The 57,671-nt window shown below is 42.0% G+C and carries 49 protein-coding genes and 1 tRNA gene (2 of these 50 cut by a window edge); 25 read left to right on the forward strand and 25 right to left on the reverse strand.

The features are described 5' to 3' along the window. Positions 1-225, reverse strand: the 5' end (the start) of a protein-coding gene (gene murU / locus ABWV45_RS04515) for an N-acetylmuramate alpha-1-phosphate uridylyltransferase MurU (RefSeq protein ID WP_353349116.1). It extends 471 nt beyond the left edge of the window; the window shows 225 of its 696 coding nt (coding positions 1-225); it begins with the start codon at positions 223-225; its stop codon lies beyond the left edge, outside the window. 3 nt (positions 226-228) lie between these two features. Continuing rightward, positions 229-1,230 (reverse strand): aminoglycoside phosphotransferase family protein, encoded by a 1,002-nt coding sequence (locus ABWV45_RS04520; RefSeq protein ID WP_353349118.1) that lies wholly within the window; start codon positions 1,228-1,230, stop codon positions 229-231. A gap of 96 nt (positions 1,231-1,326) precedes the next feature. Here ABWV45_RS04520 and ABWV45_RS04525 point away from each other — a divergent pair, with 96 nt between their 5' ends. The 10 genes from ABWV45_RS04525 (at position 1,327) to ABWV45_RS04570 (ending at position 13,511) form a co-directional block, all read left to right on the forward strand. Next, positions 1,327-3,753, forward strand: a complete 2,427-nt coding sequence (locus ABWV45_RS04525) for an LPS-assembly protein LptD (protein ID WP_353349120.1) — start codon at positions 1,327-1,329, stop codon at positions 3,751-3,753. Continuing rightward, a complete protein-coding gene (locus ABWV45_RS04530; RefSeq protein ID WP_353349122.1) occupies positions 3,743-5,044 on the forward strand; it encodes a peptidylprolyl isomerase in 1,302 nt (433 codons plus the stop codon). The genes ABWV45_RS04525 and ABWV45_RS04530 overlap by 11 nt, the downstream gene beginning before the upstream one ends. Next, a complete protein-coding gene (gene pdxA, locus ABWV45_RS04535; protein ID WP_353349124.1) occupies positions 5,034-6,041 on the forward strand; it encodes a 4-hydroxythreonine-4-phosphate dehydrogenase PdxA in 1,008 nt (335 codons plus the stop codon). The genes ABWV45_RS04530 and pdxA overlap by 11 nt, the downstream gene beginning before the upstream one ends. Further along, on the forward strand, positions 6,031-6,843 hold the full coding sequence (rsmA, locus tag ABWV45_RS04540; protein ID WP_353349126.1) for a 16S rRNA (adenine(1518)-N(6)/adenine(1519)-N(6))-dimethyltransferase RsmA: 813 nt from the start codon (positions 6,031-6,033) through the stop codon (positions 6,841-6,843). Before pdxA ends, rsmA begins: the two co-directional genes overlap by 11 nt. Next, positions 6,836-7,207 (forward strand): Co2+/Mg2+ efflux facilitator ApaG/CorD, encoded by a 372-nt coding sequence (apaG, locus tag ABWV45_RS04545; protein ID WP_353349128.1) that lies wholly within the window; start codon positions 6,836-6,838, stop codon positions 7,205-7,207. Before rsmA ends, apaG begins: the two co-directional genes overlap by 8 nt. 1 nt (position 7,208) lies before the next feature. After that, complete coding sequence (locus ABWV45_RS04550; protein WP_353349130.1) at positions 7,209-8,012, forward strand: symmetrical bis(5'-nucleosyl)-tetraphosphatase; 804 nt, start codon at positions 7,209-7,211, stop codon at positions 8,010-8,012. Positions 8,013-8,026: 14 nt separating this feature from the next. Beyond that, positions 8,027-8,350: a thiosulfate sulfurtransferase GlpE gene (glpE, locus tag ABWV45_RS04555; protein ID WP_353349132.1), complete on the forward strand. Its 324-nt coding sequence runs from the start codon at positions 8,027-8,029 to the stop codon at positions 8,348-8,350. 395 nt (positions 8,351-8,745) lie between these two features. Then, a complete protein-coding gene (locus ABWV45_RS04560) occupies positions 8,746-10,668 on the forward strand; it encodes a PrkA family serine protein kinase (protein WP_353349134.1) in 1,923 nt (640 codons plus the stop codon). A 12-nt stretch (positions 10,669-10,680) separates the two neighbouring features. Continuing rightward, a complete protein-coding gene (locus tag ABWV45_RS04565) occupies positions 10,681-11,973 on the forward strand; it encodes a YeaH/YhbH family protein (protein WP_353349136.1) in 1,293 nt (430 codons plus the stop codon). Further along, entirely contained in the window at positions 11,970-13,511 is a 1,542-nt protein-coding gene (locus ABWV45_RS04570; protein WP_353349138.1) for a SpoVR family protein, read from the forward strand. The genes ABWV45_RS04565 and ABWV45_RS04570 overlap by 4 nt, the downstream gene beginning before the upstream one ends. A 39-nt stretch (positions 13,512-13,550) precedes the next feature. Here ABWV45_RS04570 and ABWV45_RS04575 read toward each other — a convergent pair whose 3' ends face one another. The 4 genes from ABWV45_RS04575 to ABWV45_RS04590 all read right to left on the reverse strand — a co-directional run bounded on the left by ABWV45_RS04575 (position 13,551) and on the right by ABWV45_RS04590 (position 17,307). Continuing rightward, entirely contained in the window at positions 13,551-14,303 is a 753-nt protein-coding gene (locus ABWV45_RS04575; RefSeq protein ID WP_353349139.1) for a TrkA-related ion transporter, read from the reverse strand. 133 nt (positions 14,304-14,436) lie between these two features. After that, on the reverse strand, positions 14,437-15,633 hold the full coding sequence (locus tag ABWV45_RS04580; protein WP_353349141.1) for a flagellar assembly protein T N-terminal domain-containing protein: 1,197 nt from the start codon (positions 15,631-15,633) through the stop codon (positions 14,437-14,439). A 37-nt stretch (positions 15,634-15,670) separates the two neighbouring features. Continuing rightward, on the reverse strand, positions 15,671-16,300 hold the full coding sequence (locus ABWV45_RS04585) for an LPP20 family lipoprotein (RefSeq protein WP_353349143.1): 630 nt from the start codon (positions 16,298-16,300) through the stop codon (positions 15,671-15,673). Between the two features lie 83 nt (positions 16,301-16,383). Then, positions 16,384-17,307: a DMT family transporter gene (locus ABWV45_RS04590; RefSeq protein ID WP_353349145.1), complete on the reverse strand. Its 924-nt coding sequence runs from the start codon at positions 17,305-17,307 to the stop codon at positions 16,384-16,386. 464 nt (positions 17,308-17,771) lie between these two features. Here ABWV45_RS04590 and traF point away from each other — a divergent pair, with 464 nt between their 5' ends. After that, positions 17,772-19,394, forward strand: a complete 1,623-nt coding sequence (gene traF / locus ABWV45_RS04595) for a conjugal transfer protein TraF (protein WP_353349147.1) — start codon at positions 17,772-17,774, stop codon at positions 19,392-19,394. A gap of 267 nt (positions 19,395-19,661) precedes the next feature. Here the strand turns inward: traF and ABWV45_RS04600 are convergent, their stop codons facing one another. Then, positions 19,662-20,537: a hypothetical protein gene (locus tag ABWV45_RS04600; protein WP_353349149.1), complete on the reverse strand. Its 876-nt coding sequence runs from the start codon at positions 20,535-20,537 to the stop codon at positions 19,662-19,664. A 490-nt stretch (positions 20,538-21,027) separates the two neighbouring features. Between ABWV45_RS04600 and ABWV45_RS04605 the strand changes: the two genes are divergently transcribed. Beyond that, positions 21,028-21,963 (forward strand): LysR family transcriptional regulator, encoded by a 936-nt coding sequence (locus ABWV45_RS04605; protein WP_353349151.1) that lies wholly within the window; start codon positions 21,028-21,030, stop codon positions 21,961-21,963. Positions 21,964-21,974: 11 nt separating this feature from the next. Here ABWV45_RS04605 and ABWV45_RS04610 read toward each other — a convergent pair whose 3' ends face one another. After that, positions 21,975-23,150, reverse strand: a complete 1,176-nt coding sequence (locus ABWV45_RS04610) for a response regulator (protein WP_353349153.1) — start codon at positions 23,148-23,150, stop codon at positions 21,975-21,977. Between the two features lie 257 nt (positions 23,151-23,407). Here ABWV45_RS04610 and ABWV45_RS04615 point away from each other — a divergent pair, with 257 nt between their 5' ends. After that, positions 23,408-24,592, forward strand: coding sequence for a thiolase family protein (locus ABWV45_RS04615; protein ID WP_353349155.1), 1,185 nt, complete (start codon positions 23,408-23,410; stop codon positions 24,590-24,592). A 148-nt stretch (positions 24,593-24,740) separates the two neighbouring features. Here ABWV45_RS04615 and ABWV45_RS04620 read toward each other — a convergent pair whose 3' ends face one another. The 4 genes from ABWV45_RS04620 to ABWV45_RS04635 form a co-directional block, all read right to left on the reverse strand. Then, positions 24,741-26,489 carry an N-acyl-D-amino-acid deacylase family protein gene (locus tag ABWV45_RS04620; protein ID WP_353349157.1) on the reverse strand — a complete coding sequence of 583 codons (1,749 nt, stop codon included), beginning with the start codon at positions 26,487-26,489 and terminating at the stop codon, positions 24,741-24,743. Positions 26,490-26,503: 14 nt separating this feature from the next. Beyond that, complete coding sequence (locus tag ABWV45_RS04625; RefSeq protein ID WP_353349159.1) at positions 26,504-27,244, reverse strand: sulfite exporter TauE/SafE family protein; 741 nt, start codon at positions 27,242-27,244, stop codon at positions 26,504-26,506. Next, positions 27,244-28,170 (reverse strand): bile acid:sodium symporter family protein, encoded by a 927-nt coding sequence (locus tag ABWV45_RS04630; RefSeq protein WP_353349161.1) that lies wholly within the window; start codon positions 28,168-28,170, stop codon positions 27,244-27,246. Before ABWV45_RS04630 ends, ABWV45_RS04625 begins: the two co-directional genes overlap by 1 nt. Positions 28,171-28,386: 216 nt before the next feature. Then, the gene (locus ABWV45_RS04635; RefSeq protein WP_353349163.1) at positions 28,387-29,295 is read right to left on the reverse strand and encodes a response regulator; all 909 of its coding nucleotides are present in this window, start codon (positions 29,293-29,295) and stop codon (positions 28,387-28,389) included. A gap of 140 nt (positions 29,296-29,435) precedes the next feature. Here ABWV45_RS04635 and ABWV45_RS04640 point away from each other — a divergent pair, with 140 nt between their 5' ends. Continuing rightward, entirely contained in the window at positions 29,436-30,302 is an 867-nt protein-coding gene (locus ABWV45_RS04640) for a coiled-coil domain-containing protein (protein ID WP_353349165.1), read from the forward strand. A gap of 52 nt (positions 30,303-30,354) precedes the next feature. Here the strand turns inward: ABWV45_RS04640 and secF are convergent, their stop codons facing one another. The 5 genes from secF to queA form a co-directional block, all read right to left on the reverse strand. Next, entirely contained in the window at positions 30,355-31,275 is a 921-nt protein-coding gene (gene secF, locus ABWV45_RS04645) for a protein translocase subunit SecF (protein ID WP_353349167.1), read from the reverse strand. A 2-nt stretch (positions 31,276-31,277) separates the two neighbouring features. Beyond that, positions 31,278-33,143, reverse strand: a complete 1,866-nt coding sequence (gene secD / locus ABWV45_RS04650) for a protein translocase subunit SecD (protein WP_353349169.1) — start codon at positions 33,141-33,143, stop codon at positions 31,278-31,280. Positions 33,144-33,272: 129 nt separating this feature from the next. Then, the gene (yajC, locus tag ABWV45_RS04655; protein WP_353349171.1) at positions 33,273-33,632 is read right to left on the reverse strand and encodes a preprotein translocase subunit YajC; all 360 of its coding nucleotides are present in this window, start codon (positions 33,630-33,632) and stop codon (positions 33,273-33,275) included. Between the two features lie 203 nt (positions 33,633-33,835). Continuing rightward, entirely contained in the window at positions 33,836-34,954 is a 1,119-nt protein-coding gene (tgt, locus tag ABWV45_RS04660) for a tRNA guanosine(34) transglycosylase Tgt (protein WP_502914662.1), read from the reverse strand. Positions 34,955-35,039: 85 nt separating this feature from the next. Continuing rightward, positions 35,040-36,107 carry a tRNA preQ1(34) S-adenosylmethionine ribosyltransferase-isomerase QueA gene (gene queA, locus ABWV45_RS04665; RefSeq protein ID WP_353349175.1) on the reverse strand — a complete coding sequence of 356 codons (1,068 nt, stop codon included), beginning with the start codon at positions 36,105-36,107 and terminating at the stop codon, positions 35,040-35,042. A 393-nt stretch (positions 36,108-36,500) separates the two neighbouring features. On the opposite strand from queA, the gene ABWV45_RS04670 reads away from it, so the two are divergent. The 5 genes from ABWV45_RS04670 (at position 36,501) to ABWV45_RS04690 (ending at position 39,142) form a co-directional block, all read left to right on the forward strand. Continuing rightward, positions 36,501-36,585, forward strand: a tRNA-Leu gene (locus tag ABWV45_RS04670). Positions 36,586-36,650: 65 nt separating this feature from the next. Further along, positions 36,651-36,851 carry a hypothetical protein gene (locus ABWV45_RS04675; protein ID WP_353349176.1) on the forward strand — a complete coding sequence of 67 codons (201 nt, stop codon included), beginning with the start codon at positions 36,651-36,653 and terminating at the stop codon, positions 36,849-36,851. A gap of 65 nt (positions 36,852-36,916) precedes the next feature. Further along, positions 36,917-37,726 carry a hypothetical protein gene (locus ABWV45_RS04680; RefSeq protein ID WP_353349178.1) on the forward strand — a complete coding sequence of 270 codons (810 nt, stop codon included), beginning with the start codon at positions 36,917-36,919 and terminating at the stop codon, positions 37,724-37,726. 101 nt (positions 37,727-37,827) lie between these two features. Further along, positions 37,828-38,622, forward strand: coding sequence for a TonB-dependent receptor (locus ABWV45_RS04685; protein WP_353349180.1), 795 nt, complete (start codon positions 37,828-37,830; stop codon positions 38,620-38,622). A gap of 73 nt (positions 38,623-38,695) precedes the next feature. Further along, the gene (locus ABWV45_RS04690; RefSeq protein WP_353349182.1) at positions 38,696-39,142 is read left to right on the forward strand and encodes an RDD family protein; all 447 of its coding nucleotides are present in this window, start codon (positions 38,696-38,698) and stop codon (positions 39,140-39,142) included. Between the two features lie 193 nt (positions 39,143-39,335). Here ABWV45_RS04690 and ABWV45_RS04695 read toward each other — a convergent pair whose 3' ends face one another. After that, the gene (locus tag ABWV45_RS04695; RefSeq protein ID WP_353349184.1) at positions 39,336-40,364 is read right to left on the reverse strand and encodes a hypothetical protein; all 1,029 of its coding nucleotides are present in this window, start codon (positions 40,362-40,364) and stop codon (positions 39,336-39,338) included. Positions 40,365-40,650: 286 nt separating this feature from the next. Here ABWV45_RS04695 and ABWV45_RS04700 point away from each other — a divergent pair, with 286 nt between their 5' ends. Continuing rightward, the gene (locus ABWV45_RS04700) at positions 40,651-41,268 is read left to right on the forward strand and encodes a phage tail protein (protein ID WP_353349186.1); all 618 of its coding nucleotides are present in this window, start codon (positions 40,651-40,653) and stop codon (positions 41,266-41,268) included. A gap of 126 nt (positions 41,269-41,394) precedes the next feature. Here ABWV45_RS04700 and ABWV45_RS04705 read toward each other — a convergent pair whose 3' ends face one another. Beyond that, positions 41,395-41,835, reverse strand: coding sequence for a hypothetical protein (locus tag ABWV45_RS04705; RefSeq protein ID WP_353349188.1), 441 nt, complete (start codon positions 41,833-41,835; stop codon positions 41,395-41,397). A gap of 15 nt (positions 41,836-41,850) precedes the next feature. Then, a complete protein-coding gene (gene mrcB / locus ABWV45_RS04710; protein WP_353349190.1) occupies positions 41,851-44,136 on the reverse strand; it encodes a penicillin-binding protein 1B in 2,286 nt (761 codons plus the stop codon). 110 nt (positions 44,137-44,246) lie between these two features. On the opposite strand from mrcB, the gene ABWV45_RS04715 reads away from it, so the two are divergent. Continuing rightward, positions 44,247-45,242 carry an adenosine kinase gene (locus ABWV45_RS04715; protein ID WP_353349191.1) on the forward strand — a complete coding sequence of 332 codons (996 nt, stop codon included), beginning with the start codon at positions 44,247-44,249 and terminating at the stop codon, positions 45,240-45,242. Positions 45,243-45,318: 76 nt separating this feature from the next. Here ABWV45_RS04715 and ABWV45_RS04720 read toward each other — a convergent pair whose 3' ends face one another. Next, entirely contained in the window at positions 45,319-46,353 is a 1,035-nt protein-coding gene (locus tag ABWV45_RS04720) for an AraC family transcriptional regulator (RefSeq protein WP_353349193.1), read from the reverse strand. Between the two features lie 5 nt (positions 46,354-46,358). Further along, positions 46,359-47,264, reverse strand: coding sequence for a GGDEF domain-containing protein (locus ABWV45_RS04725; RefSeq protein WP_353349195.1), 906 nt, complete (start codon positions 47,262-47,264; stop codon positions 46,359-46,361). Between the two features lie 323 nt (positions 47,265-47,587). On the opposite strand from ABWV45_RS04725, the gene ABWV45_RS04730 reads away from it, so the two are divergent. The 3 genes from ABWV45_RS04730 (at position 47,588) to ABWV45_RS04740 (ending at position 53,982) form a co-directional block, all read left to right on the forward strand. Continuing rightward, on the forward strand, positions 47,588-50,377 hold the full coding sequence (locus ABWV45_RS04730; protein ID WP_353349197.1) for a TonB-dependent receptor: 2,790 nt from the start codon (positions 47,588-47,590) through the stop codon (positions 50,375-50,377). A 68-nt stretch (positions 50,378-50,445) separates the two neighbouring features. After that, positions 50,446-52,326, forward strand: coding sequence for a phytase (locus ABWV45_RS04735; protein ID WP_353349199.1), 1,881 nt, complete (start codon positions 50,446-50,448; stop codon positions 52,324-52,326). Between the two features lie 63 nt (positions 52,327-52,389). Beyond that, positions 52,390-53,982 carry an alkaline phosphatase family protein gene (locus ABWV45_RS04740; RefSeq protein WP_353349201.1) on the forward strand — a complete coding sequence of 531 codons (1,593 nt, stop codon included), beginning with the start codon at positions 52,390-52,392 and terminating at the stop codon, positions 53,980-53,982. A gap of 32 nt (positions 53,983-54,014) precedes the next feature. Here ABWV45_RS04740 and ABWV45_RS04745 read toward each other — a convergent pair whose 3' ends face one another. The 3 genes from ABWV45_RS04745 to lptF form a co-directional block, all read right to left on the reverse strand. Continuing rightward, positions 54,015-54,584, reverse strand: a complete 570-nt coding sequence (locus tag ABWV45_RS04745; RefSeq protein WP_353349203.1) for a phosphoribosyltransferase — start codon at positions 54,582-54,584, stop codon at positions 54,015-54,017. Positions 54,585-54,688: 104 nt separating this feature from the next. After that, positions 54,689-55,753, reverse strand: a complete 1,065-nt coding sequence (gene lptG, locus ABWV45_RS04750; RefSeq protein WP_353349205.1) for an LPS export ABC transporter permease LptG — start codon at positions 55,751-55,753, stop codon at positions 54,689-54,691. Next, positions 55,746-56,861 (reverse strand): LPS export ABC transporter permease LptF, encoded by a 1,116-nt coding sequence (lptF, locus tag ABWV45_RS04755; RefSeq protein WP_353349207.1) that lies wholly within the window; start codon positions 56,859-56,861, stop codon positions 55,746-55,748. Before lptF ends, lptG begins: the two co-directional genes overlap by 8 nt. A 154-nt stretch (positions 56,862-57,015) precedes the next feature. On the opposite strand from lptF, the gene ABWV45_RS04760 reads away from it, so the two are divergent. Then, positions 57,016-57,671: the 5' end (the start) of a leucyl aminopeptidase gene (locus ABWV45_RS04760; protein ID WP_353349209.1), read on the forward strand. The gene runs 811 nt beyond the window's last position; 656 of the gene's 1,467 nt are visible here — the first part of the coding sequence; its start codon is at positions 57,016-57,018; the stop codon falls past the right edge of the window.

Here is a 57,671-nt window from a genome sequence, read left to right on the forward strand (position 1 = left end):
AATGTGACAGCCAAGCCATTTTCCGTCCTGTAAATATTGCTCAATTTGCTCACCTAAATAAGCATGGTTAATTACAATATGCTGAAAACCTGCCGCCACTAATTTACGAACATGATGTTCGATCAGCGGTTTACCCGCCACTGTTAGCATAGGTTTAGGAGTGGTATTGGTGAGCGGTCGCATTCGAGTACCAAAGCCAGCCGCTAAAATCATGGCGGTTTTCATAGGCTACCCTTGCTCTGACTCTAAATGCGGCATCAACCGTCGAGTTAAAAAGTGATGAAACTCACTTAAGCTATCGTACTGGGCTGATACCTGTATCAAATAATTCAATGTCCGCGGAATATCATTCATGTAACCGGTTTTGCCATCCCTATGATTAAGACGTGCAAAAATCCCCACCGCTTTTAAGTGGCGCTGTATTCCCATCCAGTCAAACCACAACATCAATTGATCATCACTGATCGAGCCAACAATGCCTTTCTCTCGGGCTTTAGCAAAATACTCTTTTGCCCAAAGATGTACCTCTTCAATAGGCCACGCCACATAACAATCACGCAGTAGGCTGGCTAAATCATAGGTTAATGGGCCTAGCACCGCGTCTTGAAAGTCGATAATACCTAGGGTGTCATCTTCTAGCACCATGATATTACGGCTATGGAAATCTCGGTGCACGGGCACTTGAATTTGCCCCAAAGCACTTTCCCGTAGGGTTTCAAAAGTACTGTGCAGCATGGAGGTTTCTTGAGGGGTTAATTCAAAATTAAGATGGGTGCCCAAATACCAATCGGTAAATAGGGCCATTTCACGATCCAGCAACGGCCCGTCATATAGGGGAAGATCTATCTGAGACTGCTGTATTTGCAAGATGGCATCGAAACACTGGTGATACAATCCCTCAGCGCTGGCCTCATTAAGCATTGGGAACAATAATTGATCTCCCATATCGCTTAGCAGCATAAACCCTTGCTCTAAATCAGCCTTAATCACGTTTGGCACGTTAATTCCTTGCTCAAACCAAGCTTGGCCAATAACTAAAAATGGCTGGCTATTTTCTTTTTCTGGGGGCGCATCCACACAGATATACGAGCCATTTTCCGTATACTGTCTAAAATAGCGACGGAAGCTAGCATCTCCAGAAACCACCTCTAGGGAACCTTGTGGTGACTGTGAGTTCGTATTTAGGGTGTCAATTACCCAATTTTGTAGAGATTGTTGGCGGTCATCCATTATGAACACTGGCCCTTATATGGGATAAAACGTACAATTTTAGTTTTGCTGCGCACAATAACATAAGTTTTAGCTTTGATTAGGAATTTCAACAATATGCCACGCCAAGGGCTTCTCATTTTTGCCATTGTGGTTGCACAGAGTCAGGCTAATCCCATTGCCCCATATGACCAGCTAAACTGGACACCCCGTGACCAGCTGCCTGCTGAGATGCAACAATCTCTACCTAGCTTTTGTAGTGGTACTTACCTACCTGAATCTTTACAGTTTTCTCACTCTGGTGCCATGGAAATCGAAAGTGACCAAGGTGAATTTATCGAAAAGCAAGGGGCCACTTTCGAGGGTAATGTATTACTCAAAATGAATGGCCAACAAATCCAAGCTGATTCAGCCAGTTACCATCAAGATACCGGTAAAGCCCAATTTGCAGGTAACATCCGCCTGCACAGTCAAGACATAGCTCTCGCCACTAAGCAGATGGACTACGACACACAATCTGCTCACGCCAGCATTCAACAAGCACACTATGTCATTGCACCACTGCATCTTCGTGGTAAGGCCGGCAATATAGAGCTACTGGGGGAAAACCAGTTAAATTTATTCGATGCCAGTTATACCTATTGCGAACCAGGCCATAATGATTGGGATATAGCCGCCAGCGAGCTGCTCTTAAACCAACAAAAAGGTTACGGTGAAGCATGGCACGGGCGACTGCGAATCAAAGAAGTCCCCGTCATGTACTTACCTTATTATCGTTTCCCCCTAGGACCCGATCGCCTTACTGGTTTTTTGAACCCAGAATTATCGCTAGATGTGCGCTCTCCCAAAGGCGACATAAGTAAAACCGAAATCGCGGTGAAGCAATTTGCCTTACCGTTTTACATCAATATCGCCCCCAATTATGACGACACCTATACCCCTAGGTTGGTTTATAACCACGGCATCATTCACGAAAACGAATTCCGCTACTTAAATGGTCTAGGTGAAGGTGAGTTCGCCGTCAGTTATTTAGCAGATGATAAATCCAATGACCGCGATGAACTGACCGACGAAGACTACCGTCAGCAAGAGCGTTGGTCCCGCTCGTTACATCATAGTGGTGAATTTTCCACCAATGTTAAAAACCGCATTCATTACGAAGAAGTTAGCGACACCCACTTCGAAGACGACTTCAATCGCTCAGGTTTAATCAACCGCACCAGTCATTTAAAACAAAATGCAGAAGTTGAGTTTAACAATGGCACATGGCAAGCCCTGACTCGAGTTGAGCAATACCAAACCATCGACGAAAACATAGCGGACAGTTCCCGACCTTATAGCCGCTTGCCACAAGTGGAATTAACCCGTTTAAACACCTTTGAATACAACACCCTTAACTATGACGCTACCGTGCAAGCTACCCGCTTCACCCGTGACCATGATGGTATTAGCGGCCAAAACCTAATTGATGGTGAGCGCCTACACACACAAGTAAGCATCAGTTACCCTTGGCAACAAGCCTATGGATTTTTAACCCCTAAAGTAGAAGCCCAATACACTCAATACAGCTTTCAAAATGTTAGCGATGCCTTGATCACCAGTGGCTATGAAAAAGAAGTGACCCGCACAGCCACAATATCCAGCCTTGATGGCGGCTTGTTCTTTGAGCGTAACTTCCAATTCATGGACTCAAGTTTTGTGCAAACCCTAGAGCCTCGTATTATGCTGGCTTACATTCCTTATGTTGACCAAAGCAACATTCCCCTATTCGACACCACCCAAACCACATTCAGTTATAGTCAGTTATTTCAGGCTAACCGGTTTACCGGAGTCGATAGAGTCGGTGATACCCAACAAATGAGTGTAGGGTTAACTACTCGCTTTCTTGATGGATCCGGCTTAGAAGTGGTGCGCGCCAGTATCGGCCAGATTCACTACTTCTCGGACCGCCAAGTGCAATTGGCCTTAAGCGGCACCCAAGCTGAAGTCCTTGGTGATGAATACACAAAAAGCAGTTCATCTTTAGCGGGTGAGTTTCAGTGGCTATTTGCCCCAAATTGGCGTACCCGCTTGGATATGCAGTACAACCCTCACGCCCAAAGCGATGAAGAACCCATTGAAAAAGGCAGTATGCTGCTAAATTATCAATCCCCTAGCAGTTGGCTTTTTGATATGAGCTTTAGTCATGTAGAATCTAGCTCTCAAAAACAACTGGGGATGGCATTTTTTGCCCCGCTTAATGATAGCTGGGCAATTTACACACAAAAGAAACACGATCTTTGGCCCTATGAGGCAGCAGATAAGCAGCTAAAAGAAGAAGAAAATTTATTGAACATCGAAGGTCTGTTAGGCATCGAATATCAAAACTGTTGCTGGCGAGCCCAGTTAACATATGAAGAACACACTCGCAGTGATAGCACTAAAGACTACCAATTCATGTTTCAACTGCACCTTAAAGGCTTAGGCATCCTTGGTAGTAAAAGTGATGACATCTTAAGCGAACGCATATTAGGTTACGATCAAAGGCAATTCCATGATTATTAAACAAGTTATCAATCATCGCTGGCTTAGCGCCATGATGGCATCTTTATTGTTAAGCGCGCCCATGGCTCAGGCAAAACTGGAACCACTTGATCGCATCACTGCCGTAGTGGATGACGATATCATCATGCAAAGCGAATTGGACGCACGGGTCAATGTGATAAAAAACCAAAGAAAAGGCATGCGTTTACCACCAGACTTGGTTTTGCAAAACCAAGTACTCGAACGCCTCATCATTGAAAGCATTCAACTGCAAATGGCCGAACGCTCTGGCATTCGTATCAGTGATCAGCAGCTTAACCAAATCATTGCCACCATTGCCAAGCAAAATGGTTTAAGCATAAAACAGTTTCAGCAGGCTCTCGCCAAAGATGGCGTTAATTATGCCGAAGCCCGTAATCAAATTCGCCGTGAGCGCATCATCTCTGAGGTACAGCGCTACCGCGTAGGCAACACCGTTCAAATCAGCGAGCAAGATATCGACAGCTTTTTAAACAGTGCCCGAGGCCAAACCGCTACATCTGAAGAGTTCCGCATTGGCCATATCCTGATTCAAGTTCCTAGCCAAGCGAAAAACTCCGAACTTAACAAAGCGAAAAAAACAGCCCAAGGCCTTGTGAAAACGTTACGTAATGGCGGGAATTTTGAACAAATCGCCATTGCAAATTCTGATGGTCGAAATGCACTCAAAGGCGGTGACCTAGGCTGGCGCAAAGAAGCTGAATTACCGTCGTTGTTCGCGGATATTGCTCCTACCCTTAAAAAAGGTGGCATCAGTGATCCCATTCGCAGCGCCAGTGGTTTTCATATTATTAAAGTCACCGATAAACGCGGTGGTAACGAGCAAATCGTTCGCCAAACTAAAGCTCGTCATATTCTTATTCAAGAAAGCACTATTCGTAGTGAAAAAGACAGCCAAAAGCTAATCAACGATATTTACCAGCGCGTTCAAAAAGGGGAAGATTTTGCTGAGCTTGCCAAAGAATTCAGCGACGACCCAGGCAGTAAAGTTAACGGCGGCGATTTAAACTGGATCAACGACGGCGACATGGTACCTGCATTTGAAAAAGCCATGAAAGCTAGCCAAAAGGGTGAAGTAAGTAAGCCGTTTAAATCTCGTTTTGGTTGGCACATTCTAGAAGTGATCGATTATCGCCAAAAAGACATGGCCGAAGAAGTGCAACGCAACCAAGCACGTCAGCTGCTATATAGCCGCCGCTTTGAAGAAGAACTACCAATTTGGCTACGCCAGATTCGCAGTGAATCCTATGTGGAAATCAAAAATGAGCAATAGGTTAGCCCTAACTGTTGGCGAACCCTCAGGCATTGGCCCAGATTTAACCGTGGCCCTTGCCCAGCGCACCCATCAAAGCCAAATTGTTGCGGTGTGCGATCCTGATTTACTGACCCGTCGTGCCGCCTTATTACAACTGCCTCTCACTGTTAAATTGTTTGATAAAACAGACACGACACCCGCTAACGCCGGTGAAATATGGGTAGCACCGATAAAACTGGCCCAAACAGAGGTCGCCGGTAAGCTTAACCCGGCTAACGGCCAATATGTGCTTGATACCCTTAGCCACGCTGCGCAAGGCTGTTTAGATGGCACCTATGATGCCATGGTCACCGCACCTGTGCATAAGGGGGTCATCAACGAAGCAGGCGTGCCTTTTACCGGCCATACAGAGTTTTTAGAAGAGTACACCAATACTCAAAGAGTAGTGATGATGTTGGCGACTGAAGGTTTAATGGTGGCATTAGTTACTACTCACCTAGCCTTAAAAGACGTACCTGAAGCCATCACCCAAGAGCGCCTTACACAAGTAATCAAGGTTTTAGATCACGACTTAAAACAGTACTTTGCCCTGCCCAACGCCAACATTTTAGTATGTGGGCTTAACCCCCATGCGGGCGAAGATGGACATATGGGCCGAGAAGAAATCGACATCATTGAGCCCGCCTTGGCCAAACTTCGCGCTCAGGGCATTCAATTAAGTCAACCCCTTCCAGCAGATACTTTATTCACCGACAAAGTGCTAAAAAGCGGTGATGCAGTGTTAGCCATGTATCACGACCAAGGCTTACCTGTCTTAAAATTCAAAGGGTTTGGTCAAGCAGCGAACATTACTCTAGGCTTACCTATTATTCGTACATCTGTGGATCACGGCACCGCACTTGATTTAGCGGGCACAGGCAAAGCTGATAGTGGCAGTTTACACACCGCCATTGCCTACGCCGAACACATGGCCGCCAGCCGTGCCACCCATAAAGGAAACACCCATGTCTCGTAGTCATATGGGCCACCAAGCCCGAAAGCGTTTTGGTCAAAACTTTTTGCACGACCCAAACGTCATTCGTAATATTGTAAAAAGTATTCGTCCAAAAGTGGGCGATAACATGGTGGAAATTGGCCCAGGTTTAGGCGCCATCACAGAAGAATTGCTAGACGCCACCGAAGGTTATTTAAACGTGGTCGAACTAGACCGCGACTTAATACCCGGCCTTAATGTTAAATTTTTCAATATGCCCGGTTTCAAAGTCAATGAAGCGGATGCACTGAAATTTGATTTTGCCAGTTTATATGAAGAAGACCGCCCACTGCGCATTGTGGGTAACTTACCGTATAACATTTCAACCCCTCTTATTTTTCATTTGCTTAGCTACACCGGCAAAGTGAAAGACATGCACTTCATGCTACAAAAAGAAGTGGTGCAGCGCCTAGCGGCTGGCCCGGGTGAAAACAATTACGGCCGCTTATCCATCATGGCTCAATATTTCTGTGAAGTGCAGCATTTATTTGATGTGGGCCCTGGTGCGTTCAAACCAGCACCAAAAGTAGACAGCGCTATTGTACGCATGGTGCCTTACGCAACCTTGCCACATCCGGTAAAAGATCACCGCACACTGGAAAATATCGTCCGCGAAAGTTTCTCTATGCGCCGTAAGACATTACGTAATAATCTAAAAAACACCATTTCCAGTGATGACTTAGAAAGCCTTGGTATTGATCCCAGCCTTCGCCCTGAACGCCTTGGTTTGGCAGAGTTCGCTCGTATTGCTGACTTTGTTTTTGAAGGATCTAACCATGAGTAAGGTATTTGTTCATGTGATGCCTAATTACATGCCAGAAGAATCTTCTTCAGAAAAGCAGCGGTTTGTTTTTAGCTACACCGTGAGTATTACCAATGAAACTCTGCATCAAGTTCAATTGCTATCTCGTCATTGGATCATTACCAATGGTGAAACATTAAAAACACAAGAAGTTCGCGGTGACGGTGTCATCGGGCAAAAACCCATTATTCAACCCGGTGAAAGCTACACCTATACATCAGGCACCGTCATGGAAAGCCCTGTTGGCACCATGCAAGGGTTCTACACCATGCAAGATCATGAAGGGGCGTTTTTTGACGTGGAGATCCCCGTATTCACTTTAGCTGTAACCCATAGCGTGCATTAACATGAGAACCTTTGCTGTAGGTGATATACAAGGTTGCCTAACACCACTGCTGACCTTGCTTGATAAAGTCAACTTTGATCCAGCCAGTGACCAGCTCTGGTGCGTGGGGGATTTAGTCAATCGCGGCCCTGACAGTTTAGGTACATTAGAATTTCTTCACAGCATCCGTAAAAGTTGCAAAATTGTACTGGGCAATCACGACTTGCATTTATTAGCCATGGCTTATGGGCAAAAGGCCACAAAAAAAGATGGCGACCTTGATCGCATCATCGAGTCTAAAAATGCAGACACACTATTCAAATGGTTGCGTAAACAACCTCTTCTTCAATGGGATAAAGAGCGAAAACTGGCCATGTGTCATGCGGGTATCCCGCCCATGTGGAGTTTAAAAAAAGCCAAATCTTTGTCAGAAGAAGTGGAAGTGGTACTACAAAGTAAACATCACAAAACATTTTTCAAACACATGTACGGCAATACACCGGTTACATGGGAAGATGACTTAGTGGGCACAGACCGTCTGCGCACCATCACCAACTACTTCACTCGCATGCGCTTCATTGGCCCAAATGGAGAGTTGGATCTAGACAACAAACAAGCCACCAACGATCACAATAGTTACGTTAAACCTTGGTTTAGCTACCCAAACAAACTCAAAGATAACACCTTATTGTTTGGGCATTGGGCAGCACTAAATGGCGTGTTCCACCTGCCTAATATGATAGGCTTAGATACAGGTTGTGTATGGGGTGGACCACTGACGTTATTACACATCGAGAGTGGCATACGCCATCGTGAAACCTTATAAATTGGTGATTAGGCATGTTTCAACATATTAATATTCAAAAACTCAATGAATTAATGGAAGGCTCACAACCCTTACATATTCTGGATATTCGCGACCCTCAGAGCTATGCGACAGGCCACATTACCGGTGCAAAACCGTTAGATAACAGTAATGTACAAACGTTTATTGAAAACACAAAAAAAGAGGACTGTGTGGTTGTTTGTTGCTATCACGGTAATTCTAGTCAAGGAGCTGCTCAATTCCTTGGCGAACAAGGATTTACTAACGCCCATAGCTTGGACGGTGGTTTTGAAATGTGGAAACTCGCCAAGCCGGAAAAAATCGAACCTCAAAATTAGCACCCTCTTTTCTATAACACCACTTTACCCCATCTTTTCTTTGGCTCTTAAATCATAAGGGCCAACCTTTTTTATTATATAAATTTCTACTTTTAGCGTACTTATTGCATGGCACTATGTAACCCGTTATGACAAACAGGTTTTTATAAATAAACTAAATGGCCATAAGGAGGAATCACACAAGCGTTTAAAAATAAACTTTTTTAATTATAAAAAAGGCACAACCTATGCAGTTTATTTCACAAGGCATTAAAAAATTGACGCCTTACTGCTAATCCTTTCCAAAGCAGGAAATAAAAGGAATACACGGAACCGAAATAAGTCTAAATTAATTATAAAGATATAGACCTATTTGAGAGCAGTATATGAGCACATAGACACTAGGTGAGGTTACCATGAGCATATTCAACCATTTTCAGGACCGCTACAAAACCACACAACAAGAAGTCATGACGCTGCAAGAATATTTGCAACTATGCAAGGATGATCCAAGCGTCTACGCCAGTGCGTCCGAGCGAATGCTTATGGCCATTGGCGAGCCAGAGCTGGTGGACACCGCCAGCGACCCTCGACTCAGTCGGATTTTTTCAAACAAAGTCATCAAACGTTATCCCGCTTTTAATGAGTTTTACGGCATGGAAGAGGCCGTTGAACAAATCGTGTCGTACTTCCGTCATGCGGCTCAAGGCCTAGAAGAACGCAAACAAATTTTATATTTACTTGGCCCTGTTGGTGGTGGTAAATCCTCATTAGCAGAAAAACTAAAACACCTAGTGGAAAAAATTCCATTTTATGCCATTGAAGGTTCACCGGTTTTTGAATCCCCTCTTGGGCTATTTAACCCAGAAGAAGATGCCGCCATACTAGAAGAAGACTTTGGTATACCTAACCGTCACATTAAAGGCATTATGTCCCCATGGGCGGCTAAACGCTTACACGAATACAACGGCGACATCAGCCAATTCAAAGTGGTTAAACTGTACCCTAGCATTGTTGATCAAATTGCGGTTGCTAAAACCGAACCAGGTGATGAAAACAACCAAGATATTTCCGCACTCGTCGGTAAGGTTGATATTCGCAAACTTGAAGATTACAGCCAAGACGACCCAGATGCTTACAGCTTCTCAGGTGCATTATGCCGCTCTAACCAAGGCATGATGGAATTTGTGGAAATGTTTAAAGCTCCTATTAAAGTGCTACACCCACTGCTAACCGCCACTCAAGAAGGCAACTACAATGGCACAGAAGGCATGGGGGCCATTCCGTTTGATGGCATACTCATGGCACACTCCAATGAAAGCGAGTGGCAAACCTTCAAAAACAACAAAACCAATGAAGCCTTTATCGACAGGGTATACATTGTCAAAGTCCCTTATTGCTTAAGAGTCAGTGAAGAGATCCACATCTACGAAAAATTACTCGCCAGCAGCTCACTAAGTGAAAGCCCATGTGCGCCAGACACACTCGGTATGCTTGCTCAATTTACAGTGCTTTCTCGTCTACTTGATCCGGAAAACTCCAGCATTTACAGTAAAATGCGCATTTATGACGGCGAAAATTTAAAAGACACTGACCCTAAAGCCAAATCCATACAAGAATACCACGACAGCGCAGGTGTCAATGAAGGTATGGCTGGGCTTTCTACACGATTTGCTTTCAAAATATTAAGCCGAGTATTCAATTTTGATGCTAGCGAAATAGCCGCTAACCCAGTTCACCTCATGTATGTACTGGAAAAACAAATTGAACAAGAGCAATTCCCACAAGAAACTGCTGATCGTTACTTAAACTTCATCAAAGAATATCTTGCACCTAAATATGTGGACTTCATTGGTAAAGAGATTCAAACAGCCTACTTAGAATCTTACAGTGAGTACGGTCAAAACATATTTGATCGCTACGTCACCTATGCAGATTTCTGGATTCAAGATCAAGAGTATCGAGACCCTGAAACCGGCGAAATCCTTGATCGCGTATCCATTAATGAAGAACTAGAAAAAATAGAAAAACCAGCTGGCATTAGTAATCCTAAAGACTTCCGTAACGAAGTAGTAAACTTTGTATTAAGAGCGAAAGCCAACAATTCAGGAAGAAACCCAAGCTGGCAGAGCTATGAAAAAATGCGCGCGGTCATTGAGAAAAAAATGTTCGCCAACACTGAAGATTTACTGCCAGTTATTAGCTTTAACGCAAAAGGCTCTAACGAAGAGAAGAAAAAACACGACAATTTTGTGGCTCGCATGGTTGAACGAGGCTATACCGAAAAACAAGTCCGACTCCTATCTGAATGGTATTTACGCGTTCGTAAATCACAGTAGTGAGGTGTGCCTATGAGCTATATCATAGATAGACGACTTAACGGTAAAAATAAAAGCATGGTAAATCGCCAGCGCTTTTTACGCCGCTACAAAAGTCACATTAAAAAAGCCGTGACCGATGCGGTCAATAAACGCTCCATAACCGATATGGAGCGTGGTGAGAAAATCAGTATTCCAACACGGGATACCAGTGAACCCGTGTTTGGTCATGGCAGTGGAGGTGCTCGGCAACGAGTCCTTCCCGGTAACCGTGAGTTTAATGCAGGAGATAAAGTATTACGTCCTAAAGGCCAAGGCGGTGGCGGCGGTGCTGGAGAAGGCAATGCCAGCAATCAAGGTGAAGGTGATGACGACTTCTCATTCTTTATCAGTAAAGACGAATTTTTAGATTATGTGTTTGAAGACTTAGCTCTGCCGAATCTAATCAAGAAAACGTTAAACGAACACGATGCGGTTGAGTACCGTCGTGCAGGCTTCACCGCCACAGGCACCCCAAACAACCTAGCGGTTGTAAAATCCATGCGAGCAGCTCAGGCTAGACGCATTGCTCTTTCTGCAAGTTCACGCCGTAAGCTTAAAAAAGCCAAAGCTGAACTCGAAGAAGAATGCGCTAAAGATAATGACCTAAAAAATCCCATAAAAATCAAAGAGCTTGAAGAAGTTATTTTAAAGCTCGAAGAAAAAATCAAAAAAATTCCCTTTATTGATACCTTTGATATCAAATACCGTAATGTTTTGAAAGAACCTGTGCCAAGCACCAAAGCGGTGATGTTTTGTGTGATGGATGTATCAGGTTCAATGACTCAGCAAATAAAAGACATGGCCAAGCGATTTTATATATTGTTGTATTTATTTTTACAGCGTAATTATGAAAAAACTGAGGTCGTTTTTATTCGGCATCACACCAGTGCTAAAGAAGTAGACGAACAAGAGTTCTTTTATTCACGGGAAACCGGCGGCACCATTGTATCAAGCGCCCTTGAATTAATGGCTAACATAATTGAAGAACGCTACAACCCAGCCGAATGGAATATTTATGGCGCGCAAGCCAGTGATGGCGACAATTGGGATGATGACAGTCCACAATGTGCTGAAATTTTGCATCAGCGTATTATGCCCATGTCACAATATTTTGCCTACATAGAGATCACCCCAAATGCTCACCAAGCATTATGGCGTGCCTATGAAGACCTTGCTCCACAGCTAGGCGACCGCTTTGCCATGGAACAAATTACCAGTGCAGAGGATATTTTCCCTGTATTTAGAGACTTATTTTCACGTAAGTCTCTTAAGGAGGCCGTATGACAAAATCCAAAAAGCGAGAACCCATATCAACCGGTTCGGAATGGACATTCGAGCTATTACAAGAATACGACAAAGAAATCGGACGAATCGCAAAAGAATATCGATTGGACACCTACCCCAATCAAATCGAAGTCATTACCGCCGAACAAATGATGGATGCCTATGCCTCTGTAGGCATGCCAATTTCTTATCACCATTGGTCATACGGCAAGCATTTTTTGCATACGCAAACCCATTATCAAAGAGGACAAATGGGTTTAGCATATGAAATTGTTATTAATAGTGACCCGTGTATTGCCTACTTAATGGAAGAAAATACCGTATGCATGCAGGCACTGGTTATTGCCCACGCTTGTTATGGCCATAATTCATTTTTCAAAGGTAATTATTTATTTAGAACATGGACCGATGCCAGCGCCATTATTGATTACTTGGTGTTTGCCCGTAACTACATAAAAAAATGTGAAGAACGCCACGGAGTAGAAGCCGTAGAAACCGTATTGGATGCGGCCCACGCACTCATGAACTATGGTGTTGATCGTTATAAACGTCCACGCCCAATCAGTACCGAAGAAGAAAATCAACGCCAAGAAGAACGGGAAGCCATTTTACAACAACAAGTTAATGACCTGTGGCGAACCATTCCTAGTACAGAAAAAGCCAAACATAAAAAAACTAAACGCTTCCCTGAAGAACCTCAGGAAAACTTATTATATTTCTTAGAAAAGAATGCCCCATTATTACAATCTTGGCAGCGAGAAATTCTGCGTATAGTCAGAAAACTCGCTCAATACTTTTATCCTCAGCGCCAAACTCAAGTGATGAACGAAGGTTGGGCCACGTTTTGGCATTACACGCTGTTGAATACTATGTACGACGAAGGGCTTGTGACTGATGGCTTTATGATGGAGTTTTTAAACAGCCACAGTGGCGTGATCTATCAACCACCATTTGATAGCCCCTATTTTAGTGGTATTAACCCTTATACTCTTGGCTTTCATATGATGAGTGATATTCGTCGCATTTGTGAAAATCCAACCGATGAGGACCGTGAATGGTTTCCCGACATTGCTGGCAGTAATTGGTTAGACACTTTGCATTTTGCTATGCAAAATTTCAAAGATGAGAGCTTTGTTCTACAATATCTTTCACCAAAGTTAATGCGCGATTTGAAGCTATTTTCCATCATGGATGACGAACGTAAAATGCACATCAGCATAGATGCCATTCACGACGAAATGGGCTATAAGCGAGTCCGTGAAGACTTAGCCAAACAATATGATTTATCCTACCGTGAACCGAATATCCAAGTTTACTCTGTTGATATAACGGGGGATCGTTCGTTAACCTTACACCATATTCGTCAAAACAATATTCCGTTAAGTGAACAGACACAAGACGTGGTCAAGCATTTGCAAACATTGTGGGGGTTTGATGTGTACCTGCATTCAATCAATGAGGAGGGCAAGCCAGTTAAATCCTATACCTGTTCACAAAGCACAGAGCATGCTGAGGAACAACTAGAACTTAATGCTTAATCTAACAGCACCGCAATGTGCGGTGCTTTTTTTTAACGTTCAGGCCGATTGTTGCTTATCATGAAAACCAGAAAACGCTTCTCGCACCTGTTGCTCACTAGGTATATTATCTGAATGCACAAGCATCAAGATACTTTGCCCATATACATTATCATGGGTCGAAGGATGGACATTCACCTTTCCCTCTTTACTGACAAACGCCAGTGGCGTACCGAGATCGTCAGCAATCATGGCCATCATCACATCTTGCCATGTATCCCCTTCAAGCCATAATGGATAACGCATAATTATGTCATCCGCTCTGGTGAACATATCTTCAATCAAAATTTCGGCACCAGGGCTTTCCATGGTACGCACAATAACCTCTGGATAAGAGCGTATTGGTCGCATTACAGTTTTAACACCAATGCCTTTAAGACGTTCTCTGTTTTCATCATTCACACACTCAACAATCACCCGATAAGCCAACCCATGCTCTTTCATGCGATAACAAATATCGAAGCTTAGGCTATCGCTATCAAAGCTATGTTCGTCATCGGATAACACTATGATATGTGACGCATGCTCCATGTTAGTCAGTTGGAAGTCTGCCTCATTATTACCATGACCTGCCACATATTTTACCCCAAGATGCTCAAGGACCATGGGTAGTCCATCTAAGTAGAAATCGTTCAATAGGACAATGGGGGTTTTGAGGGTTAACGGATTAGCGCGGACTTGTTTTATAAAACGCTCAAAGTAGATGTCTGGGTCATACTTGGGCGCATTGATAATCACAATATGATTGTTCATGTAGCCTCCACAGAATCAAATCACTCGTGTGGCCTTATACCTATGACCAGCGGGTGAAGAAAATACCTTTAGAAGTATAGGAGGCTCTTGCTGGTCTCGCCACGGTAATTAAATAATTACTGTCTTTTGCGCTTCACCAAGCCACAACCACGTCTTCTCTTTGAATCGCAAAACGTGAAGCGGTTTTATCCAAGCGAGCAATTGCAAATCTGGGCTGTACTTGCGTAATAGTCGCTTTCACCTTGGTATCATGCAATTGAGTCAAACCTTGCTGATCTAAATTATAAAACGTACTGGTTCGAAACACGGTTAGCTCATCTCCTGGACGCATACCAACACTTCCTCCTGTGTCTAAACGGATGAAGTCCCCTTTTGCATCAATGATTTTCGCCATATATGGCTGACAACCAAGATTTGAATTTAAGTCATCCACTACGGTGCTGATCACATCTTTTACGTGTTCACCGTAATTACTTTTCCAAAAGATAGGCGTGGCAAAACCGGTTTTTGCATAGTCATCGTATTCCCATTCTCCTGCAGTGGCGTAGGTATTTTGAAACATCAACGCACCACTGATGCCATCATGTACATACACATCCAAAACAAAATTACGCATGCGTTTCTCGCGAGATAATCCAATCAGATTTAGCGGCTTATCCCATATTTGTGGTACACCGGCATCTGGGTTAATCATGTCTAAATCACGAATAACACCGCTTACTACAAATTGCGCACCTAACTCTTTTGCTAACTCCACTGAGTTACTTAATCGCTGTAAATTATTTTGTGAAGACGGTGCCCTATCCACGCTATTGAACATAAGTACGTTTCCGCTATCCATAGCATGTAATCGATGATGTCCATTCAGTGTATTAGCCAACACGCTCGGTAAGTGCTGCTCTATATTTTGCAGCCCACCTAACACAGCCTGCTTAGGGGACTGTAATGCAAAACCGGCTACAGCAACGGCCTTACGATAACCATTGCCTTCATTCATGGCGCATTGACCTTCTTGAATGAATTCAGCCCTGAGTTTAATTTCTAGAATGCCGTGACTAATTTTTTCCTGAAGGATACGAACATGGCGAAACTGGCCATTAGTTTTCAAACTGGTTTGATCAGACGTAACAAGACCATCCACCAACATTTGCGACGAATGAATGGAACCACCCATTTGCAATGATGCCTGACGTAAAGCATCGCGAACGGCGTTGTCACGGCTGACTTCTAAATCCTCAACCAAAACCGCCGAACCTGTTGCGGTGATTTCTTGTCCATGGGCAACGCTATTAATTAGCACAACCATGATGACCCACATCCAATTTTTCATATCACCTCCCCCCTAGTGATCAACCGACCATATCGAGTTAGTCAACAAAGTAATGATTGGTTTCCGGAATCGCGGATTGGCTTTGTACACGGTTAATATCTTGATAACGGCTAGTGCGCATTGCGCCTTTACCAGAGTGCATAACTTGAGTACGACAATCCGCATTAAAGCGCATGGAGTTTTCAGTGGTTAAGCAATTGCGAAAACCGGCGTCGATGACCATTTCTAATACGGTTTCCACACTGCCGTCTTCCAGTACATCGGACGAAATCACACGGGCACCATGAATAAAGGTATCCACATAAGTACGGAAGCTATCATTTTGTACAACCAAGTCTCGTACTGTAGAACTACCACTTACCTTGGTGCCATAAACCCGCTCAGCCATGGCGCGGTATGCGTCTAAGCGACTGGCGCGAATGGACATCAAGCGTTTTTGCACCTTACTTTGTCCTTTTGCTTTAGGATTAATTGCGCCATAACCCACCACTCTTAGAATCAAAGGCGCAACCGGATCCACCATGGTTTCTTGCGGTTTAAGCATGGTGTCCTGTTCAATGGTGGCGACATCCTCTTCTTCCTCATCATCACCAAACCCCAACATACTGCACCCAGTGATTGATGACAGAAAGAATCCCATCATCAGCAACCATGCTAATTTCATCATGCTATTACTCCTTCAATTTAAGGCTTATCTCGCCCATGTCTTGAAGGATTTATCGGCCAATACCCTGTGAAATTTAGGGCTGTTTACGCTTTTTTCACATCTAGCGTTATTAACAAGCGCTTAAAGAACAGAACAAGTGCCTTATGGTGATACACCATCAACGCCACCACAATCAACAACGCTCCAAACCAAGTTCCTGATTGCAGTATTTCATCCGCCACGTAAGCGCCCAATAACAAAGCAAGTACTGGTGTGATCACGGTGATCAGTGCAACACTGGCAGCACTTAATTTATTCAATAAATAATAAAAACCGATAAAACCTGCCACCGAACCAAACGTGGATAAGTAAGCAATGGCAATGAGTGATTTTGAGCTAATCACATCAGGCAAAGGCCCACTAAACATCCACCACATCAGTCCATAAACCGGAGCAGACAATAACAAAGCACCTGTGGTTTGCTCTAATGGGTGAGTTGAATCTTCTGGATTAAATATTTGTACACGCTGTAAAATAACTGAACTGACACTATGAAAGTTCACACCTAATAACAGCACCAATAAAGCCAAACCCAAATGCCCTCCTAGGGAAATCCCTTGGGCAAAAATGGTATATAAACCAAATACCGCCAACGCCATGCTCGCTAGCTGCAGCATGTTTAATCGAGTACTGGGTACTAGGAATAAACTGTATAGACTGACAACCAAAGGCGACAACCCCCATACAACCGCAATCAAGCCGCTAGGTAAGGACTGAGCAGACCAATACACACATAACATAGCGCCACTCACCGCCAGCGCCCCAATGAAATAGCGATACAGCGCAGCAGCGGTAAACCGAAACGGAACCGCAAACAGGCGCAACATGACAAAACACAAAACAAGGCTTAACCACATACGCATGGCTGAACCTTGAATATAATCAAGTGAGTCCACACTCATGCGAATAAACAACGGCGTTGTAGACCAAATTAACACCACAGATAAATAAACACTGGCGACTTTCATTGTCGTTCCTAACATCAAAAAATGGCTATCAAAAACCAAACGTTAAAAGAGTCACTCTTTTAAAAGACAAAATTCGCGGGATTAAAAACAAGAAAACCGCGAACTTGTCGCGGTTTTTGAAAAGAATTACAAATACTTATTTAAACTTTCAAAAACACACGACCGTATGCGCGTCGTAGCCAAAGGCAGACACGCATCGCTTTCGCGGGAATTCGAAATATAAAGTTCAGTTTTTGCATGGGCAAAACTATAGTGCTGTAACGCCCACCAAGCAAGCTTTGAATGTGATTTTGTATAATTCTACTTAATCAATTTCAAGTTTATGTTTTCCATACTCTAGTATTACTCTAAACTATAACGTGATCGTACCTCTATGCCATTACGCTCTTATTAGAGGCTGGGGAATCTAGCTGTATCCGCTATTCTTAAAAGACGTAACTACTTACTATTAAAGGGACCAATCCATGATGAGACTTAATAAAAAAATACTTCTGGGTGCAGCCATTGCAGTGGCGTCTGCACAACAAGCCGTTGCGGTTCCGTTTGCACCATCGGATGCCCGTGCAATGGGGATGGGTGGCGTAGGTGTAGCTTCTTCAGAAATCGCCAGTGCTCCACGTTACAACCCTGCACTACTGGCTAATACACGTGAAGATGATCACTTTGGCTTAAAATTTCCACAATTTTCTGTCATCGTTGCTGATGACGATGGTTTTATCGACTCGGTTGAAGCATTTGATGAAGAAGACGAATTTGGCAATAGCAATATTGATAACTTAAGCGCTGCACTGGATGCTGCAAATAACGGCGGTATCAGCGCCATAGAAAATGCAGCTAACGCATTAAACTCTGACGATAATGCCAGTGATTTATCCGATGCAGCCGATGCACTTACAGCAACAATTGATGCATTACGCGGATCCGTTATCAGTACAGAAGGTGCTGCCACCCCAGACTCTGACCTATACACTTACTCTAATTTAATCGCTAATGATGTTGAGAACCTAAATAGTAAGGCCCTTCGCTTAAATGCTGGCGGTAATATTGCCCTAGCAATACCAAGTAAAAAATTCTCCCTAGCGCTAAGCACAGGTGCGCAAGTGGTCTTTTCAGGGCGCGTTATCAACCTAGAAAGCGATACCGACCTCATGCGTAACTACGCCACTGCAACTGATCGTTACTTAACCACAGTGGCCGATCTTGAAGGAGCATTAAGCGCAGCAATAGATGCAAAAGAAGCCTTGGAAGCAGACCTTGCAAATACGCAGCTACAAAATGAAGCAAGCGCTGCTGCCGATGAGCTTGATGCCGCACAGGCTGCACTTGACGACTTCTCTTACGGTGGTACAGCAGGCGAAGGCGACACTGTTATTTTCCAAGACGGTGCCTTGGTTGAAACCAATACAGACCTGTCAGCTGAAATCGAAATGGTAGGTGTCGCCATCGCGGATATCGGTCTAACTGCTGCGCGTACATTTAATATTAAAGGTCATGACATTTCATTTGGTGTCACACCTAAGCTGCAAATGGTGACTATCTTTGATTACAAACAACAACTAGATAGCGAAGACGAATTTGACGGCGACACCATTACTGAAAACACTGAAGAGTATTCTGCTTTTAACCTTGATCTAGGTGCGGCTTACCAATTCGGTATAGAAAAGCAATGGCAAGCAGGTATTACCATTCAAAACCTACTAGGTGGTGAATATGAAAGCTATCAATACGTAAACAGTAACGGTGCTGAAGGCTCAATGGTAACAATCAGCCCTATGATGCGCGCTGGTATCAGCCACCAAACCAGTTGGAGTAAAGTCGCCTTTGACCTGGACCTTACCGAAAACGACCCTGTAGCATTTGAAGACCCTACTCAATATGCCGCGATCGGTGCTGAATTTAACCTGTTCCGCACGCTACAACTACGTGCAGGTTATCGTTCAAACCTAGCCGGAACGGATCAAGACATCGTAACTGCAGGTATTGGTTTGTCTCCGTTTGCGATTCACCTAGATTTAGGGGTAATGGCTAACGCCAGCGATCCAGAAAAAGAAGCTGGCATTGCACTAGAGTTTGGTGTTGAATTCTAAGGCGCTGATTAAAGTAAATATTTTAAGGCGCTTCGGGCACTACTGCCCATAGCGTACCAACATAAAGCGAATCTCTTCTGAGGTTCGCTTTTTTGTGCCTATAAGGCTTCGATTGTAGTAACCGTTAAGGGTTTACGTTCAATTAAATTGTATTAGCAAGGTAGACTAAGTATCTGACCTTAGACTCACACAGGAAGCCAAAGACTCAAACTCATGACAGGAAATCGGTTTGAGCTGTTGATAAGAAGAGATATTAATAAATGAATGCTAACGGCTCACCCAAGCTTGCATGCGTTTATCCATACTTAAACGCAATAGGCGTAAACCTTCGTTCATCACATTATAATGTGCATCAATGATAGAGGTACTAAGCGTAAATATCTCATCCGCACTAGTAACAATGTCGCGACCACTTAGTAAATCATGCATAACAATGCCAGTTAAACGTTCCAGTTTTGGCTCACACAATAACGCATCAATTAATGATGAGGTAATCTCTAACGCTTCTTGACTCAAATGCTGTGCCTGTTGCTTCACTTTTGTTTGTTGCTTAGCTAACTGACCCATTAAAAAGCGTACTCGCATTTCACACGCTTCATCCATCACACCGACAACTGCGGTGGATGTACCTAAGGCTCGAATTTGACCCAGTAATTCAATAAACGATGGAATATCATTTAGTACATAATGGCTTAACGCTTGGTGCTGGCTGCCTGTCTCTATTAAGCATTCTGCTTTGTTACCTAATATCGTAATGTAATCAAGCATCTGTTTAACTAAGTGGCTATGCAATTCAAAGTTTTCAATGATTTCATCTTGGCGCCATTGTAAATGCACGGTTTGCCATGCATTACGGGTGTCTTGCCACTGACGGCTCTCTATTATTTCAGGGCAACCCTCTTGCTGACGCTCAATCTCTTTAAAACGCGAATTGATTTCTCTAGCTAATACGCGGGTTTTACTTTCAAAAAATGGATTACCTGCCAACGCAGCATTGGTCGCAGCCCTGTGTTGTTGCACAACACGAACCTGCTCAAAAAGAGACTTTACTAAATCTAACGCCTTAATGCGCAACTGCTGATTCTGATGCAGGGCAGCTAGTTCACTCATGTCAAATTCGGCGCTGTACATTGGTTGCTTCACTTTTGTGCCAGATATTAATTAACGATATCCATTTAAAGCAAACAGCGTACCAATATTAAAATCCTTTAATTTCAATAAGTTACAGCTATCAGCCCGTATCTCCAGGCTTAAACTGCACACTATTTGTGCACCAAAGCATCAAAAAACAGCACAGAATTAATGCGTCATTTGTCCAACCATTGCCACGCACCATATTAGGGAGCCTCTGCTCAGTAGCGACTTCTAGCAAACAGTAACTTTAATCACCTTTAAAACATGACCTCCTGCCTTAGATAAAGCGGATATGTTATGTTTTTATTTTTAGAATATGGTGAGATTAACTCACGCCTATAGAGACGCATATCGATAATACAGAGTCTTTCAGACTACTTGCTCAAAAGTCGAGCAGGGGACAATCAATGTCTATATATGCACCTTTTAAAAAAACTAGCCTTACTTGAATTACTGTTCCATAATAGGAACAGTAATAGCATTTAAAAGGGTATTCGACATGGAACAATTTGATCTAAACGAAATTGCCATTTTCGTAAAAGTCGTAGATGCCGGTAGCTTCACAGGTGCCGCTAAGTCTTTAGGCTTACCCAAATCCACGGTTAGCCGGAAAATCACCCAATTAGAAGAACGCCTTGGGGTACGCTTGTTGCAGCGCACAACGCGCACACTAAGCCTTACCGACACAGGCAGCGCCTATTACAATCAATGCTCTCGTATCATCGGTGACGTAGAAGAAGCAAACATCGCCGTTACCGAAATGCAGTCTAAGCCTCAAGGTCTATTACGTATTACCGCGCCCATGCTATTTGGCGCAGAAGTGCTCAGTGATTTAGTTGCAGAGTTTTTGCAAGGAAACCCTGAGATTCAATTAGAGATTGTTCTCACAGACCAACCCCTTGATTTAATTCAAGAAGGTATTGATGTGGCGTTTCGTGTAGGCCAGCTTGCAGACTCTTCATTGATCGCAAGATCATTAGGTAACATCAAAGTAATCACATGCGCCAGCCCGGAGTACCTTAAGAAGCACGGCTCTCCTAATCATCCCAATGATTTAAGCCAACACACAACCGTTAATTGGAACCCAGTGAATTCATGGGAATACGATACGCCTGAAAAGATCAGCATCGACCTTAAGCCAAAAGTAAAAGTAAACGATGTGCTGAGCATGCGTAAAATGGCGTTAAATGGATTAGGTATTGCTCGCTTACCAGCATTTTTATGTGCCGATGACATCAAAGCGGGCCGATTAAAACCTGTGCTGTGTAATTGGTCTTACAAAAGCACACCGATACATGCTTTATATCCTAGCAACCGCCACCTAAGTGTAAAAGTGCGCTCGTTTGTAGACTTTATTGTTGAGGAGTTTAGGAAGGCGCAGCCGTGGGATGTAGACTTTCCAGAAATGACAAACTGCAGTGGCGAAAAAAGCTAACACTATAGGTGTTAGCTTTGCTCAATAATCGACAGTAATTTTTTACGCTGCTCAGCGGAGAACTTGACCTTATCATTTGATAAAAACACCCCCAGTTCTTTAATGACATTTTGGAAGCTTTCATCCAATTTTAAGCCTTTGGAAAAAATATCGTTAGTGCTACGAAGGCCGTGCTCCATGATTTTTTCTAATGCTTTTTCTTGCTCTTCATGTAAACCTAAATTCATAATAATTTCATTCACGCCATCAGACACATCCTCCACTACATCCGCTATATCCTTCATGACCACTTGATAACCCGCATCAATCTCTTCCATCATGCCTTGCATTTTAATAGATAAACTTTTAACCATGTGCTGCTGATCTTGAACTTGCTGAATATTCTCAAGGGCTTTAAGACGTGCATCAGCCCCTTGTAATAATGAAAATAAGTTATCCTTTAACGCACCATATTTCTTTTCGTCCTCAATAGGCATATCTTTTACTAAAACTGAAACTTGTTCATAATTCATGACACAGCGACGGCCAAAGTCCACGTAACGGCCATCATGTTGCAATTCCCATATGAGCTTAGATTCTAGTTCCCTCTCAATGCCCGATGCTTCCATATTTTTAACACCCATCTCACTGCGCAACTGTACACTGGCTTTTAAGCCATAGGCATTCACCGCTTGCAGTAAACGCATACCTAATTCATCAATGTTGGCGCATTGGTGCACTTCTAATAAAAACTGAATATTGATACCTAAATCTGAGGTATCCGACATAGCAATAAAGGCAAGCTCAGTGGCTTGCTTCACTTGAGCTTGTAATTGATCGTTAGCGACTTTGTTGTATATCAGCTTTTCACAACGCAGAGTAATTTCTTCAATCGGAGAGTCTGCGTCAATTATGTCATCGCAGCCTTTTTCAAAAGCTTGAAGGCTGGTTTGGTGAAGGGCTTTCCCTTGTAAAACAAATATGGGAATTTGTATATGACCACACAAATCACGAATACTTTCAATTAAACTCAATGCACTTTCTTGAGCATGGTCAAAATCTAAAATAAAAAGTTTTGAATCAAGACTTATTCCAGCTAGAAAGTCTTCAGGGGTTTCATAGTGTATTAGGTTATATCGCTTACCTAAGTGATCAATTAACAAGCCTGTACGGTCACTTAATATTGATATGATGTCTTTATCGTCCATGATTAACTAAACCTGTGAGTATATTTAAGGTTTAGTTCAAATGCTCAACTTTGCAAAGTGCCGCGAGAAATTAGACTACGCCTATTTCTCGAACCCTAAATGCGGTAGTTCATCTGTGCCAACCCCGTTACCATAACCTGCTCAAGCCAACTATTTCTACTAATGAAAAAATGATTAAAAAGTTCTTATTTATTGGCAATGAAGTGTATTACAGTAACCAATAGCTACTTTTATTATAAATGATAAACGAGGTTAAAATGCCTGAAGATTCTGTGGTTATTGTCAGTGGAGTAAGAACCCCTATGGGTGGATTTCAAGGCAGCTTAAAAGGCTTACCGGCTACGGAACTTGGCGCAATTGTTATTAAAGAAGCTGTAGAACGTGCAGGCTTAAAGCCACAAGATATTCAAGAAGTTATTATGGGAAATGTGCTGCCGGCCGGCTTAAAGCAAGGCCCTGCCCGTCAAGCCATGCGCAAGGCCGGTTTACCTGATTCAACAGGCGCCACAACCATTAATAAACTATGTGGCTCAGGCATGAAAGCAACTATGTTCGCCCACGACTTAATTAAAGCTGGTAGCAATACTATTATGGTTGCCGGTGGTATGGAAAGCATGTCTAACGCTCCTTACTTATTATTAAATGCCCGCAAAGGCTATCGCATGGGTGAAGGGGATACAGCAAAAGATCACATGTTTTTTGATGGCTTAGAAGACGCTGAAACCGGTCGTTTAATGGGATCATTTGCTCAAGATGTGGCCGATCAAAAAGGCTATTCACGTGATGACATGGATAACTATGCTATTCAATCCCTTATACGCGCCAAGCAGGCTATAGAGTCAGGACTGCTAACCGCTGAAATTATCCCTGTTACGGTAAAAAGCCATACAGGAGAGCTCACCGTCAAAGATGATGAACAACCGTTTAATGCCAGCATTGAAAAAATTCCAACACTGCGTCCTGCATTTAAAAAAGGCGGCACAATAACCGCGGCTAACGCCTCCTCTATTTCCGATGGTGCTTCCGCTCTTGTTGTCATGAGCCAAAACGAAGCTAACAAGCGCGGACTTAAACCTATGGCTCGCATTGTCTGTCACGCTACACAATCTCAACACCCTAGTGAATTTACCATTGCCCCAGTTGGAGCAATTAAAAATGTATTAGAAAAATCAGGCTGGCATAAAGACGATGTCGATCTATTTGAAATCAATGAAGCCTTTGCATTGGTGGCAATGATACCGATCAAAGAACTTGGTTTGGACCCGAGAAAAGTAAATGTTTTTGGCGGCGCTTGCGCGCAAGGTCACCCTGTTGGTTCAACCGGATCTCGACTCATTGTTACGTTGATGAACGCCCTAAAAGTTAAAGGTAAATCTAAAGGCATTGCTTCACTCTGTATTGGAGGGGGTGAGGCCACAGCTATCGCCATTGAGCTTATTTAACTATTTAAACAAACATGGTTTACAATTAACTCAGTGTAAACCATGAAATGGTAAATAACGATAACTTGAAAAATCTTCAACAATATAAAGCGTAAATTTCAAAATAGTTACTAGCTAAATTTTTTATTAGCTATGAGGTATGGCGCTCTTACTCTACAAATTGACAAGGTAAAAATGACCCGTAACCCGTCATCTTACCTAAATCGGTAGGGAATATATCTGCTTTCTCATAAGCTACTCTACCGTTTATGATGGTAGCCATAACAGCAGTATCATTTCGCTTCACCAAACGGTCTACACCAAACCTTTCCATTGGCGCTTCACTGATGGCATCTAAATCGTCATTTAAGCCATCTGGATTAACAATCACCAAGTCCGCGCGATCACCTTTTCGAATATAACCGGCATCTAATCCAAACCAATCGGCTAAATCTGCTGTGAGTTTATTAACGCCTTGCGCCACGGTCATAAATGGCTTGCCTGCAAGCTGTGCATCACGAATGTATTTTAAAAACCGCAATGAGAAATTATACATAGCTAAGGAGCGAATATGCGCACCAGAATCTCCAAATCCAACGTGTGTATAAGGGCTGGCTAAAAGTTTATGCATGATTTCTGGGCGATGATTCCCATAATTCGTTTTCCAACGCAGCTCATTTTTATATTTAGTCGCCAGATCAAAAAAAGTATCCACAGGATCTGTACCTAGTGACTTACCTACTTGTTCAAAGTTTTTACCAATTAAGCTCTTATCTGGGCAGCCTGTAATCCAGCTGTCACTAAAATCACGGTGCCACAAGCCCACTGTAAAAATCTCACTTACATGTTTTTTAAACTTTTCACGAAACTCTGTATCATTAATTTTTTTATATAACGACTCTTCATCGTTCATTAAATCTCTAAGCTCTGCCCCTGTTTCAAATTCCTCGAAGGCATTTACTTCCAAGCCTTCTAAATGGATTGTGAAAGGTGCCGTAAGTGTTTGCCAGCGAAAATTACCCCGTAATACTTTATTGGCAATAAACCCACTAATACGAGTAACCCTGTGTAGCCATGGATTCGATTTTAAATCCAAGGCAGTAAGCATAGTGACTTTCATTGGACGGCGAAACAAACCATGGGCCTGCCATAAAAAGCCAAACACGTTCACTTTTTTCACCGCGTCTGGCGCCCCTTGTAAAATGGCGTTACGGCGACGTAAAATTTTAAATAAACGTTTAAATTCCCACCAAGAGGAAAATGTAGAGGGTAATGGCTTAGACCAAGCACGATCACCATCTAATTTATCCAACTTGGTTGTCATCATAGACATACCTAAACATCCTGCATCTAATGCTTCTTCAAGCATATGCTCCATACGTTTCATTTCGGACTCTGTGGGTTTTACATCACTGGTTGCTCGCTCAATTCCCATGGCTGCTACACGCATATCAGAGTGTCCAATAAACGAACATACATTTGGCCCTAATGGGTGATTATCGTAGAAATCACGATAACCTTTGGCATCCTTCCATGTTTTCTTTTTTTCTAAAATTGGCAGTACGGCTTCACGAGGCACCGCCTCTACACGGGTAAATAAATCAGAGCAATCTTCAGGTTCACTATTCACCATAGAAATAGAACATGAGCCAATCGCCACAGTGGTCACACCGTGACGGACTGATTCTTTAAGGGATGGACTTGCAATAATTTCCGCATCGTAGTGACTATGCATTTCTAAAAAACCAGGCATAATCCACTTGCCTTCGGCGTTAATGACTTTTTCTGCTTGTCGATCATCTAAGGACGTCGGGCTTACTTGAAAGATCTTTCCATCCTTTATAGCCACATCCGCGGCGATACTTTCTTGTTTTGATCCATCAAAGTAAATGCCATTTTTTATTAAGATATCGTACATAATTAACTCCGGCTCTAACTGAGATATCGACTAATTAATAAAATAAAACCTGTGATAAACAAAAGGCTATATACCGTTTTGCGAAATGTGTTTTCATTTACTTTATTATGTAGCAAGTTTCCAAAATAAATCGCCATAACAACTAAGGGAAGATACCAAAGCACTTGAATCAATAAAGGCTGTAACTGACCTTCAATAAAAAACACCACGGTTAAAAAACCGTTTAAGCTAAACCAAACAAACGCCATGGTCGCTCGAAAACGCGCTTTATCAATATTTGTTCCAGCAACCGCATAGACTAATAAAGGCCCACCACTAGCAAATAAACCATGGGTAATGCCTGCACATACTGTCAACAATCTGGTTAACCAAATTGGTCGCGGCTTATCTTGATGCTGATGAGTCATTCGCCATAATTCTCGAGTTGAAAACCAAATGATCAACACTCCAAATAGCTGCTTTAGTAAAGCATCATCAATACCGTCTTTTGAAATAAAACCCACTATTGTGCCTAACAACATACCCGGCAATATCACGTTCAATAGTAGTTTATTATCTAAACTTTGACGATTTTTAAACGCAATCACACTGGTCATACAGATATTTAATGCCGCTGAAATAGGCATTATTTGTTCTAATGGTAAAAACAATACACCGATTGCTAACGAAATCACCAGACTGCCAAATCCCGTAACGGCCTCTATGGTGAACGATAAAAATATCACCACACCAAATAACACCCAAAGCCATTCCACTACGAACCTGCCTTCACTGATAAGTCAGCTTCTGCATTCATTTTACTTTTATACGACCAGTAAAATGAAAGTGCAGAGCCACTGACTAAATGCCAAACACCCCAAAACGCAGCTATTAGCAGCATTCCTGAAGCCTGCGGAAAGAACGTAAAGATAATAACTAAAGCCAGCGCACTATTCTGAATGCCAACTTCCAATGATATAGCCCGACAATCTGCTTCTGGTAGCTTAGATAATTTTGCGCCCCAATAGCCAAGTGTTAACGCTGATCCGTTATGTGCCACGACCAACCAAAAGAACAAATCGAAGTACTGAACAAACTGATCAGTATTTTTAATAAAAGCTACACCAGCTAAAGCCATCATTAATAACATGGCAAATATTTTTAATGGTTTTTCAATAACGCGGGATAAATTAAGAAATTTTGGACCCACAACCATTCCCAATGCTAATGGCACACCAAGGACAAATAACACCAATAATAATAAACTAAGAGAGTCCATGGAGATTTCTGTTAATAATGGACGAGTGTACGGATTCAAATACCCAAATAAAGCAAAATTAAACGGTGTCATCACACTGGCGGCCACACTCGAAACCCCTGTCATACTCACAGATACCGCCACATTACCTTTCGCCAACCATGTCATAACATTTGAAAACGTACCTCCAGGGCACGACGCGACTAACATCATACCCAAAGCCAGCATAGGCTCAATTTCAAGCAAGTAAGTCACTAAACAAGTAACCGAGGGTAATAATGCAAATTGTAAAAACAAACCAATTAACGGCGCTTTTGGTTCTCGCATGATTCGCTTAAAATCATCGCTGCGCAATTCAAGTGAAACACCAAACATCATAATCGCAATCATAATATTTAATGCGATCAAGCTTTCAGGATTAAAATCAATGGTTACCGCTTCCATTCTCACTTCCCTTAATTTTTATTATTAATTTACGCACTTAAATTACAGGCAGGTTTTTAATCATATTTACACGCGGCCGGATCTAAATCAATTACCATGCAAGCTACTGCTTACTTGAGGTAATATTGAACATACTCAGTATGAAATTTTCAATTTCCCATGGAGTGTCATATATGTAAAAAAAGGGTCTATAGAATAAAACGATGCTGTATTGGGTTATTTATCGGCAACCGCCATAAAAATAAGCTGACCTTCGCCTAATTGTTCAGAATATACAACAACATCTAGACGCTTATCTTTGGATGTGGCCCCTAGCTTATCTAACTGATCGAAAGGTTTTGGAATGACATGCATGCTTTTCACTTCTAACTCTCCTTCGGCATCTGTAAATAGCACGCTGATGCTTCCCATCATTTTTTCAATACGCGCCAGCTGGCTTTTGGTGAGTGATTTATTTTTAATAACTGTTGCCGCTGCTTGCTGAGGGTTATCACTAAAAGCACTGCTAAGAATAGCTGCGCAGCGAATATCTAGCACACACATGGCTTTTGTTGTGGGGTCATTTTCAGAGCAAAATAAAACAATAACATAAGGCAAATACGCATAATTAATGCCCAGTGAAAATGATCGATCGACTCTTATATCTAGAGTATGTAGGCCATTAGCCAATTTGTTTAAAGCAACAATACTGGGCAATTGCAATGGTAATCCGGACTTAACGGACATAGGTAGCTGAGATATTAAGCGTTCACTTTCTTCTGAGCCTTGTATAAAAGGTATTAATTTTTGCTGTAGTTCATGGGCCTCAAAAGGTTTATGTAATACAAATAATGCACCTGCTTCTTTTGCTTCTACAATCAACCTTTGATTTGTTTCAGTGGTTACCAAGCCAATTTTTACGTCTATTTCTCGCTCTTGCACCACTTTCAGTAATTCAATTCCTGTCATATTTGGCATATGCCAATCAGAAATGACAATATCAGGCTGCCATTGCTCGATGATTTCTAGAGCCTGAAAGCCATCTACAGCGGTCTGATAGTCATTTTCTTCATAGCCTGCTTTTGCAAGGCTACGCTTGATAATGGACTGCATGGCAAGACTATCATCTACGATTAGAAATTTCATTAACGGCAACATGTCCGAAATTAGACTTAAATATAAGTATAGATGGCCGAATACATTTTGTTGCCCATCTTTAAATTTCAGTAATTATTGGCGTGATTTTACCTGTATTTAGCGCAAGTCATTGATTTTAGGGACAAATAATGACAACAGAGCACCTCATCATATTAGAACTTTCCTTTGTATTGGTGGGGGTAATCATATTTAGTGTGGCTATTTGGCGTCACCATTCTAATCATATTCAAGAATTAGAAGAAGTGAATCAAGCCCTATGTGAACAAATCAATAATATGCAGGGAGCCATTGATGAGAAAGTACACTCCCAAGAAAGTATCACCTCTGAGTTCGAAGAGTTAGGCGATGCTGTGGATATTCAAGTAAATAATACCTTGGACTGTGCCAACAACAATATCAGTGATATGTCTCGATTAGTCATGGAGCACATGAAGCTACTTAATGATACGGACTATTTTTTATCTCAAGACAAGCCCGATATAGACAGTGCACGTAAAGAAATTAAGAAGCTAAAAACCCTACTTGAGACTACTGAAAAAGATATCTTAACCAATAAGACTAAATTGAAAGAATCAGAAGAAAACATCAATAAAATGAAAGCCAAAATGCGTGATCTTTCAAAAGAAATACAAACATTGAATAGCTTAGAGGTCAGCGAAAGCCGTTTAAAACGCGATAAAGATCGACTCATGACTCGCATATCTAAATTACAAGATAAACATGACCGCCAAAAAGTAACCGAGCGAGACTTAAAAAATGAGCTTAAAACCAGCTTCCGCGCCAGTGAAGTTCAAGCTATTCGAGAAGAACTAAAACAAACTGAAGAACAACTTAAACGAACTCTAGTGGAAAAATCATTCATCGAGCAACATTTCTTGGAGCTGGCAAGCCAAGAAGACCCAGAAAAAATCAACAACGAATTAAAAAGAGTACAGCGAGAAATAAAACAATTAGAAAAAGGTTTTATCGATTTAGAAAAAGAGAAAGGGAATTAAAAAAGGCCCACCGAAGTGAGCCTTATATTTCAAATAAACAAATCAAGAATGACTATGGAATTTCATCCAATTCATCGTTTTCTTCTTCAGGTGGTAATAAGTCTTCACGACTAATTTGCATGTACAGCAAAATATTTGCCGACACATAAATTGAAGAGTAAGTACCAATAATCACGCCTGCTGTTAATGCCAATGCAAAATTGTGTATCAATTCTCCACCCACCCAAAGCAGCGCCAACAATACTAACAAGGTCGTTAAAGACGTTACTAAAGTACGGCCCAAAGTTTGAGTTAGAGAGCGATTAATTACATCGATTGGAAGCATTTGACGAATAATGCGAAAGTTTTCACGAATCCTGTCCGCCACAACAATAGTATCGTTTAGGGAGTAACCTATAACAGCTAATAATGCAGCTAATACTGTTAAATCAAATTCAATTTGGAATAGACTGAATATACCCAGAATTATGATTACGTCATGCATCAAAGCCACAACCGCACCCACAGAGAATTTGAATTGGAAACGAGCCGCCACATAAATCATCACAACTGCCAACGCTAATAAAAGGGCAAGGCCACCTTCATCACGCAGCTCTTCACCTACTTGAGAGCCTACAAACTCAGCTCGACGAAGTACGACTTCTTCTGCCGAGGCAGCTTGTAAAGTAGCAAGCACCTCGTTACCAAGGTCTGCTCGGTACGCTTCTTTCATTCGTACCAATACATCTTCTTCACTACCGAAGTGTTGCACTGTGATGTCTTCGTAACCGGCATCCACTAAGGTGCTGCGCACCGCAGTAACATCTGCACTGGTTTCATAAGCCACTTCAATGAGTGTGCCACCAGTAAAATCTAAACCAAGTTTTAAACCTTGAACCGCAAGGGAGCCAATGGATAAAACAATTAACAATATAGAAAAGGCGGCTGCAAGTTTACGCACACCCATGAAGTTCATATCTTTTACATCACTCATGGTTAAACGCCCCCTATAGATAATTTTTCAACACGACGACCACCATAACTTAAGTTGATCATGGCGCGAGTTAATACAATGGCTGTAAACATAGAGGTAATAATACCGATACTTAATGTCACGGCAAAACCTTTCACAGGCCCTGTGCCCACAGCAAATAGAATCACGGCCACAATTAATGTGGTGATGTTGGCATCTAAAATGGTTAAGAAGGCTTTATCGTAACCACTATGGATAGCTTGTTGTGGATTCATGCCTGATTTTAGTTCTTCTCGTACTCGTGCAAATATAAGCACGTTAGCATCCACCGCCATACCCACTGTTAATACAATACCTGCAATACCCGGTAAGGTTAGGGTCGCACCGATAACCGACATAACCGCCAGCAACAAGGTTAAGTTAAACGTTAAGGCAATGTTGGCCACCACACCAAATACGCGGTAATACACCAACATGAAAACCAGCACCATGGCCAAGCCAATTTGCACACTGGTCACGCCTAGTTCTATGTTTTCTTTACCCAAGCTTGGGCCTACGGTACGCTCTTCAACAAAGTACATAGGCGCAGCCAATGCACCTGCACGTAGAAGCAGAGCTAATTCAGACGCTTCTGCTGGCTCTAACCCAGTAATACGGAAGCTGCTACCTAATGCTGATTGAATGGTCGCAAGAGAGATGATTTTCTTTTCAACGTATTTGTCTTCTTGAGCCACTTCTTCGCCGTCGATATTTACATAACGAGTACGTACTTTGTGCTCAACAAACAATACCGCCATGCGGCGTTTAATGGCTTTTTTAGTAACATCGCCCATGATCGCACCACCAGTGCTATCTAGGTTAATGTTAACTTGTGGTTGTCCGTTTTCATCAAATGCTGGTTGCGCGTTAGAAACGTTATCACCCGTGACGATAACGGTTTTTTCTATACGAGACGAACCACCACGATTAGGGTCTTTAAAACCGAACTCTTCTGTACTAAAACGACTGGCACTTGGTTTTGCTTCTAAGCGGAACTCAAGGTTAGCGGCTTTACCTAGGATTTTTTTCGCCGCTGCGGTGTCTTGCACACCTGGCAATTCAATCACGATACGGTTACGGCCTTGACGCTGCACTAAGGGCTCAGCCACACCTAATTCATTAACACGGTTACGAATGGTGGTTAAGTTTTGTTTTAAGGCGTAGTCTTCAAGCTCTTTGATTTTTGCGTTGGTAAGGGTTAGCTGAACCCAAAAACCGTCTTCTTTATCTTCTGTTTCTGTGACAAATTCTGGGTATTCACGACGAATGTAATTTTCCGCTTCATCACGTACTGCTTCTTTGGCAAACATGATGTTGATACCGTGCTCTTCCGCTTTTACGACTCGCTTATAACGCAGTTTTTCTTCACGGAAGTTACGCTTTAGGGTATCACGGTAGCCATCAAGACGTTGTCCGATAAATTCTTCCATGTCCACTTCCATTAAGAAGTGCACACCGCCACTTAAATCTAAACCCAATGTCATTGGGCCTGCGCCTAAATCCATCAACCACTGCGGGGTAGTTGGGGCTAAATTCAAAGCAACAATAAAACCGTCGCCTAATTCTCTTTGAATTAAACCTTTTGCTTGTAGCTGTAAGTCTTGACTACCTATGCGAATAAGGGCTGTTTTACCTTCTTGCAGCTCTTCACCAAAAAATTCAACGCCACCCTCTTCTAATGCACCTAAGGCCTTATTGAGAGTATATTCATCCACTGAGTCACCGCTTTTAGCGGGTGTAATTTGCACAGCTGCATCAGGTGGATAGAGATTAGGTAAGGAGTATATGACGCCAAGGGCGCACACTATGATTATCAGCAGATATTTCCACAAGGGGTACTTATTGAGCATAAGTCAGTTCCTGGCTGATCCCTTCTTGAAGCAAGCAGGATCAATGACATTTATTGTTTTAAGTTTTGTTATGTTCTTATACGCCTATCCCCGCAAAAGCGGGGATAGGTCAGTCAATTAAAGAATAAATTATTCGTTAATAGACTTAATGGTGCCTTTTGGTAAAACCGCTGCAACCGCTTGCTTTTGGACTGGGATTTCAACACCGTCAGCAATTTTAACCACGGTAAACTCATCGGTTACTTTAGTAACACGACCAACAATACCGCCAGAGGTCACGATTTCAGAGCCTTTTTCTAATGCAGATAAAAGTGCTTTGTGCTCTTTGGCGCGCTTAGATTGCGGACGCCACAATAGGAAGTAAAAAATCAATACAAAACCGCCTAAAAAGATAAGCTGTTCAATACCGCCACCAGCTGCTGCTGGAGCGCCTTCGGCAAATGCCGCAGCAGGAAGAAAAGCGGCTAATAGTAGTGTCAATTTAGACATGTTGTTTCCTTACTCTTTCGAGTACTGCATTTATTAAATTGTAATGCCCCTTAATAGGGACGATTCGTTGCAATTTAAAGGCGTACACACCTTTAAATTATTATTCGTTTTTTGGTCAGCTTGTTTTATTAGATAAAACCGCTCAATACCGTTTAACCAAGATTGCCATGCTCTCTTAGGAACGTAAGCGGCAAAGGTAGATCCTAATCTGCCAAAGGCGGGACGGGTTTACCACGCTTAGCATAAAACTCATCTACAAAGTCGCTCAATGTACCCTCTTCAAGAGCTTGGCGCAAACCTGCCATCACGGTCTGGTAGAAATGCAAATTATGAATAGTGTTTAAAGTTGACCCTTGAATCTCTTTACATTTATCCAAATGATGCAAATACGCGCGGCTAAAATTTTGGCAAGTATAACAGTCACATGTTGCATCTATAGGGCCGTGATCGGTTTTATTTGATGCGTTGCGCAGTTTTAATACACCTGTATCAATAAATAAATGGCCATTACGAGCATTTCGAGTTGGCATGACGCAATCGAACATATCTATCCCACGGCGCACCCCTTCTACTAGGTCTTCTGGTTTACCGACACCCATCAAGTACCTAGGCTTGTCTTCAGGCATTTTATAGGCAAGGTGATCCAACACGCGCACCATGTCTTCTTTTGGTTCCCCTACCGATAACCCTCCAATGGCATAACCATCAAAGCCTATCTCGGTTAAGCCTTCTAAGCTCACATCACGCAAGTCTTCGTACATGCCACCTTGAATGATACCAAATAAAGCTGATGGGTTATCCCCATGGGCATCTTTTGAACGTTGTGCCCAACGCAAGCTCATTTCCATACTGTCTTTGGCTTCTTTATGCGTGGCCGGATACGGCGTGCATTCATCAAAAATCATGACGATGTCACTGCCTAAGTCCTTTTGGATTTCCATGGATTTTTCTGGGGTTAGCTCTACTTTGTCACCATTTACTGGGCTACGGAAGGTGACACCGTGTTCGGTAATTTTGCGCATTTTACCAAGACTAAATACTTGAAAACCGCCGCTATCCGTAAGGATTGGTTTATCCCATTGCATGAAATTATGCAGGGTGCCCGCTTGTTTGATGATATCGGTTCCTGGGCGCAACCAAAGGTGGAAGGTGTTACCTAAGATGATCTCGGCACCAGTGTCTTTTACATCACGAGGTAATAACCCTTTCACGCTGCCATAGGTGCCCACAGGCATGAACGCTGGCGTTTGAATCTCACCACGAGGAAAACTAATAGTGCCTCGGCGGGCCTTGCCTTCTGTCTTTTTTAAATCGAACTTCATAAAACTCATTGATTAATCCTTCATAGTCGTCGACGTCTGGCGTCAGACGCTATATGGCAAATTGCCCCAGTACTGAACTGATTATTTACTGATCCCACAAATCCACTGCATTTGTGTTCTTAGTTAAAAACATGGCATCGCCATAACTAAAAAAGCGATAGCTATTTTTTACCGCTTCATCATAGGCATTTAATACTGGGCCACGCCCTGCAAAGGCGCTAACCAACATAATTAAAGTGGACTCTGGCAAATGGAAATTAGTAATCAACCCATCTACGGTTTTAAAGTCATAGCCCGGAAATATGAAAATTTCAGTCTCTCCACTATAAGGTTGAATCGCTCCTGCGGATAAAGCCTCTGGTGTATTACTGGCACTTTCTAAACTGCGCACACTGGTAGTACCCACCGCAATAACACGTTTACCGGCGGCCTTGGTTTGCGCAATGGCATCACAGGTAGCTTGATCCACCTCTAACCATTCACTGTGCATTTTATGACTGTGTACATCATCCACTTTGACCGGTTGAAATGTACCTGCACCCACGTGTAGGGTGACAAATGCGGTATTCACTCTTTGGGCTTTTAATGCTGCTAATAGCTCATCATCAAAGTGCAGGCCTGCTGTTGGCGCGGCTACGGCTCCGGGTTTTTCGTTGTATACCGTTTGGTAACGCTCACGGTCAGATAACTCGTCTTCGCGCTCCATATAGGGCGGTAACGGCATGTGGCCTACGTTTTCAAGCCATTCAACCAAGGTCGTACCCACAGGTAATTTAAAACAAAGCTCGAATAAGGCATCTTGGCGACCAGTCACTTCTACCTCTAAGCCCTCTAATAAAATAACCGAATCAGGCCTTGGCGCACGGGAGCATTTAATATGGCTTAGCGCAGTGGTATCTGAGGTAACACGCTCAATTAGCGCCTCTAGCTTACCGCCACTTTCTTTTTGCCCAAATAAACGCGCTGGTATCACTCGGGTATTGTTAAACACCATTAAGTCACCGGGCTCAATGAGGGATAAAATATCGGTAAACACCTTGTGTTCAAGCTGGCCATCTTGCAAGCACAACAAGCGACTACTGGAGCGCACAGCCTGAGGATAACGGGCTATAAGCTCATCAGGTAAGTCAAAATGAAAGTCGCTGGTCTTCATACTGCTCTCAAACGGCTATAGGGTTAACAAAGGGCGGCAATTATACAGAAATCCAAGCAATTGCTCTTGTTTAAAGGCCAGTTATTAGGATTTTCTGACGTTTTTACCTTTGATGATCTTGGTTATAGGTATAACCCCTTGTTCCGTAACCTATTTTTTAAAGCCCTGAGCTTAAAGGCCGTTGACTCAATGGGGATTACTGGTATGATGCCGTCCACTTATTTCAGGCTTGCGAGCCACTTTCCACAGCGAAAGGAAGTGAGCATAGGTTAGCAACACCTTAATAATTGCTGATACTGCCGGTGTGGTCCTAATCTGAAATGCGTATACACGTATATCTGATGACTACATAAGCAAACAGGTAGTACAAAGCCTTTAATTTTGTAATGCAGTGCCGGTGTGGTGAAATTGGTATACACGACGGATTCAAAATCCGTTGCCTTCGGGCGTGGCGGTTCAAGTCCGCCCACCGGTACCATGAACATTAAGGAGTCGATTCCCGAAAGGGGTCGGCTTTTTTTGTGCCCTTAAAATGAAATTTGTATGGCTATAGGTAAATATAACCACTATAAACAGGACTCTGGCGATGAAAGCCTATACGGCTCACGCTTCAGTTTGGGGATGGGTTATTCTTGGACTCGCATACAGTTGATGCTGCGTGCTGGTGGTGACATCAGTAATAATGACAAAGATGTTGATTACACGTTATTCGATTTATCTTTGACATTAGGCGTAAATTTTTAACACTCCCAAAGCAGTATAGGTATAATCAGCCAACTCTTTGCTCATTTGCAAGAAAAAGGATTTTCATGCGATATACCCTATATTTTCTATTTCTAATCATTTCCAGCCAGTCATATGCTGCTGAGTCTGAAGATGTCATTTATAAAAAAGACGGCAGTATCTTAAGAGGCTCTATCATTGAACAAAACTTTGAAAGTGGCATTTATAAAATTGAAATCGAAGGTGGTAGTGTTTTTGTCATCAAGCAAGAAGATGTAACTAAAATCACTAAAGAGACCAGTAAAGAGCCGGCCCCCACTGTTAGCCAAAATAATCCCACACCGACCGTTAGTAGCCCTTATGTAGAGCCTGAGGCCAATCAATACGATAATGTCATTGACGGTGTGTTCTTCTTAGGTTCAGCCAATCGCACCTCAGTGGAAACCTCTACATATTACGAAACTCAATATGAATTCAGCGGTTTTAACTTTGCAGGACAACATAACTTCAACCAGCATATTGCTTTATATACTGATATTAATTACACCAATTTATCAAAAGGTACACGGTCGTACTCTTCTGGATACGAGAGAGCTTTAAGCAAAAATGAATTAAAAGATGCTACTCAGTCTAGTGTTCAGCTAAGCCTACTTCTAAGCACGAACCACTATAGAGGTTGGCAGTTCTATACAGGCGTAGGAAAGTTTAGCGAGCGCATTATTATTGAAACAGGCGAAGATTCAGAAACCTTTAGCGGCGAGGTTTATCAACTAGGCATGGGGTATAGCTGGCATACTTGTCAATTATTACTAAGGGCCAGTATTCTAGACTCTGACTACCCAGAACAATATACCAACAATACCATTGGTAATTTACAACTTGGATTTAATTTTTAGCCCGCTTAATAAAAGCCTAACTTCAACATAACGCAATTTTGATTTTCCCACCCTATTGTTAATTACCGTCTAAAATAACAATAGGGACAGGGGGAATATTTATGCGAATGTGTTTTATATTCTTATTAATGTGTGTCAGCCTGCATATTAAGGCGCAACATTACCAAGATATTATCTACAAAACCGATGGCAGCGTACTAAAAGGCACCCTGTTAGAGCGAAATTTTAGCCAAGGAAAATACAAAATTGAGTTAGCCTCCGGGGAAGTGTTGTATGTACCCAGACAAGAAATCGAATTCATAGACCGACAAACAAGCGCACAACCTTACCAACCCAAAAAAACCCAACAAGCCCTTGCTCAACCTACCTATAAAACGCCAGATCATACCGATGAAGCAATATATGGCACCTTATTTGTTGGCAGTATTACTCATACTTTAACCACCATTTCAGGCACCACCAAAAATAAAGCCTCTTATACTGGTGTAAATTTAGCAGGGCAATATCACTTAAGCCCCCACTTTGCATTTTATGCAGACGTAAACCTTGCTAGCTATAGTGAACTAAAAATATCCAACGGTTTTGGTGATAGCTTGACTCAGTCTGGCAGTGACCTCCCAGATGAAGATTATTCAAGTACCCAACTTAGCCTAATATTAAGCAGTAACTTACAAACTGGCTGGCAATTATTCACAGGTATTGGTGGGTTCTCTGAAAACTATGAGACCTCTGAAGCTAGCTTTAATGCTAGTGGCGCCGTAGTGCAGCTCGGCATGGGTTACAACTGGCACTCTTTACAAATCATCGCTCGGCTTAACGTATTGTTTAGCCCCGATTACACTGAAGCCGTCGATAGAAGCACAACAGGCCATATTCAACTGGGCTTTAACTTATAGCATTTGGCTTCTACCTACCTTCCATGAGTCATGTATAATTGAGCGCTTAATTGGAATCCGCTCTAGAGTTTATATGACCAAACAAGCACACCCCGATGCCACAACCGTCAGCAATGCTGGTGTTCTTATTCGTTTTGCTGCCATGTCATATGATGCATTACTGGTAATAGGCCTTTGGTTTATCGTCGGGGTGATATTTGTCGCTGCCAACGGTGGTGAGCATGCTGATACGCACAATCCATTTTTGCCTAGCGCCCTGTTTATCGTCACCTTTTGGTTTAATACCCATTTTTGGCGCCGGGGAGGTCAAACCTTAGGTATGCGTGCATGGCGACTGCGGCTGCTAAATACCAATAATGGCCCACTCACGCTGACTCAGTGTCTGTTGCGTTTTTTAGTATCACTGGCATCGTTAGGTTGTTTTGCGTTTGGGTATTTGTGGTTATTGATCGATAAAGACAAGCTCACATGGCATGATCGCTATAGTGAGACTCGAGTCATTCGTGAGCCAAAAGCTTAATTATTTTGCCTGCATTCCAACCCCATTGGGTATTGATAACATTAAGTTTACCGATAGCAGCTGGCAATGTGACTTCATGAATAAGTGTAATATCGTGCAGAGCGCTAAATATATTACCTAGAGGGTAGACTAAAAACTAATGCAAAAATGCGCCCAAAGAATTAAACGCATCTATTTATTAATGACTGAAAAATTAACGTTTAGAATGAATTTCATCAAGTGCGCTTTTCAATTCAGCACGCATTAATTCAGGATTGTTTTCTCCTTTTTGATATATATTCATCAGCTTATGGCTCACATCCATATAGACTTCGTTTTCTCTATTTTTAAGCTCCCCTAAATCCGCATTACGACGCACTTGTCTTATTTGTTTCTGATCTCCCTTGAATAAGGATTCAATTGAATCAACGATTCTTTGTAATAAGGTATACACCATATTAGATGAGAAGCCAGCCAACAAGGCCATCGCAGGTTTGCCTAGCTGAGCGTTATAACCCGCTGTTGAATCAGCACTGGTACTTGAAATAAAGCCGAACAGCAGCTCAGAAATAAATAATCCTGCAATTGTTCCCAGTAAGATGGATGCCCAATAAGATGAATTATGTCTTGGATCAAAGGTCAAATTAGATACGTATTCACGAATACGGTACAAACTTGTAAAACACGCACCCAAGCCCGCACATGAAACCAAATAGCCTAAAATCGCAATTGCAGTAAAACCATGGCTACCCAAAATGCCTGCTTTTAAATTTTCCTCATTTACGATTTCTAATTGCCCAAGCAGAATAAAAGAGATAAGAAACACTAAAGAAATTGCAATAATTGAACGAGCTAATGGAAACAGAGAAACAAAGCTAAATATTGACTCCCTACTTTTTTCATTTTCAATTAATAATAAATTTTGTGGCGAAGCGGGTGCAACAATTTTAGCTAACTGCTGATGCATTTTTGCAAGCACACCTAAATCATCAACGGATATACCTTGCTTTATATTAAAGCGAATTACTTCGCTTTCTTGAATTAATTTTGCTGGCACTTCCAGTCCTACGCTCATAGCGTAATCGCACATAGCGCTGGTTTCTAAATAAAGCTTAGATGTTTCATATCCGGTTAATATCATTTTATCGCCGGAATGTTGATGAGCACTGCTATCACTAACTGAAACTAAATTATCAAGAGAAACGGATCCTTTGTCACAGTCGTTTTTAGTTTGGGAGGTCATATTTTTCTCTTTGATATTTTATATGAAATGAGAATTTATTGGCTAATCAGTATAAAGGCTTCGTTTTATTAATTACTCATACTTCTTTCTTATATTTATTAAAAAAACATCAAACGGTAGGTAAATTAAAACCAATAGAAATGAATAATCATTCATAATAATCTTCTAGAACTTATTCATTGTTTTTGTTGTTTTCTTACTCAATTTATCTTAGCCTTCCGACTTATAACCAAAGATTATAAAAAATAACAAAGTGACTCAGCCTGCTAAATTTAGGAGCAACAAAATGAAACCGCAATTTAACATCAAAAAAACATCGATGATCTTAGGGCTTGCATTAAGCGCCTCTGTACTTTCATCTAAGCCTGCTTTTGCTGGGCCTGATCCTTTTCTAGGAGAAATGATGTTAGTAGGCTATCAATTTTGTCCACGTAATTGGATGGAGGCAAATGGTCAACTTCTAGCTATTTCTCAATTCTCAGCCCTATTTTCCTTGTATGGCACAACATATGGCGGTGATGGTCGAACAACATTTGGACTTCCTGACTTACGTGGTCGTGCTCCGATTCACTATAACAATCAAAGCAATATTGGTTTAAAGCAATATCCACTAGGTCAAAAATCTGGTTATGAATCTTTAACGGTAACCGTTGCCAACATGCCTTCACACAGCCACGATTTAAATGCGACTAATGAAACTGCAACAAAAAATGGCCCTGGTACTGATATTTTTGCTATTCCTAATGATGGGACAGACATTTATCATGAAGGACCAGCCAATAAAGTAATGGACCCTTCTACCATTGGTAATACAGGTGGTGGACTACCTATAGAATATCGCAGCCCTTATTTAGCAATGCGTTGGTGTGTTGCAATTCAAGGTGTATTCCCATCTCGCCCATAGTAGTTTGAGCAATAAAAAGCCCGCTCAACCATGAAGCGGGCTTTCTTAATTCATTGTTTATAAGCCAATGGTTTTCCTATAAAAACTTAGAGCCTAAACACAGTCCTTCACATTTAAACTCGAACATTAATACTGATTAGCCTGAATAGCTTGCAGCAAGCGCTTCACTTCTTCGCTAGTAATTTGATCACTCACAACTAACGCCAAGGCACGACGCGCCATTTGTTCAGCTCCTCGAATATTACCCTCCAACCAAAATAAATAACTCAAACGAACATAAACACTAGCCTCCCGTGTCGAAATACGTTGCGCTCGTTCAAGTAATATTTGGCAAGCTTGAAAATTACCACGAATAAATTCCAAATCAGCTTGTTGCAATAACGTTTTTAAGGCGCCGTTCTGTGGATATTTATTACCGCCATGGAGCTGTAAGCCCAGCTTATCGTGATACCAGTTGGGTAATTGTGCTAACGCATGGTTTTCAATTTGAGATTGATCAATGGACTGATACTGATTTGTTGAGCAGCCACTTAATGCAACCAATAATGCAATAACAATTAATTTCATTGAAATAAATAACCTTTAATTAAATATGCGCGACCACCAAGGCTTTTCGGTGCTTGATTGATTTGCACAATCAACTGACATTAATGGCAGTTGATCTTTGATAAATGGTAACAATTGTGCGCCGTCACAACCTTCACTGCTCAGTGCGTTTTGTTCTACATCAACCCACTGCTCAACAATGTTCTCTGTAGGTAACGGATAAAGTGGCTTTAATGGTAAATCTTTAAACGTTTGCGCCCAAACCCGCAGTGCGCCACTGGCACCGGTTAATGGCATGGATTCATTATCATCCCGCCCTAACCATACCACAGCCAATTTATCACCGCTAAAACCAGCAAACCATGAGTCACGCTGGCTATCACTGGTGCCCGTTTTGCCCGCAAGATTTAACGACTCATTAAATTGAGTATTCAAATATCGAGCAGTCCCTTCTCGTACCACTTGCTGCATGATTTTTTGTAGTAGATAAATTGGCTCGGTTTTGATGGCTTGTTTAACTTCATAACCATAACGACTGAGTAACTCACCCTTGGCCGTTGTCACACCACGAATGGTTTTAAGTGGTGTGTGAAAACCAGAAGCGGCAATAGTTTGATACATTTGCGCAACATCAAACGGGTTCATTTCAAAGGCCCCTAAAACAATTGATGGGTACGCGGGAATATGCTGTTTAACACCTAAATCATTGAACGTTTTTACGATATTTTCTAAACCAACCTGTAAACCTAAACGAGCCGTAGCTTGATTAAGTGATCGCGCCATGGCCTGATACAAAGGTAAAGTTCCGTGACTTTTTTTACTATAGTTTTCAGGTTGCCATACATGACCATTGGTACTGGCTATTTTAATTTCACTATCGTCTAGTGGGGTGATGTAGTGATACTGAGGTGAGCGTAATGCGGTTAAATACACAGCAGGTTTGGCTAATGAGCCAATTGATCGGTTAGCATCTAACGCCCGATTAAAACCAAAGAATCTGGGGTTTCTATCCCCAACCACTGCTTCAACCTCGCCACTTTCGGTACTGGCTACTACAATGGCACCTTGTAGGGAGTCTTGTGGCATACGATAACCAGACTCTAACTGCGCAAGACGTTTACTCATGGCTTGTTCCGCACTGCGCTGAATTATGGGATCAAGACTGGTATATATACGTAAACCTTCACTGGTTAAATCACTGTCGGCATAATCACTGCGCAGCTGTCTTTTCACTAGATCTAAAAAAGCTGGGTATTCTACTCGCTGGTACTGACTATACTGCACCACATCCAGCTGACGCTTTTCCCAAACCGCAAGTTGATAATCGCTTATTAAGCCTTGTTCGTGCATAACATTTAATACCACGTTACGCCTTGCAATAGCATTTTCAGGCTTACGTTTGGGATTATAAACACTAGGGCCTTTAACCATACCCACTAAAGTGGCGATCTCTGGGGCCGTTAAATTTCCAATATGCTTTCCAAAATAAAACTGGCTAGCTAGCCCGAAGCCATGAATAGCCCTTCGGCCACTTTGTCCTAGATACACCTCATTGAGGTAAGTCTCTAAAATGTCATTTTTGCTGTAATGCAACTCAACCAATAATGCCATTAATGCTTCAGTGGCTTTGCGGATTAGTGTGCGCTCACGAGTGAGAAAGAAATTCTTCACCAACTGCTGAGTTAACGTCGACCCACCTTGCACCAATCGCCCACTTTGGACGTTCATGACCATCGCACGAGCGATGCCTTTAAAGCTAATACCAAAGTGATGGTGAAAATCTCGATCTTCAACCGCAACTAGGGTTTTTAGCAATAACTCTGGCGCTTCACTTAACTGGATCAGTTGACGATCTTCATTATGTTTAGGATAAATTCCGCCAATTAATAAAGGCTCTAACCGGGCCAAGGTAGTGGGCTTACCATCTAACCAAAGGCCATCAATGACTTCATTATTAAACCGAATATGAATGCGAGCAGCGGTTTCATCCCCATCATAGAGCTTCACATAACGGCGAAAAATATCCATCTCTTGGCCGTTATAACTGTATTGTCCGGGGGTTTGTACATTGGGCACTCGCTGGTAGCCAATTTGATCCAATTCTTGAACCAAGTATTTAGGCTTTATTACCAAGCTAGGATATAGCTCTAGAGGACGGGCAAACACTTTTGCAGGTAAAGCCCAGCGCTTTCCTTCAAATTTTTCACGAATTTGTGCGTCAAGGTAGGCCATTAAAATAGCCAGCACCACTCCCCCCACAATCGCAAGTTTTAGAAGCCAAGAGACAAACGTCTTAAATCGGGAAGTTGAGTGATTTTTCATGGCCTGAGTATACCAAACCTTTCATCTAACACATGGGTGAATTTCCCACTGGATTCACACCCTGCTAAACTATCCTGCTTTCACATCTCTCCAAATATACGAGACGCAGCATGGCCAAGTATCAGATTTACGGCATCGGAAATGCCCTAGTAGATAAAGAATTTGAAGTTACCGATGAATTCTTCGCTCAAGCCGGTATAGAAAAAGGTCAAATGACCTTAATCGAGCAAAGCCAGCAAGAAGCACTTTTAGCAAAACTAACTGAACAATTCGGCCTGAAAAAACGTGCAGGCGGCGGCAGCGCCGCTAATACAATTTTTGCTGCCCAATATTTAGGCTCTAAAACCTTTTATACCTGTAATGTAGCTAACGATGAAACCGGTGATTTCTTCTTAAAAGATTTAACCAGTGCAGGTATAGATACTAACCTAGGAGGCGAGCGTGAAGAGGGTGTCACTGGTAAGTGCATGGTTATGATCACCCCAGATGCAGAACGCACCATGAATACCTATCTGGGTATTACCGCTAATTTAAACCATAGTCACATCAATGAAGCCGCGTTAAAAGACAGTGAATACCTGTATTTCGAAGGCTATCTAGTAAGCAGCGATACCGCCCGCAATGCTGCCATTGAAGGCAAAAAAATCGCTCAAGCCAACGGCGTTAAAACCGCAATGACATTCTCTGATCCTGCCATGGTACAGTTCTTCAAAGATGGCTTAACTGATATGCTGGGCAATGGTGTAGATTTATTATTTTGCAACGAAGAAGAAGCCCTAGGTTTTACCGGCACTGAAAATTTAACCGATGCCATGAGCGCGCTTAAATCTGTGACAAAAACCTTTGCCATCACCTGTGGTTCCAAAGGCGCTGTACTATTTGATGGTAACAACACAATTGAGATTGCCCCACACAACGTTACTGCCATAGACAGCAATGGTGCGGGCGATAACTTTGCAGGCGCGTTCCTTCATGCCCTTACCTCTGGCCATAGCTGGGAAGAATCTGGCAAACTAGCCAGTAAAATCAGCGCTCAAGTTGTTAGCCAGTTTGGCCCACGCCTAGCGGCTGAGCAGTACCCAGTTTTAAAAAGTGAAGTGCTTTAGATACTAAGTTTTAAAAGTCGATTGAGTAACAACAATCGACTTTTATGCTCTTTTTATACGCCAGCGATTAAAATGATCAAATACTAATAATATCTGTTAACTTCTGCTTCATCACACTGGGTGTATTACCACACCAGCGTTTAAATGCTTTTCTAAAGTTATTAGCATCAGAGAACTTTAAATAATCAGCGACCTGTTGATTATTCCATTGTTTCTCATATTGAAGGTATAGACAGGTATGCAACCTTGCTTGATCTTGAATTTTTTGGAATGAGGTAAAATGTTGCTTTAACTTGCGTTTAAATGTAGCACTGCTCATTTCAAATGCAACGGCTGCTTGATTTAAACTAACATGATGATCAATATTTTTCTGACACCACTGACCCACTGCACCAATAAAACCAGGCAAACACACACTATAAAGATTATTTGCTTGCCGTTCTAGAATGGCATATATCACGTCACTATTTCGTTTATTTCCCCACTGTTCATTTAAATGGACATTTGCAATGGCCATTACATTCACCCCCATATCAAACTGAACTTTACCGCCAAGGTTAACTTGATACTCTTCAATTAATTTAGGTTGAGGGCAAGAAAAACAAATTCTCCATAATAGTTTTTCTCCTTGATACCAGTGACAAATGGAACTCATGGCTGTGGAATAGCTAGCTACTAAAAAATCTAATACCTTTGACACCCCCATTTCATCTTGCCAATAAATAAAAGTATGCTCTTCTGCTGTTTCTACATAAGGCTTAAGTAAAGGGCAAAATACTTGTGAGTAGTTTCTAATAACATCCAATAAATCTCTTAGATTATTTGTACTATTTAACAATTGGCTAAATACATCATAATGACCGGGCCACATGGCATGACCCCAACGAAACGCTAACGTTTTATCACCTAACTTTTGTGCATTTTCAATAAGCTTTACATATTGAGCAGCTGTTAAAACTTTTTCACCTGAGATCATATCATCATAAAACAAGCCCGTTCCTTTCAAGTACTGGTGATGATGTACTCCTTGTCCATCCAACAAATCCATTAATGATATGAGTTGATAGTGGGCAGGATAATAAGCGTGATGATTATCAAAAAAACGTGACATAAAAATTAAGCTACTTTACGCTTTTGTTTAGCCAAGCTTAATTCTTGATTTGCACTTTCGACCAAATTTGATACTTCATCACCTTTCCTAGTAGCAATACCTAAGGATACTGAGGGTACATAACTGTGCCCTGTTTTTTTCAAGCGGTAATAAAAATGTGCAATAGCGTCCTGAATTTCATATGCCATGGAAAGCGCTGACATATAGTCAGTATGGGGTAAAATAATAATAAAACGATCCGCCGCATATCGAATAAGTAAATCATTATCACGCATATTTAGTTGCAGGAACTCTGCTAATTGAAATAAAAATCGATCCCCCTCCTGCTTTCCATGAATTCGATTAAACATAGAAAACTTATCCACATCCATCATGATCAACGAAAGCTCACTTTCTCCGTGCTCATGGCCAATACGCTGTAACTGCTGATTAAGAGAGTCAACTCGATTAACATGAGTAATATTATCAAGCCATAAATGCTCACGAAAAAATTGTTCTCGCTTTTTTAATATATCATTCACCACTAACTGCTCTTGATACCAGTGATACAAACCATAAGTTAAAATTGAAATTCCCACTGGCATAGCCACAGATTCAAACCACTGTTCCCACCATTGTTCTGCCGGAATACGAATAAATTCATCTAAAGCATCCTGCCAAAAAGCCACCATCATGGCACCTAATCCTAAGGTAAGTAAATCAGTGACTCGACCTTTAGGACGACTCCCTAAAATAAATACAATCCAGATTGCCATAGCGCAGGCACTCCCCCCTTCACCGATCACATCCACCCAATCAATCTCATGCCAGTATTTTGCATCGCCAACCCATGCAGTAACCAATACACAACTGAGTAAAATAACGCTCAACAATACAACTTTGCGTTTATGCAACAAGATAGTTGAAAACATAACTAAACCAATAAAATAAATGATTCCGTTGAGATAACAGGTATATATGACACTTTGTTTACAGGTAACAAATTCCAGACGGGTTAAATCAGCTCAAGGGGAATTCCCCATAGTGGGGAATATTTAATTAATTATCATGTTTTTACAATTTTCACCTATGAGACTTCGGTATAACAAGGGTGGTAACGGGTTTAAAAAGCTCAATTAACTCATTAAGCACGTCATATAAGTCCAGCTTTCTCTTCACTAAAATTCAGCGTCACATAACTGTCATTCTTCACCACTACCGTGCCTGCAATCATTAAAAACACGGAACCTAAAGCATGAAAATAAAAACATTAACAAACGCCATTGCGCTGGCAGGTCTTACCTGCTTTACAAGTCATAACAGCTTCGCTGATGGCCAATGGGAAGGGATGGTGCTAGATGGCAGCAATTTGCAGCCTATTAATGGCAGTGTAGTAAGCATAAAAGCACTGAACCGTGATGTATTAGTCAACCGCGCAGGTCGCTTTCGACTAAATCAACTCAAAGCCGGCACCTACCATGTAACAGTACGCTTAGCCGATGAAACACTGCATACACAAAGCATTGTCATTGAAGATCAGCAAACCCTAAGCAAAAATTTAATTATTACTGCACAAGAGGAATCAATCGAAGAAATTGTTGTAGTGGGTCAAGCTGCACAAATGCAACGAGCCATCGACCGTCAACGGTTTTCCGATAATATGGTCAGTGCGATTAATGCCGATGCCATTGGCCAACTACCTGATGACAACGCCGCAGAAGCACTACAGCGTGTACCTGGTCTTTCCATTGAACGTGATCAGGGTGAGGGGCGTTTTGTTCGTGTCCGTGGTATTAGCCCAGACTTAAATGCGGTAACCGTGAATGGTACTCAATTACCAGCACCTGAAGCAGGTCGTCGTGCAGTTGCATTAGATGTCATGCCATCTGACTTGATCAGCTCCATGACCGTCACCAAAACCTTAACACCCGACATGGATGCCAATGCCATTGGTGGCAGTATTGAGGTGGAAAGTTTATCTGCTTTAGATCGCGCTGATGCTTTTTATACCATTCGTAGTGAAGCCAGTTACGAAGAACATACAGAAAAAACCAACCCCAGTATTGCCTTCACAGCAGGCAATGCATTTGAGTTACCAAATGCACAGCGTTTAGGCGTAGCAGCAGCCCTAAGTTACGATCAAAGAAAATTTGGCTCGAATAATGTGGAGACTGGCGGTGCTTGGGACTTTGATGAAGATCCTGCCGCACTAGAAGAACTTGAACAACGGGACTACACCATAGAGCGTACTCGTATTGGTGCTGCTTTAAACTTCGATTATGATATTAGTACCAATGATCGCTTATATCTTCGCACTCTGTATAGTCAGTTTACCGACGACGAACAACGTCAATCCAGTAAAATAGAATTTGGTAAACTTGCATTAAATGATGAGCTCGAGCTTGAATTTGATGGCAGCGCCCGTCAAGCAGGTGACACTGGTCTTGCCGAAGTAAAACGGGAACTGAAAGACCGTGAAGAAACTCAAGAAATATTATCCACAACATTTGGTGGTGAACACTTTATTCAAGACTGGACTCTGTCTTACGCACTAGGCTATAGCGAAGCGAAAGAGGATGAACCCGGTGGTATTGCTGGGGCAGTGTTCAAACAAGAAGAATTAGACGGTATCGGTTTTACTAATACTAAAAAGCCCACCATGATTACTTCTAATGATTACTTTAACGCAGCGGCTTACGAGTTAGATGAAGTGGAATACACAGAAGCTTCCACTAAAGATACTCAAGTAAGTGCGAAGTTTGATATTACTCGCGACTTATATATAAATGACTATCCTGCCATTATGAAATTTGGTGGTAAGTCATTAAGTCGTAAAAAACATCAAGAAGAAAACGTATATATTTACGATGATTTTGGGGCGGCCGACGATACCCTAATCGACTATCAAGGGCCTACTGCCAATTATAATATTAATGAATTTGGACCAACGGTTTCCAGTGATGATATCAATAGCCTACTTGCTTCATTAGATAAATCTGCTGCCTATCAAGAAGAAGATAGCAAATTGGCAACCTATGATATAAAAGAGTCGGTTAACGCCGCTTATGTGATGGGCCGAATTGATATCGACCAACTACGTATCTTAACCGGTGTACGCTATGAAGACACCCAAACTAAGTTTGATGGCGTACGTTATGACGGACAAGCGGATCAATTTACGCCGTTGAAAAAAGAAACCGATTTTGATCACCTACTGCCATCATTACATGTACGTTATGAATTAAACGACAACATGCAATTACGTGCGGCTTATACCCAAGCTGTTGTCCGCCCTACCTTTGAGCAAATGGCACCTTCGTTTTCTGATACCGAAGACGACGGAGACAAGGAAGCCAGTCTTGGCAATTCAGACCTTAAATCGCTCGAATCAAGCAATGTGGATTTAGGTTTTGAGTTCTTTACTGGTAACGCAGGTTTAATTTCGGCTTTTTACTTCCGTAAAGACATTGATAATTTTATTTACGAAACGGATTTGGCAGGAAGTCCAGAATGGGCCGACTATGATGAAGTAGCCACTTTTGTTAATGGTGATAAAGCAACCCTAAACGGTTTTGAATTAGCCTACTCACAAAAAATGGCATTCCTACCTTACCCTCTTAATGGTTTATTAATTAGTGCTAATGCTAGTTTTATTGAATCGGATGCCCTGATCAGCACCTATGATGATGGTGATTTAGTGGAGCGTGAAATATCTTTACCCAATCAATCAGATGTTACTGGTAACTTCATTGTTGGTTATGAGCAAGGTCAATGGATGCTTCGTATTGCTGCAAACTATAAATCTGAATACCTACTAGAAGTGAATGACATAACAACTCATTTATATGATGTATATCAAGCAGCACAAACTCAACTGGACTTCAGCATGTCGTACAACATTCTGGATAATATGAAGGTTTCATTTGATATAGCCAATCTAACTGATGAGCCTTATTACACATATGTCAATTCAGAAGCATACAACTCCCAATACGAAGACTACGGTACTCGTTATCGTCTAGGGTTAACTATTTCGCAATTTTAGTCTTTTAAGCTGCCAGGTGGAGTCCATTACCACCTTGCTTTAATAACGCGATATTTAATAGGTTATTTATGAAGTCCACTATACTATTTTTAATTTTTAGCACCATTATCACTAGTGCCTGCAGTTTTTTACCAGAAAAAATGTTATCGAACTCTATCGTGCATCAACCATTACCCCTTAATGGGGAGCATGCTATTCAGCTGACTACCAACCAATGGTTAAGTTACGGACCTCAAACCAGCTTCACTTTGTCCGATCAACAATATAACGCCATACATACACTTTCAGAAAAAGCTGAATATATGGATACACGCAAAGTCGACCAGCAATCTGTTGTTTTTGCGATTAACGAGGCAGGACAGCCTAGTCTAATTCGTGTTCAAAATAACCGGTTAAACATCAAGCACGGAACTGGTGTTTTAATGCCTATTGAAGGTCTGTGTTTATATCAAAGTGAAAACAATCCATTACAGGTTTTTTTATTAGATGAAGAGCATATGGCGCACCAGTATTACATTAAAGAAGGTAAAAAAGATTTTGAATTGAAACTATTACGTCACTTGCCAATGCCTCCAGGGGCAGAATCATGTGCCGTACATGATGCTACCGATCAGCTGTTTGTCAGTGAGGAAGACATAGGTGTTTGGGTGTATTCAGCAAGAGCAGAAAGTGAAGTGAAACGCGCGGCGATTGATTTGGTTGCCCCTTATGGCAACCTATCTGAAAACTCAGGCCCCCTAGCTGTCATCGAAGATAATTTATTTATGGCTGAAGCAGGTACCGGAACCATTCATCAATTTAAAATTAAAGGTTTTAATATTGAGCCGTACTCCACCCAAACCTTAAATGAACATATGGAACTGGACTCATTAAGTGCACAGCGTTTGGGTATAGACAAAATACAGTTTACTGCCATGAATGATGCCGATGGAAAACTAGTAAAATGGCATATACCATTCACTGATTCTGCTAGAACTCATTCTAACATTAAAAATGTAAAACCTCTGGTTGAGACTCAAGCGGTTAGCAGTCAAGGGGATGCAGCAGACGATCCCGCTATTTGGGTACACCCTAAAGATAATAATAAAAGTTTAATTGTAGGCACTAATAAAAAACGTGGTTTGTATGCCTACAATTTAGCAGGGCAACAAACCCAAGAGCTATTGGTGGGCCGCGTGAATAATGTGGATATTCGCCAAGGTTTTAGCCTTAACGGTAAACCCGCCGATATCGCAGCCGCCAGCCAGCGGGATCGAAATACTATTACATTATTTAGCATTCATCCTCAAACGGGGTTTATTAACGCCGTAAATGAAATTCAAACTGGGTTAGATGGGGTTTATGGTTTGTGCATGTATAAAGGTTTAAATGATCAAGTGTATGTTTTTATTAATGACAGCGATGGTCGTTTTCAACAATGGCACATTTCAGATCAAAAAAGCGGATGGCAAGGTGAGCTAGTAAGAGAGTTTAGTGTGGAGACACAACCAGAAGGTTGCACCACAGATGAACAAACTCAGCGCCTATTCATTGGTGAAGAAAACGCTTCGGTATGGACCTTAGGTGCCGAGCCTAATGCGCCAACTTCCATGACCATGGTAAGCCAAGTAGGCGTTCATCTTACCGCCGACATTGAAGGCATGGAAATTTATACAAAAGGTGACGAGAAGTGGCTAATAGTATCAAGCCAAGGCAATGACAGCTATGTGGTATTTAATGCTCATGCACCTTATGAGTTTAAAGGTGAATTTCGCATTAGCCTAAATGAAACCCTAGAAATTGATGGTGCCTCAGAAACAGACGGCTTAACCGTGTCATCGGTGAACTTTAATGCCACTTTCCCTGAGGGCTTATTAGTTGTACAAGATGGTCGTAATTTTTTACCCATTGAAAATCAAAATTTTAAGCTGGTATCATGGCGTGATATTAAAATCGCTTTAGACCTTTAATTTCCATTTATAGAAAGCTGAATGCATAATGCATTCAGCTTTTTTGTTTCATAAAGGAACATCATGAATATATTAAAAATCTTACCTGTGCTTCCGGTATTAGGCCTCCTTACTGCTTGCAGTTCTGGATCTAGCCAGCCTACAACCCTCTCATCCGTACAAACACAGAACCCTTGGTATCAACAAGGTCAAAAGTCCATTGCAGAAAAGCTATCTGTTTTAGATTTAAAACAAAGATCCAAGGCTAAAAACGTGATTGTCTTTTTAGGTGATGGTATGGGTATTAGCACACTAACCGCCGCTCGAATTTTACAAGGGCAGTTAAAAGGCGAATCCGGAGAAGAAAATACCTTAAGCTTTGAACACTTCCCATTTACTGGTTTATCTAAAACTTATAATACCGATCAGCAAACTCCAGATTCAGCCGGCACCATGAGCGCCATTATGACCGGCATCAAAACAGATGCAGGGGTATTATCCATTGATGAGACCGTCGAAAAAGGTAATTGCCAAAGCGCACAAGGACATGAACTCACCACGGCGCTGGAAAGTGCTGAATTAATGGGTAAAGCCACAGGTATTGTCAGTACTGCTCGAATCACTCACGCCACTCCCGCCGCCACTTATGCAAAATCTCCCCATAGAAACTGGGAAAACGATGCAAAGGTCCCTGAATCTGAGAAAGCCTGTAAAGACATTGCCCTTCAGCTCATTGAATTTCAGCAAACCCTTGCTTCCAAGTACCCTAATTTTAATAGCAATGGAATTGAGGTAATACTTGGTGGTGGACGACGCAATTTTTTACCAAACGATATTAAATTTAATGAAGAAAACCCAAACTCAGAAACAGCCGAAGGCAAGCGCAAAGATGGTCGTCATTTAATTAATGAATGGCGCGATTTATATCCAAGTGGTGCTTATGTTAATAACCAAAAAGGTTTATTTAACCAAAATACATTAAATAGCAGCCACATTTTTGGTTTGTTCAACCCATCTCATATGCGTTATGAACAAGATCGCTCAAAGGATACTTTAGGCGAGCCTAGTTTAAGTGAAATGACATCCGTAGCCATTGATAAATTAGCGCAAAATAGCAAAGGGTATTTTTTAATGGTAGAAGCCGGTCGTATTGATCATAGCCACCATGCAGGCAACGCCTATAATGCACTACATGACACCATAGAATTATCCAATGCCGTTGAACTTGCATTAAGTAAAGTGGATTTATCCGAGACTCTTATCATTGTCACTGCCGATCACAGCCACGTGATGACCATGGCAGGCTACCCTAAACGAGGTAACCCTATTTTAGGTAAAGTGGTGGCACCCAATGAAACCCAACCAACATTAATGGAAGACGGCTTACCTTACACTACCTTGGGATATTTAAATGGTCGCGGGATGCACGACTTAAAAGATGAAACAGATGCCGACGCCAGTTACGACAAACCAATCAACGTAGGGCGAAAAGATATCTCTAAAATTGATACCGCCCAACCGGGGTATCACCAAGAAGCTCTGCACCCTCGCGGCAGCGAAACTCATGGTGGTGAAGATGTGGGTATCTATGCCATTGGCCCTGGGGCGCACTTAGTTAGCGGTGTGAACGAGCAGAACGTGATTTACCATGTGATGATGTATGCCAGCGGCATGTAATTTAAAAGGGTAGCCATTGCTACCCTTTTTATTTAAGCTTTTTTAATAGCATCAATCCTATCCGCAATATGCGCAAGTTCAGGTCGATTCTCACGAATTTCTTCTGTGGTTAAACCGTCAATTTCATGAGGAAACACCAGCCACTCGCTACTTTCGTGTACAAAATAATCCGGAACGCGATCAGTTTTGTTATTCTTTGGTTTGTAATAAGGAGTGGCTACACGAATATTGGGGGTATTTTTTTTACAGGCTTTTTTCAGTTCTAAAATTGTATGGTCAATGCTTAAACCACTGTCATGAACATCATCCACAATTAGCAAGTTATGTTCACTTTCTAAACGTTTAATCAAATAGGTTAAACCATGTACGCGCACAGTTTTGCTACGCTCACCAATTCCGGTATAGCTTGATGTGCGAATCGCTATGTGATCAGACTCCACTCCAAATACATGCAATAACTCCTGCACGGCTATGCCTACTGGGGCACCGCCACGCCAGACACCTACAATATAATCAGGACGAAAGCCGCTTTCATACACCTGAATGGCCAGTTCGAAAGAATCTTCTAAAAGTTGTTGTGCGCTGATATAAACTTTATTCATGACTGCCTGAATCAATAGAGAACGACAAAGCTAACACCTACCTGAATAATCAGCTTAATACATTGGCGGCGCAGTATACTAACAACCACACCTTATTCAAAAGATTAGCTGGCCCGACGCAACATCCAGCCGCCCCAAATCAGACATAAGATAATAGGTATAAGATTAGCCAATAGTGGACCAATACCAAACAACAACCCCATAGGTCCAAACAGGTCTACAGCTATTTTGTACACCAAACCCACCATGATACCGCTAAATAATCGCTGCCCCATGGTCACTGACCTCAACGGGCCAAAAATAAAACTAATACCCACTAAGACTAAAGCAAATATACTCACGGGTTGTAACACCTTCTTCCAAAAGGCGAGCATAAACTCCCCATCACCTAGCCCTTGAGCTTCGAGGTATTGGCTATAACGAAACAATGTAGAAATGGCCATATCACCGGGTTTTTGTGCCACAAATTTCAACCGATCCGGCGTTAGCTCTGTTTGAAACGTGTCCGTTTGACGCTTGATACTAATGGTATTGATTTCATCCCATTTGGTAATGGAGACATTTTCCATTGACCATTCACCTCGCTGATAAATGGCTCGCTTGGCATGAGTCATCACCGTTAATTGCTTTTCATCGTCAAATTCATAAACCGTTAAACCATGCAACACACCATTAGGCTCAATGGCAGCAAAACGCATGTAATTATCTCCCTCACGATGCCAGTGCCCTTTACCTTCGTTATTTTCGGCAACTGAACGACCAAGAGCAATGGTTCGAAAGCTGGTGGACATGCGCTCTAAATCCGGAACAATGTATTCACCCATCAACAAACCTAGCACCATCATGATGGAAGCAGCTTTCACCGTGGAATATGTAATTCGCTGAGTACTCACACCAGCAGCACGAATGGCGGTAAGTTCACTATGGGTGGCCAACCCCCCAAGTCCTGCCAAGCAGCCAATGAGCGTTATCATAGGGATCATTTCATAAAGACGTGTGGGACTGGAAGCCACCACGTAATACACCGCATCCCAAAACGTAAATGTGCTGCGGATATTATCCAACTGATTAAGTAACGCGATCACCATATCAAGCATGGTAAGTACCAATAACACGGCTAAGATAGCATTGAGTACCGAACTTCTGATGTGAGCATCAATCTTACGCATTAGCAGCCCCTTTCTGAGCCTTCTTATCTTTTGATGCTGCCCTTATCCGGCCTAATTTGAGCATTAAGCTAGGCCAATACATGAGAAATAGTCCCAATATAATAAAGCTTCCATGGAGCCACCATAAACCCAACCATTGAGCCGTTGCCCCTTGTTCCATCCATTTTCTAGCCGTAATTAGCATGGTGTAATACACCATATAAATCACAATAGCTGGCAGCATTTTTCCATAACGGCCTTGCCTTGGCTTAACATGGCTTAGCGGGAAGGCAATTAATACAATAATTGGAATGAGTAAAAAAAGGCCAATACGGTAATGCAGCCGAGCATTATCAGCACGGCGCTTACTATGCCAAAGGTCAATGGTATTAATGGCTTCTCTGCGCGCCTTCTTGGCGACACTGCTTTCTTCCGCAATTTTCACTGAGTAAGTATCAAATCCCATGGTCTCCATCTGATACTTACCTGGCTCACCTGAAACACGGCGACCATTAGTTAATTCTAAATAGCGAGAACCACTTTTTTCGCTGACATATTGTCGGCCCGATTCCGCCAAAATAACGGTATTGCCATCCGCAATGAACACATTCTGCATTTGTTTACGATCAGCTGACAGGGTTTGAGCATAAGATACGCGCTCACCTTTACTGCCTATTGCATTAAAGCGCCCCGGCGTAATAAACGAGAACTCGCTTTCTTGTTGTTGTATTTGATAGTAAGAGTCTAACTTGTCCGCAGCAGTTGGCGCCAACCACAAACTTAAAAAGCCAATCAAAAGCATCATGACACCTACAGGGGCCATGGTAATTTTAAATACCTGTTTAGGGCCAAAACCTGTGGCATAAAGCACTGTCATTTCATTTTCGCTGTGCATTCGTCCATAAACCAGCAAAATGGAAATATAAAACCCTAAAGGCAATATAAGCTGTAAAAAGCCAGGGCTGTTGTACAAAATGGTATAGAACACGGCTTCAGGAGGAATAATACCAGCCACGGCTTTGTTTAAGTGCACCACTAAGCGAGCACTTACTACAATCAACATCAAGATACCCGTAATAACAAAGGTCGATGTCAGTAACTCTCGCAGGAAATAACGCGTTAATATCAAGAAATAATCCTTTTATGAATTAAGCCGAAGCATTAAATAAGCTAAGCACACTCTGGAAATATCGGCTTTTTCAAGTAGACTCAGCATTATCCCTGAAAATTCTATTCAGCACTACAACCGGACATAAAAACCTCAAGCCGGATACGGAGACAGTATGCAACTTACCGTGACACAAACCCCTATTAATGAATACCAAGGGGACGCTCTAATTCTTTTTGTACCAAGTGAAGGCGAACTACCTGCCGCCACCGCTACCATCAACAACGAACTGGATGATTTCATCAATCAGTTACAGCAAAATGACGACATCAAAGGCAAAGTAGCGCAGACGTTAGTCATACCACAAGCGAAAGGCCCACGATTAATTCTGATTGGTTTAGGCCAACAGCCTGTGAAAGGCAAAGACTTCATCAAGGCATTAAATGCTGCAGCCAGTGCACTCAAAACCAGCGCAGCCAACACCGCGGCAATCGATATTCGCGATATTGAGCTTGATGGTTTTGATACTGAATGGGCATACAAACAAATTGGACAAGCATTCCAAGGGGCGTTGTACCATTTTGATGAGTGCAAAAGTAAAAAAGATGAAAACCCAAACACCATTGAAAGTCTAACCGTCATCGCAGACAACACCGCCGAATTAGATCTAAAATTCGGTCAAGCCCTTGCAAAAGGCATGGCTTACACCAAAAAACTCGGAGATATGCCCCCCAACGTTGCAACCCCATCCTACCTTGCTGACGAAGCCGATAAACTTGCCACTATGAGCGACAACCTCGCCACTAAAATTTTAGATGAAGATAAAATGGA

It is taken from the genome of Oceaniserpentilla sp. 4NH20-0058 (assembly GCF_040371755.1).
Taxonomy (GTDB): Bacteria; Pseudomonadota; Gammaproteobacteria; order Pseudomonadales; family Oceanobacteraceae; genus Bermanella.

What these genes read in the sequence shown, in the direction of transcription:
- ABWV45_RS04520 (WP_353349118.1), bottom strand. Translation starts at nt 1,230, where the DNA reads ATGGATGACCGCCAACAATCTCTACAAAATTGGGTAATTGACACCCTA.
- ABWV45_RS04525 (WP_353349120.1), top strand. Translation starts at nt 1,327, where the DNA reads ATGCCACGCCAAGGGCTTCTCATTTTTGCCATTGTGGTTGCACAGAGT.
- ABWV45_RS04530 (WP_353349122.1), top strand. Translation starts at nt 3,743, where the DNA reads ATGATTATTAAACAAGTTATCAATCATCGCTGGCTTAGCGCCATGATG.
- pdxA (WP_353349124.1), top strand. Translation starts at nt 5,034, where the DNA reads ATGAGCAATAGGTTAGCCCTAACTGTTGGCGAACCCTCAGGCATTGGC.
- rsmA (WP_353349126.1), top strand. Translation starts at nt 6,031, where the DNA reads ATGTCTCGTAGTCATATGGGCCACCAAGCCCGAAAGCGTTTTGGTCAA.
- apaG (WP_353349128.1), top strand. Translation starts at nt 6,836, where the DNA reads ATGAGTAAGGTATTTGTTCATGTGATGCCTAATTACATGCCAGAAGAA.
- ABWV45_RS04550 (WP_353349130.1), top strand. Translation starts at nt 7,209, where the DNA reads ATGAGAACCTTTGCTGTAGGTGATATACAAGGTTGCCTAACACCACTG.
- glpE (WP_353349132.1), top strand. Translation starts at nt 8,027, where the DNA reads ATGTTTCAACATATTAATATTCAAAAACTCAATGAATTAATGGAAGGC.
- ABWV45_RS04560 (WP_353349134.1), top strand. Translation starts at nt 8,746, where the DNA reads ATGAGCATATTCAACCATTTTCAGGACCGCTACAAAACCACACAACAA.
- ABWV45_RS04565 (WP_353349136.1), top strand. Translation starts at nt 10,681, where the DNA reads ATGAGCTATATCATAGATAGACGACTTAACGGTAAAAATAAAAGCATG.
- ABWV45_RS04570 (WP_353349138.1), top strand. Translation starts at nt 11,970, where the DNA reads ATGACAAAATCCAAAAAGCGAGAACCCATATCAACCGGTTCGGAATGG.
- ABWV45_RS04575 (WP_353349139.1), bottom strand. Translation starts at nt 14,303, where the DNA reads ATGAACAATCATATTGTGATTATCAATGCGCCCAAGTATGACCCAGAC.
- ABWV45_RS04580 (WP_353349141.1), bottom strand. Translation starts at nt 15,633, where the DNA reads ATGAAAAATTGGATGTGGGTCATCATGGTTGTGCTAATTAATAGCGTT.
- ABWV45_RS04585 (WP_353349143.1), bottom strand. Translation starts at nt 16,300, where the DNA reads ATGATGAAATTAGCATGGTTGCTGATGATGGGATTCTTTCTGTCATCA.
- ABWV45_RS04590 (WP_353349145.1), bottom strand. Translation starts at nt 17,307, where the DNA reads ATGAAAGTCGCCAGTGTTTATTTATCTGTGGTGTTAATTTGGTCTACA.
- traF (WP_353349147.1), top strand. Translation starts at nt 17,772, where the DNA reads ATGATGAGACTTAATAAAAAAATACTTCTGGGTGCAGCCATTGCAGTG.
- ABWV45_RS04605 (WP_353349151.1), top strand. Translation starts at nt 21,028, where the DNA reads ATGGAACAATTTGATCTAAACGAAATTGCCATTTTCGTAAAAGTCGTA.
- ABWV45_RS04610 (WP_353349153.1), bottom strand. Translation starts at nt 23,150, where the DNA reads ATGGACGATAAAGACATCATATCAATATTAAGTGACCGTACAGGCTTG.
- ABWV45_RS04615 (WP_353349155.1), top strand. Translation starts at nt 23,408, where the DNA reads ATGCCTGAAGATTCTGTGGTTATTGTCAGTGGAGTAAGAACCCCTATG.
- ABWV45_RS04620 (WP_353349157.1), bottom strand. Translation starts at nt 26,489, where the DNA reads ATGTACGATATCTTAATAAAAAATGGCATTTACTTTGATGGATCAAAA.
- ABWV45_RS04630 (WP_353349161.1), bottom strand. Translation starts at nt 28,170, where the DNA reads ATGGAAGCGGTAACCATTGATTTTAATCCTGAAAGCTTGATCGCATTA.
- ABWV45_RS04635 (WP_353349163.1), bottom strand. Translation starts at nt 29,295, where the DNA reads ATGAAATTTCTAATCGTAGATGATAGTCTTGCCATGCAGTCCATTATC.
- ABWV45_RS04640 (WP_353349165.1), top strand. Translation starts at nt 29,436, where the DNA reads ATGACAACAGAGCACCTCATCATATTAGAACTTTCCTTTGTATTGGTG.
- secF (WP_353349167.1), bottom strand. Translation starts at nt 31,275, where the DNA reads ATGAGTGATGTAAAAGATATGAACTTCATGGGTGTGCGTAAACTTGCA.
- secD (WP_353349169.1), bottom strand. Translation starts at nt 33,143, where the DNA reads ATGCTCAATAAGTACCCCTTGTGGAAATATCTGCTGATAATCATAGTG.
- yajC (WP_353349171.1), bottom strand. Translation starts at nt 33,632, where the DNA reads ATGTCTAAATTGACACTACTATTAGCCGCTTTTCTTCCTGCTGCGGCA.
- tgt (WP_502914662.1), bottom strand. Translation starts at nt 34,954, where the DNA reads ATGAAGTTCGATTTAAAAAAGACAGAAGGCAAGGCCCGCCGAGGCACT.
- queA (WP_353349175.1), bottom strand. Translation starts at nt 36,107, where the DNA reads ATGAAGACCAGCGACTTTCATTTTGACTTACCTGATGAGCTTATAGCC.
- ABWV45_RS04675 (WP_353349176.1), top strand. Translation starts at nt 36,651, where the DNA reads ATGGCTATAGGTAAATATAACCACTATAAACAGGACTCTGGCGATGAA.
- ABWV45_RS04680 (WP_353349178.1), top strand. Translation starts at nt 36,917, where the DNA reads ATGCGATATACCCTATATTTTCTATTTCTAATCATTTCCAGCCAGTCA.
- ABWV45_RS04685 (WP_353349180.1), top strand. Translation starts at nt 37,828, where the DNA reads ATGCGAATGTGTTTTATATTCTTATTAATGTGTGTCAGCCTGCATATT.
- ABWV45_RS04690 (WP_353349182.1), top strand. Translation starts at nt 38,696, where the DNA reads ATGACCAAACAAGCACACCCCGATGCCACAACCGTCAGCAATGCTGGT.
- ABWV45_RS04695 (WP_353349184.1), bottom strand. Translation starts at nt 40,364, where the DNA reads ATGACCTCCCAAACTAAAAACGACTGTGACAAAGGATCCGTTTCTCTT.
- ABWV45_RS04700 (WP_353349186.1), top strand. Translation starts at nt 40,651, where the DNA reads ATGAAACCGCAATTTAACATCAAAAAAACATCGATGATCTTAGGGCTT.
- ABWV45_RS04705 (WP_353349188.1), bottom strand. Translation starts at nt 41,835, where the DNA reads ATGAAATTAATTGTTATTGCATTATTGGTTGCATTAAGTGGCTGCTCA.
- mrcB (WP_353349190.1), bottom strand. Translation starts at nt 44,136, where the DNA reads ATGAAAAATCACTCAACTTCCCGATTTAAGACGTTTGTCTCTTGGCTT.
- ABWV45_RS04715 (WP_353349191.1), top strand. Translation starts at nt 44,247, where the DNA reads ATGGCCAAGTATCAGATTTACGGCATCGGAAATGCCCTAGTAGATAAA.
- ABWV45_RS04720 (WP_353349193.1), bottom strand. Translation starts at nt 46,353, where the DNA reads ATGTCACGTTTTTTTGATAATCATCACGCTTATTATCCTGCCCACTAT.
- ABWV45_RS04725 (WP_353349195.1), bottom strand. Translation starts at nt 47,264, where the DNA reads ATGTTTTCAACTATCTTGTTGCATAAACGCAAAGTTGTATTGTTGAGC.
- ABWV45_RS04730 (WP_353349197.1), top strand. Translation starts at nt 47,588, where the DNA reads ATGAAAATAAAAACATTAACAAACGCCATTGCGCTGGCAGGTCTTACC.
- ABWV45_RS04735 (WP_353349199.1), top strand. Translation starts at nt 50,446, where the DNA reads ATGAAGTCCACTATACTATTTTTAATTTTTAGCACCATTATCACTAGT.
- ABWV45_RS04740 (WP_353349201.1), top strand. Translation starts at nt 52,390, where the DNA reads ATGAATATATTAAAAATCTTACCTGTGCTTCCGGTATTAGGCCTCCTT.
- ABWV45_RS04745 (WP_353349203.1), bottom strand. Translation starts at nt 54,584, where the DNA reads ATGAATAAAGTTTATATCAGCGCACAACAACTTTTAGAAGATTCTTTC.
- lptG (WP_353349205.1), bottom strand. Translation starts at nt 55,753, where the DNA reads ATGCGTAAGATTGATGCTCACATCAGAAGTTCGGTACTCAATGCTATC.